At 66.7% G+C, this 57,268-nt stretch carries 52 protein-coding genes (1 of these 52 cut by a window edge); 32 read left to right on the top strand and 20 right to left on the bottom strand.

Annotated features, from left to right (window positions below):
- The 8 genes from ACFTSA_RS15085 to ACFTSA_RS15050 form a co-directional block, all read right to left on the bottom strand.
- On the bottom strand, positions 1-1,288 hold the 5' portion of the coding sequence (locus ACFTSA_RS15085; protein WP_377952291.1) for a right-handed parallel beta-helix repeat-containing protein. The gene continues 53 nt to the left of window position 1, outside the view; only the first 1,288 of its 1,341 coding nucleotides appear in the window; it begins with the start codon at positions 1,286-1,288; its stop codon lies beyond the left edge, outside the window.
- Positions 1,289-1,311: 23 nt separating this feature from the next.
- Positions 1,312-2,892 carry a glycoside hydrolase family 32 protein gene (locus ACFTSA_RS15080; RefSeq protein WP_377952290.1) on the bottom strand — a complete coding sequence of 527 codons (1,581 nt, stop codon included), beginning with the start codon at positions 2,890-2,892 and terminating at the stop codon, positions 1,312-1,314.
- Between the two features lie 39 nt (positions 2,893-2,931).
- On the bottom strand, positions 2,932-3,975 hold the full coding sequence (locus ACFTSA_RS15075) for a LacI family DNA-binding transcriptional regulator (RefSeq protein WP_377952289.1): 1,044 nt from the start codon (positions 3,973-3,975) through the stop codon (positions 2,932-2,934).
- Between the two features lie 70 nt (positions 3,976-4,045).
- The gene (locus ACFTSA_RS15070; RefSeq protein WP_377952288.1) at positions 4,046-4,993 is read right to left on the bottom strand and encodes a carbohydrate ABC transporter permease; all 948 of its coding nucleotides are present in this window, start codon (positions 4,991-4,993) and stop codon (positions 4,046-4,048) included.
- Entirely contained in the window at positions 4,993-5,880 is an 888-nt protein-coding gene (locus ACFTSA_RS15065; RefSeq protein WP_377952287.1) for a carbohydrate ABC transporter permease, read from the bottom strand. Before ACFTSA_RS15065 ends, ACFTSA_RS15070 begins: the two co-directional genes overlap by 1 nt.
- Before the next feature lie 81 nt (positions 5,881-5,961).
- Positions 5,962-7,245 carry an ABC transporter substrate-binding protein gene (locus ACFTSA_RS15060; RefSeq protein ID WP_377952286.1) on the bottom strand — a complete coding sequence of 428 codons (1,284 nt, stop codon included), beginning with the start codon at positions 7,243-7,245 and terminating at the stop codon, positions 5,962-5,964.
- Positions 7,246-7,670: 425 nt separating this feature from the next.
- Entirely contained in the window at positions 7,671-9,725 is a 2,055-nt protein-coding gene (locus ACFTSA_RS15055; RefSeq protein WP_377952285.1) for an ABC transporter ATP-binding protein, read from the bottom strand.
- A complete protein-coding gene (locus ACFTSA_RS15050) occupies positions 9,722-11,470 on the bottom strand; it encodes an ABC transporter ATP-binding protein (RefSeq protein ID WP_377952283.1) in 1,749 nt (582 codons plus the stop codon). Before ACFTSA_RS15050 ends, ACFTSA_RS15055 begins: the two co-directional genes overlap by 4 nt.
- 144 nt (positions 11,471-11,614) lie before the next feature.
- On the opposite strand from ACFTSA_RS15050, the gene ACFTSA_RS15045 reads away from it, so the two are divergent.
- The 14 genes from ACFTSA_RS15045 to ACFTSA_RS14980 all read left to right on the top strand — a co-directional run bounded on the left by ACFTSA_RS15045 (position 11,615) and on the right by ACFTSA_RS14980 (position 26,974).
- Positions 11,615-12,091, top strand: a complete 477-nt coding sequence (locus tag ACFTSA_RS15045) for a hypothetical protein (RefSeq protein WP_377952282.1) — start codon at positions 11,615-11,617, stop codon at positions 12,089-12,091.
- 5 nt (positions 12,092-12,096) lie between these two features.
- Positions 12,097-12,606, top strand: coding sequence for a YbaK/EbsC family protein (locus ACFTSA_RS15040; RefSeq protein ID WP_377952385.1), 510 nt, complete (start codon positions 12,097-12,099; stop codon positions 12,604-12,606).
- Between the two features lie 146 nt (positions 12,607-12,752).
- Positions 12,753-13,595 (top strand): PhzF family phenazine biosynthesis protein, encoded by an 843-nt coding sequence (locus ACFTSA_RS15035; RefSeq protein WP_377952281.1) that lies wholly within the window; start codon positions 12,753-12,755, stop codon positions 13,593-13,595.
- An 80-nt stretch (positions 13,596-13,675) separates the two neighbouring features.
- A complete protein-coding gene (locus tag ACFTSA_RS15030) occupies positions 13,676-14,734 on the top strand; it encodes a GTP-binding protein (RefSeq protein ID WP_377952280.1) in 1,059 nt (352 codons plus the stop codon).
- Between the two features lie 13 nt (positions 14,735-14,747).
- Positions 14,748-14,870 carry a type B 50S ribosomal protein L36 gene (gene ykgO / locus ACFTSA_RS15025; RefSeq protein ID WP_377952279.1) on the top strand — a complete coding sequence of 41 codons (123 nt, stop codon included), beginning with the start codon at positions 14,748-14,750 and terminating at the stop codon, positions 14,868-14,870.
- A gap of 348 nt (positions 14,871-15,218) precedes the next feature.
- Positions 15,219-15,800 (top strand): thymidylate kinase, encoded by a 582-nt coding sequence (locus ACFTSA_RS15020; protein WP_377952278.1) that lies wholly within the window; start codon positions 15,219-15,221, stop codon positions 15,798-15,800.
- 270 nt (positions 15,801-16,070) lie between these two features.
- Complete coding sequence (locus ACFTSA_RS15015; protein WP_377952277.1) at positions 16,071-17,033, top strand: SRPBCC family protein; 963 nt, start codon at positions 16,071-16,073, stop codon at positions 17,031-17,033.
- A gap of 438 nt (positions 17,034-17,471) precedes the next feature.
- Entirely contained in the window at positions 17,472-18,755 is a 1,284-nt protein-coding gene (locus ACFTSA_RS15010) for a glycosyltransferase family protein (RefSeq protein ID WP_377952276.1), read from the top strand.
- Positions 18,742-19,959 (top strand): glycosyltransferase, encoded by a 1,218-nt coding sequence (locus ACFTSA_RS15005; protein WP_377952275.1) that lies wholly within the window; start codon positions 18,742-18,744, stop codon positions 19,957-19,959. The genes ACFTSA_RS15010 and ACFTSA_RS15005 overlap by 14 nt, the downstream gene beginning before the upstream one ends.
- Positions 19,959-21,182: a glycosyltransferase family 4 protein gene (locus ACFTSA_RS15000; RefSeq protein WP_377952274.1), complete on the top strand. Its 1,224-nt coding sequence runs from the start codon at positions 19,959-19,961 to the stop codon at positions 21,180-21,182. Before ACFTSA_RS15005 ends, ACFTSA_RS15000 begins: the two co-directional genes overlap by 1 nt.
- Positions 21,179-23,131 carry an ABC transporter ATP-binding protein gene (locus tag ACFTSA_RS14995; RefSeq protein ID WP_377952273.1) on the top strand — a complete coding sequence of 651 codons (1,953 nt, stop codon included), beginning with the start codon at positions 21,179-21,181 and terminating at the stop codon, positions 23,129-23,131. The genes ACFTSA_RS15000 and ACFTSA_RS14995 overlap by 4 nt, the downstream gene beginning before the upstream one ends.
- Entirely contained in the window at positions 23,128-24,387 is a 1,260-nt protein-coding gene (locus ACFTSA_RS14990) for a phosphotransferase (protein WP_377952272.1), read from the top strand. The genes ACFTSA_RS14995 and ACFTSA_RS14990 overlap by 4 nt, the downstream gene beginning before the upstream one ends.
- Positions 24,384-25,565: a hypothetical protein gene (locus ACFTSA_RS14985; protein WP_377952271.1), complete on the top strand. Its 1,182-nt coding sequence runs from the start codon at positions 24,384-24,386 to the stop codon at positions 25,563-25,565. The genes ACFTSA_RS14990 and ACFTSA_RS14985 overlap by 4 nt, the downstream gene beginning before the upstream one ends.
- On the top strand, positions 25,562-26,974 hold the full coding sequence (locus ACFTSA_RS14980; RefSeq protein ID WP_377952270.1) for a UDP-glucose dehydrogenase family protein: 1,413 nt from the start codon (positions 25,562-25,564) through the stop codon (positions 26,972-26,974). Before ACFTSA_RS14985 ends, ACFTSA_RS14980 begins: the two co-directional genes overlap by 4 nt.
- A gap of 30 nt (positions 26,975-27,004) precedes the next feature.
- Here ACFTSA_RS14980 and ACFTSA_RS14975 read toward each other — a convergent pair whose 3' ends face one another.
- Positions 27,005-27,211: a hypothetical protein gene (locus tag ACFTSA_RS14975; protein WP_377952269.1), complete on the bottom strand. Its 207-nt coding sequence runs from the start codon at positions 27,209-27,211 to the stop codon at positions 27,005-27,007.
- 374 nt (positions 27,212-27,585) lie between these two features.
- Here ACFTSA_RS14975 and ACFTSA_RS14970 point away from each other — a divergent pair, with 374 nt between their 5' ends.
- The 9 genes from ACFTSA_RS14970 (at position 27,586) to bcp (ending at position 36,071) form a co-directional block, all read left to right on the top strand.
- Entirely contained in the window at positions 27,586-27,915 is a 330-nt protein-coding gene (locus ACFTSA_RS14970; protein WP_377952268.1) for an ArsR/SmtB family transcription factor, read from the top strand.
- Complete coding sequence (locus ACFTSA_RS14965; protein ID WP_377952266.1) at positions 27,912-28,325, top strand: SRPBCC domain-containing protein; 414 nt, start codon at positions 27,912-27,914, stop codon at positions 28,323-28,325. The genes ACFTSA_RS14970 and ACFTSA_RS14965 overlap by 4 nt, the downstream gene beginning before the upstream one ends.
- A 233-nt stretch (positions 28,326-28,558) precedes the next feature.
- Positions 28,559-29,359: a hydroxypyruvate isomerase family protein gene (locus ACFTSA_RS14960; RefSeq protein WP_377952264.1), complete on the top strand. Its 801-nt coding sequence runs from the start codon at positions 28,559-28,561 to the stop codon at positions 29,357-29,359.
- A 45-nt stretch (positions 29,360-29,404) separates the two neighbouring features.
- Positions 29,405-30,283: a 2-hydroxy-3-oxopropionate reductase gene (locus tag ACFTSA_RS14955; protein ID WP_377952263.1), complete on the top strand. Its 879-nt coding sequence runs from the start codon at positions 29,405-29,407 to the stop codon at positions 30,281-30,283.
- 132 nt (positions 30,284-30,415) lie between these two features.
- Positions 30,416-32,194 carry a glyoxylate carboligase gene (gene gcl, locus ACFTSA_RS14950; protein ID WP_377952262.1) on the top strand — a complete coding sequence of 593 codons (1,779 nt, stop codon included), beginning with the start codon at positions 30,416-30,418 and terminating at the stop codon, positions 32,192-32,194.
- Between the two features lie 47 nt (positions 32,195-32,241).
- Positions 32,242-33,450 (top strand): glycerate kinase, encoded by a 1,209-nt coding sequence (locus tag ACFTSA_RS14945; RefSeq protein WP_377952261.1) that lies wholly within the window; start codon positions 32,242-32,244, stop codon positions 33,448-33,450.
- Complete coding sequence (allB, locus tag ACFTSA_RS14940) at positions 33,443-34,786, top strand: allantoinase AllB (protein ID WP_377952259.1); 1,344 nt, start codon at positions 33,443-33,445, stop codon at positions 34,784-34,786. The genes ACFTSA_RS14945 and allB overlap by 8 nt, the downstream gene beginning before the upstream one ends.
- A 10-nt stretch (positions 34,787-34,796) precedes the next feature.
- Complete coding sequence (locus tag ACFTSA_RS14935) at positions 34,797-35,507, top strand: winged helix-turn-helix domain-containing protein (protein ID WP_377952258.1); 711 nt, start codon at positions 34,797-34,799, stop codon at positions 35,505-35,507.
- Positions 35,508-35,591: 84 nt separating this feature from the next.
- Positions 35,592-36,071 carry a thioredoxin-dependent thiol peroxidase gene (gene bcp, locus ACFTSA_RS14930; RefSeq protein ID WP_102971521.1) on the top strand — a complete coding sequence of 160 codons (480 nt, stop codon included), beginning with the start codon at positions 35,592-35,594 and terminating at the stop codon, positions 36,069-36,071.
- Between the two features lie 164 nt (positions 36,072-36,235).
- On the opposite strand, the gene purU is transcribed toward bcp, so the two are convergent.
- From purU to glyA, 7 genes are read right to left on the bottom strand one after another with little or no spacing between them, the layout of a single operon-like run.
- Positions 36,236-37,135 (bottom strand): formyltetrahydrofolate deformylase, encoded by a 900-nt coding sequence (gene purU, locus ACFTSA_RS14925; protein ID WP_377952257.1) that lies wholly within the window; start codon positions 37,133-37,135, stop codon positions 36,236-36,238.
- 3 nt (positions 37,136-37,138) lie between these two features.
- Positions 37,139-38,512, bottom strand: a complete 1,374-nt coding sequence (locus ACFTSA_RS14920) for an L-serine ammonia-lyase (RefSeq protein ID WP_377952255.1) — start codon at positions 38,510-38,512, stop codon at positions 37,139-37,141.
- Entirely contained in the window at positions 38,512-39,147 is a 636-nt protein-coding gene (locus tag ACFTSA_RS14915) for a sarcosine oxidase subunit gamma (RefSeq protein ID WP_377952254.1), read from the bottom strand. Before ACFTSA_RS14915 ends, ACFTSA_RS14920 begins: the two co-directional genes overlap by 1 nt.
- Complete coding sequence (locus ACFTSA_RS14910) at positions 39,140-42,082, bottom strand: sarcosine oxidase subunit alpha family protein (protein WP_377952253.1); 2,943 nt, start codon at positions 42,080-42,082, stop codon at positions 39,140-39,142. Before ACFTSA_RS14910 ends, ACFTSA_RS14915 begins: the two co-directional genes overlap by 8 nt.
- Positions 42,079-42,450: a sarcosine oxidase subunit delta gene (locus tag ACFTSA_RS14905; protein WP_377952252.1), complete on the bottom strand. Its 372-nt coding sequence runs from the start codon at positions 42,448-42,450 to the stop codon at positions 42,079-42,081. Before ACFTSA_RS14905 ends, ACFTSA_RS14910 begins: the two co-directional genes overlap by 4 nt.
- 27 nt (positions 42,451-42,477) lie before the next feature.
- Positions 42,478-43,698: a sarcosine oxidase subunit beta family protein gene (locus tag ACFTSA_RS14900; protein WP_377952251.1), complete on the bottom strand. Its 1,221-nt coding sequence runs from the start codon at positions 43,696-43,698 to the stop codon at positions 42,478-42,480.
- Positions 43,695-45,035, bottom strand: a complete 1,341-nt coding sequence (gene glyA, locus ACFTSA_RS14895) for a serine hydroxymethyltransferase (RefSeq protein WP_377952250.1) — start codon at positions 45,033-45,035, stop codon at positions 43,695-43,697. The genes ACFTSA_RS14900 and glyA overlap by 4 nt, the downstream gene beginning before the upstream one ends.
- Before the next feature lie 144 nt (positions 45,036-45,179).
- Between glyA and ACFTSA_RS14890 the strand changes: the two genes are divergently transcribed.
- Positions 45,180-45,851 (top strand): GntR family transcriptional regulator, encoded by a 672-nt coding sequence (locus ACFTSA_RS14890; protein WP_377952249.1) that lies wholly within the window; start codon positions 45,180-45,182, stop codon positions 45,849-45,851.
- 143 nt (positions 45,852-45,994) lie between these two features.
- Complete coding sequence (locus tag ACFTSA_RS14885) at positions 45,995-46,468, top strand: hypothetical protein (RefSeq protein WP_377952248.1); 474 nt, start codon at positions 45,995-45,997, stop codon at positions 46,466-46,468.
- A gap of 12 nt (positions 46,469-46,480) precedes the next feature.
- On the opposite strand, the gene ACFTSA_RS14880 is transcribed toward ACFTSA_RS14885, so the two are convergent.
- Complete coding sequence (locus ACFTSA_RS14880; RefSeq protein ID WP_377952247.1) at positions 46,481-47,770, bottom strand: alkaline phosphatase family protein; 1,290 nt, start codon at positions 47,768-47,770, stop codon at positions 46,481-46,483.
- A 497-nt stretch (positions 47,771-48,267) separates the two neighbouring features.
- On the opposite strand from ACFTSA_RS14880, the gene ACFTSA_RS14875 reads away from it, so the two are divergent.
- Positions 48,268-49,050 (top strand): response regulator transcription factor, encoded by a 783-nt coding sequence (locus ACFTSA_RS14875; protein WP_377952246.1) that lies wholly within the window; start codon positions 48,268-48,270, stop codon positions 49,048-49,050.
- A 108-nt stretch (positions 49,051-49,158) separates the two neighbouring features.
- Here ACFTSA_RS14875 and ACFTSA_RS14870 read toward each other — a convergent pair whose 3' ends face one another.
- Complete coding sequence (locus tag ACFTSA_RS14870) at positions 49,159-49,698, bottom strand: hypothetical protein (protein WP_377952245.1); 540 nt, start codon at positions 49,696-49,698, stop codon at positions 49,159-49,161.
- A 192-nt stretch (positions 49,699-49,890) separates the two neighbouring features.
- Between ACFTSA_RS14870 and ACFTSA_RS14865 the strand changes: the two genes are divergently transcribed.
- On the top strand, positions 49,891-50,907 hold the full coding sequence (locus ACFTSA_RS14865) for an EAL domain-containing protein (RefSeq protein WP_377952244.1): 1,017 nt from the start codon (positions 49,891-49,893) through the stop codon (positions 50,905-50,907).
- Positions 50,908-51,157: 250 nt separating this feature from the next.
- A complete protein-coding gene (locus tag ACFTSA_RS14860) occupies positions 51,158-51,526 on the top strand; it encodes a hypothetical protein (RefSeq protein ID WP_377952243.1) in 369 nt (122 codons plus the stop codon).
- A gap of 139 nt (positions 51,527-51,665) precedes the next feature.
- Here the strand turns inward: ACFTSA_RS14860 and hxlA are convergent, their stop codons facing one another.
- The gene (hxlA, locus tag ACFTSA_RS14855) at positions 51,666-52,289 is read right to left on the bottom strand and encodes a 3-hexulose-6-phosphate synthase (RefSeq protein ID WP_377952242.1); all 624 of its coding nucleotides are present in this window, start codon (positions 52,287-52,289) and stop codon (positions 51,666-51,668) included.
- A 255-nt stretch (positions 52,290-52,544) separates the two neighbouring features.
- Here hxlA and ACFTSA_RS14850 point away from each other — a divergent pair, with 255 nt between their 5' ends.
- The 4 genes from ACFTSA_RS14850 (at position 52,545) to ACFTSA_RS14835 (ending at position 55,744) form a co-directional block, all read left to right on the top strand.
- Positions 52,545-52,691 carry a hypothetical protein gene (locus ACFTSA_RS14850; RefSeq protein WP_175305048.1) on the top strand — a complete coding sequence of 49 codons (147 nt, stop codon included), beginning with the start codon at positions 52,545-52,547 and terminating at the stop codon, positions 52,689-52,691.
- A complete protein-coding gene (locus ACFTSA_RS14845) occupies positions 52,688-53,857 on the top strand; it encodes a N(5)-(carboxyethyl)ornithine synthase (RefSeq protein ID WP_377952241.1) in 1,170 nt (389 codons plus the stop codon). Before ACFTSA_RS14850 ends, ACFTSA_RS14845 begins: the two co-directional genes overlap by 4 nt.
- Before the next feature lie 402 nt (positions 53,858-54,259).
- On the top strand, positions 54,260-54,841 hold the full coding sequence (locus tag ACFTSA_RS14840) for a GNAT family N-acetyltransferase (RefSeq protein ID WP_377952239.1): 582 nt from the start codon (positions 54,260-54,262) through the stop codon (positions 54,839-54,841).
- Positions 54,842-54,928: 87 nt separating this feature from the next.
- Positions 54,929-55,744, top strand: a complete 816-nt coding sequence (locus ACFTSA_RS14835; protein WP_377952237.1) for an IclR family transcriptional regulator — start codon at positions 54,929-54,931, stop codon at positions 55,742-55,744.
- Here ACFTSA_RS14835 and ACFTSA_RS14830 read toward each other — a convergent pair.
- Positions 55,729-56,994: a macrolide family glycosyltransferase gene (locus tag ACFTSA_RS14830; RefSeq protein ID WP_377952235.1), complete on the bottom strand. Its 1,266-nt coding sequence runs from the start codon at positions 56,992-56,994 to the stop codon at positions 55,729-55,731. The two genes, ACFTSA_RS14835 and ACFTSA_RS14830, sit on opposite strands and share 16 nt — an antisense overlap.
- Positions 56,995-57,268 lie beyond the last annotated feature (274 nt).

The raw sequence follows: 57,268 nt of genomic DNA, 5'->3' as shown, positions 1-57,268 counted from the left end.
CAACTTGCGCGTCACTTCCGGAATCAAGGATCGTATTCCGAACTGATTCGGGATCGACCATGACGGCCGTGACGGAGAGGCCGTCCGCAGCGTCGGTCGCCAGCAGGGCGTCCACCTGGGCCGAGAAGCAGGAGTCACTTGACTTGGAGCTAACGTCCATCGCCACCACGTGGTTGTTGGAGACGAAGTTGCCAACCCCCGTCATCAGCCTGATGATGACAGGCGTCGCACCTGCCGGCCGGATGCTCTGTGAGTCGATGACCTCGGAGAAGTGGTTGCTGACGACTGAGTTGTTGCTGCCGCTGACGCAGAGAAGTCCGTTGAGGTCATCCAACCCGTTGTCGACTCCCAGGAACGGCGTCCAGGGCTCGTGGTCACGCAGGAAGTGGTTCGTGGCCACGAGGTTTTCCGAGCTGTTCGCTGCGAGCATCACCATCCCGGGATAGAACGAATGCAAGCGGTTGTTGGTAATGCTTGAACGCGTGACGCCGTTGAGATGGACGCTGCTTGCACCACGGGGGAAGACATTGTTCGCGGTTATCAGGAGCCCGCCGTGGTTCTCGGCGTAGATCGAATGACCTTTGAAGCCTGCCCCGACCAGGTTGTCGGTGATCTTTGATGCCTGCCCCCACCCGCGCAGCTCAATGCAGCTTCCGCATTCGGCGATGAAGTTGTCGTGGATGGAAAGCGCGTCCGCGTTGTAGATGCTCAGTGCATTCTCGAGGTAAACCAACCCCATGCCGGTCACGCGGAATGAATCATTCGCGCTGGCGACATAGATACCGGTCTTGCCGTTGACGTAGGTGTTCTCCGGATGCATCCCCGAGCCATCCGGGGTGAAGTGCAACCCGTCGATGCAGAAGTTGGAGAATTCGACCGAGCTTATCCGCGGGCTGCCGCTTCGCTCAATGTAGAAGGCGGCCCCCTTGGATTCCTCCCCGTCTTCGGTGATGGGAATGTCGACGAGAATGCGGCTCCCTCCGGGCCACAGCTCGTGCAAATCGGGCCATTCGTCTTCGGGAACGTTGAACCGGATGCTCGACGACGTGAATCCATGTCCGGAGCCTTGAATCCTGAGGAAGCTGACGTCGATCACCACCTGCGTACGAAGGTGGTAGTCCCCGGGCGGAATGTAGATCACCGCGCCCGGCTTTCCGCCGTTGTTCGTATCGGTGACGTTCTGCCGTTCCTTGATGTCGGCAATGATGCTGTTGATTACTTCACCGACGTCCTCCGACGGATTGCCGACGGGCCACGTCGTCACGTCGTAGCAGTTGTTGCTTGGCATAGGTTCTTCCCTTTGTGTTGCGGTTAGGAGAGCGTTGAGACCGCGAGCCTCAGTATTGTTGCTGAACCTCCCACAGCCGATAGCGAGTTCTCCGGGCTTTCGGTTTCGGGGAAGATGAGATCAGTCATGACCGTCCGCCCGTCTTGCGCGAAGACCTCCACCGAGCAATGGTCGACGACGATCAGCAGCTTGAGCACGCCGTCCTCAAGGACCAGCGGGGCTGACTCCGTTGATGAAAACTTTTCGTGGAAATGCGTATTTCCCGATTGTCTGCGGTCAAGGATGAGTTGGGCGGTGGCTGTGTTGTAGCCAAGAATCGTGCCTTTGCTCCCGTCACTACTTCCGAAGAGCCGCAACTCAAGACGTTCGGCGCTTCCGGGCAGTAGCTCCGCCTCAATGATTTGGGCGCTGCCGGGTGCCGCGTCGGGCAGCCGGAGGGCTGAGTTTCGCAGCTCAAACGAGTCTGCGCTCCTGTGGTCCTTGGCAGGAGTCAGCTCTTCTCTTGCACAATGACCGGCCAGGACCGGTTGCTGGATCAGACGGGCGGAACCGCCGACTGCTGTGAGGCGCACTTCACGGGCGAGAGTCATCGAGGACCGCCAGGGGGCGGTGGGCAGCTCGTTGGCGTAGTCCCAGTTATTCATCCAGCCGATGATGATTCGCCGGCCATCCGGGGCGTTGCTAAAGGATACGGAAGCGTAGCAGTCCCGTCCCCAGTCCAGCCAGAGGCATTGCTGCAAGGCAGCGGCCATCTCGGGGTCAGGGAGGGAGGACAGTCCCGCCGGCGCCACGACTGTACAGGCGTCCGGGAGGAACCGTTCGCCGTCGAAGTGCCCAATGAAGTATTGACCACCGGAACCTCCTGCCACTGCACCGGGGTTAACGTTCACGATCAGCACCCATTTAATGTTGTCCGGGTCCCCGTCCACCGCCAGGGGAAAGAGATCGGGGCACTCCCACTCGCCGGCGTCGGCATTTGCCGGGCCGAAGTCGCTCAGAAAGTCCCAGGTTTTGAGGTCGTCCGAACGGTAGAAGACCACCTTCTGGTGCTGCGCTTCGACCGCGACCATCACCCAGCAGCCACCGTGCTCCCCCTGATAGCGGAAGACCTTGGGATCACGGAAGTGCGCGGAGTTCCTGGTCAGGACGGGGTTGCCTTCGTATTTCCGCCATGTCATCCCCGCGTCCGTGCTGTAGGCCAGGGACTGGGCCTGCGTGCCACAGTGTTCGGACGAGGCCTTGTAGGCACTGGTGTAAATGGCTACCAGGGCAGGCTCGTCCGCCGTACCGAATCCGGATGTGTTGCTGTGGTCGACAACGACACTCCCTGAGAAGATGTCCTCTGCCTCGTCGCAGGCGATGGCAACATGGTGTTCCGTCCAGTGCAGCAGATCACGGGAGGTTGCGTGGCCCCAGGACATGTTGCCCCAGACGTTGCCGTACGGGTTGTTCTGGAAGAAGAGGTGGTAGAGACCGTCGTAGAAAACCAGGCCGTTGGGGTCGTTCAGCCAGGTATCCCTTGCCGTGAAGTGAATGGCGGGCCGGAACCTGGTGGTTTCGGTCGGGTCTGTTTCCGGTCGTGCGGCATCAAGGCAACTGGACATGTCTGGCGATCCTCTTGGGAAATGGAAGGGTCTGGCTGCCTATTGCGGGGGAGCCGTGATGGAATCGCGGCGCACGAGCGGGCAGCTCAGAATGGTCGGGTGAAGTGCCATGAGGGTAAGGTCGGTTTTCCCCTCGACGGCGTCAATCAGGTGCTCGGTGGCCCAGGCACCCATCTCGTAGTGGGGCAGGGCCACGGTGGTCAGGCCCGGGTAAAGGTTGGCGGCGATCAGTTCCTGGTCATCGAAGCCGACGACTGAAAGGTCACCGGGGATGGTGAGTCCCAACTCAGCGGCGGCGCGGTAGGCTCCCATCGCCATGCGGTCGTTGTAGCAGAACAAGCCGGTGGGCCGGTCCCCGCGTGCCAGGATCCGCCGGGCCGCTTCATAGCCGCCCTGCACCTCGGAGACCTCGGACTCGACAGGTGCGCCGTCGCCGTCGAGCCCTGCTTCAGTCAGCATGGCCCGGAAGGCCTGGAGCCGCTGACGGGTCGCGGGGACATCATCGGTGTTGTTGATGAAGCCCACACGGGTGTGGCCGGCTTCCAGGAGCGCGCCCACGGCAGCGCGGGCGCCACCTTCTTCGTCAGGGATCACGGCTGTGATGTTTCCACCGGTGGCCACCGAATCGACCAGGACGGAGGGCACGCTGCCGAGGTTGGCCGGCAGCTCCACGTCGCGGTGGTACATGGTGGCGTAGAGGATTCCGTCCACCCGGCGTTCCAGGAGGGCCTGGACGTCCGCCTGCCGGGATTCGAGACTGGCAGAGCCGGGGGTGTTGATGATCATGAGGCTGTACCCCCGGGCCTTGGCGGCCTCGTCAGCGCCGAGGATGATCCGGCCGGCGTGGGGCGTGGTGGCGATATCCTCGCTGACCAGACCCAGCATGCCCGTCCTCTGGGTGCGAAGGGCCTGGGCAAGGCGGTTGGGTCCGTAGCCCAGTTGCTCCGCAACAGTCCTGACCTTGTCCCGGGTTTCGGGGCTGATTCGGGCGTAGGAAACCTCGTTCAGGACGTGGGAGACAGTTGTCACCGATACGCCGGCGGCGACGGCCACGTCCTTAATACCGATGTTCTTGTTGCTCATCTGTCTCCCACGTCCTTATGGTTGGTGCTGCCCGGCGTCATCAGTAGGCTACCGAGGAATAGTCGTTGGCCTAGCCCTTGACGGCGCCGAGCGTCATGCCTGCAACGATCTTGCGCTGCAAGAGAAGCGTCAGAAGGATGACCGGGATGGAGTAGACGGCGGCCAGCGCCGTCATGGATCCCCAGTCGAGGCCGAACTGGGTCTGGAAGTTCGCGATCACCACGGGTGTTGTCTGCGAGCGGATCGCTGTCATCAGGAGTGCGAAGAGGAACTCGTTCCAGGAGGCCAGGAAGGCGAAGATCGCGGTAACGGCGATGCCGCCGGAGACCACCGGGATCACCACCCGCCACAGGGCCCCGAGCCTGCTGCACCCATCCACAGTGGCAGCTTCCTCCAGGTCTTTCGGCACCGCTTCGAAGAAGCTGGACATCAGCCAGATCGAGAGCGGCAACGAGATGGTGGTGTGGGCGATGGACAGAGCGATGGGCGTATCTGAAAGACCGACGGCCGCCATCATCGAAGCCAGCGGAATGCCGATCGCAACCGGCGGCACCATGCGGGTAACCAAGGCGCCCATGATGAAGATCCTGCCGCTGAGGGTTTGGTACCGGGTGATGCCGTAGGCCGCCGGTACCGCCAGCACCAGGGAAAGCGCAGTGCTGATGATGGCCGTCTGGACGCTGTTGATGAAGGAAGCCAGTACGCCGTTGCGGCCCAGTGCGTTGGCGTAGTTCTCCAGCGTCCATTCCCGGGGCAGGATGGTCGGCGGTACAGCGATGGTGTCGATGGGGGTTTTGAAGGATGTAAAGAGCAGGTACAGGAAGGGGAACCCGTAGAGCACCATCGCTGCCGCGAGGAGCACCCAGAGCAGGGCCCTGGTACTCCGGCGGCCTGCTTCCAGGCCTTCCCGGTTGACGCCCCGGCGCCGATAGGGTGGCGTGACGGTGGGCGCGGCGGGTTCCGTGGGCACTCCGGCCGGCGTCCCGCCGTCGTACGTTGTTCGTTCAGCGACGCGCATCAGCTGTCCTTTCCTGGCCGCCAGATGGTGGACACGGCGACGAATGCGACGGTGAGCATGGCCAGCAGGTAGAGGGTGCCCATGGCGCTGGCCAGTCCGGGGTCACCAAAGCGGATCATGGTCCGGTAGATCAGCAGGCTCATGGTTTCCGAGGCGGACTGGGGGCCGCCGTTGGTTTGGATGAGGATGGTGTCGAACGCGCGGGCTGCGTCAATTCCGCGGACTACCAGAGCCACAGCGATGACGGGCCGCAGGAGCGGCAGGATGATGCGGAACAGCAGAGCTGGTGCGCGTGCCCCGTCCAGCCGTGCTGCCTCAATGAGGTCGCCGGGAATGTTCTGGAGTCCGGCAAAGAGCACCAGGCACATGAACGAGGTGGTCAGCCAGATGTCCGGGATGGCCACGGAGTAGAGCACGATGCCCGGGTCGGAGAGCCAGCCGATCTGGTTGGGGTTGGCCAGGATGCCGGCCTGGTGCAGGAGGGTTCCGATGAGGCCGAAGTTGTCGATCATCAGGAACTTCCAGAGCAGACCTGCCACGATGGGGGCGATCATCAGCGGGTACATGAACACTGTCCGCCAGATTTGGGAACTGCGCCCGAGGGTGGTGAATAGCAGGGCCATACCCAGCCCCAGGGCGAATTCGAGGGTGACCACCACCAGGGTGTAGGCCAGGGTCCGCCACCCGGCACCGGTGAAGGCCTCGGTGGCGAAGGCCCGGAAGTAGTTGTCCAGGCCCACGAAGTCGCGGGGGCCGCCGGCGATCGGGGAGATTTTGAAGAAGCTGTCCGCTATGAGGCGGAACAGCGGGAAGGCCACGAATACTGCCAGGAACAGCGCCGCTGGTGCCATCAGGAACAATGCGAAGCGGCGATCGGAGATGCGCACGGTTTTCTCTTCCGCTGGTTGGGGCCCGCGACCGGCACCGGACTTGCTGTGCCTCTTCGGCAGATGCCGGCCGCGGGTGTCTTACTTGAGGAGGTCCTCGATCTGCCTCTTGGCGTCGGCGAGGAGTGTGGCGGAGTCACCGCCGGCCACGGCCTTCTGCAGCATCGGGACCAGGACGGTGTCGACGATCTGCTGCCACTTCCCGGTGGCCGGGCGCGTTGCGGTGGCGTTCCCCTTGAGGGTCTCGATCAGCGGCTTGAAGCTCTCGTAGCCTGCCTTGTCCTGGTACTTCTCGAAGGCCGAGATCCGGGAGGCCAGGCCAAGGCTGGATTCGATGCCTTTGTCGTTGTAGTCGTAGGCGCACTTGACGAACTTCTTGGCCGCGTCCGCGTTCTTCGTGGCCTTGGGGACGGTCAGGTACCAGGGTCCGGGAACGGCGCCGACGCCGGCGGATCCGCCGATCATGGGAGCAGCTCCCACCTTGCCCGCCACCGGTGAATCCTTGGGGATCTGCCGGTAGGCGTGGGCCCAGAAGCGGGTCATCGCGGTCTTGCCCTGGTTGAACAGGTTTTGCGCTGCCGCCCAGTCCACCTGCGCGGCGCCGGAGGGAGCGGACTTGGCGAGGCCGACGTAGAAGTCCAGGGCTTCCTTGTGGGCGGCGTTGTCGATGACGACGTTGTTGTTCTGGTCCAGGACCATGGGCGAGCCGGCCTGCAGGACATGGGCCAGCCATTCGGTTTCGACGCCGCCCTTGACGTCCGTGCCGTACATACCGTCCCTGGTGAAGAATTCGGCGATGTCCTGGTACTGCTTCCACGTTGTGGGGGCTGCGAGCTCGTAGCCGTACTTGGCCTTGAAGTCAGCCTTGTTCTTGGCGTCCCCGAAGAGGTCCTTGCGGTAGAGGATGATTTCGGCGTTGGTCCAGGCGGGCATGCCGATGAAGTGCCCGTCCACGTTGGCCTCCTTCACCAGGGCCGGGAAGATGTCCTTTTTGGCTTCGTCCGTGAAGAGCTCGTCGATGGGCTGGACCGCGTCTTTGAAGCTGGGCAGCCAGACGGAATCCAGGGCGGCCACGTCGAAGGAGACGTTGCCGGAGGAGAACTCGCTGGAGAGCCGGTTGAACATGCCGTCGTAAGGCAGCTCGACGAAGTTGGCGCTGACGCCTGTTTCCTTCTTGCACTGTTCGGCGACGCCCGTCAGCTCGGCGTGGCCGCCGGCCTCGACGAGGACGTTGACCGTGCTGGTGCCGGCGCTACCCGACGGCGCGGCCGGGCCCCCAGCGCCGCAGGCGGTTGCTGCCAGAAGCACCGCGGTGGACAGCCCGCCGATGGCGGTGATCCGGGAAATCGTGGTTCGAGAGGACATCGCTGTCGACTCCCTTTCTTTTGAACGGATTCTACGTTGGGGTGGGTCAGTAAACTCAAGTCAGTCGCTGTGAAAAACCGTTTTGCCAAATCGACTTGGCAAAACGTTAGAGCCAAGGATGGAGACGTGTCAAGCATCACTTTTGGGGTTGGGGGTGGCCTTGACGCGGGCGGGCCGCGCGCCATAAACTGGCCGGCGGCAGGACAAATCGTTTTGGCATCGTTGCGAATATTCCCGGACCCGTGCGGCGGCAGAAACCCAGGGATTCGGCGCCGGCGCCAACTGCCACGCATGCAGACAGGAAAGCGCGGTCCCTCTGGTCACCCAGTCAGGAGAACAGGTGAACCCCCTCCGGAAGCCAGCCGCAGGAGTGCGTTTCGGGCGTTCACGGCGTCACAGCTGTCGTTTCCTGCCTCGAGCGGCCGCTAAACCTCCGCCGCAGGAGCCGCGAACTGCGCCTCGTACAGCCGCGCATACGCCCCGCCCGCAGACAGCAAGGACGCGTGAGTCCCCTGCTCCACGATCTGCCCGGCCTCCATCACCAGGATGAGGTCGGCGTCGCGGATCGTGGAGAGGCGGTGAGCGATCACGAAACTCGTCCGGTCCGAACGAAGCGCGCTCATCGCCTTCTGCACCAGCAGCTCCGTCCGGGTGTCAACGGAGGAAGTCGCCTCGTCCAGGATCAGCACCGACGGCCGGGACAGGAACGCCCGCGCAATCGTCAGCAGCTGCTTCTCCCCCGCCGACACGTTGGAGCCCTCGTCCTCGAGGACCGTGTCGTACCCCTCCGGCAGGGCACGCACGAACCGGTCCACATACGTCGCCTGCGCCGCCTCCACAATCTCGGCTTCAGTAGCAGTAGGCCGGCCGTACGCGATGTTGTCCCGGATGGTCCCGCCGAAGAGCCACGTATCCTGCAGCACCATTCCCATCCGCGAGCGCAGCTCGCGCCGGGGAACAGAGGTGACATCCACGCCGTCGAGCGTTATCCGTCCGGCATCCAGCTCATAGAACCGCATCATCAGGTTCACCAGGGTGGTTTTGCCGGCCCCGGTGGGTCCGACAATCGCCACCGTCTGCCCTGGCTCCGCCACGAGGCTCAGAGAAGTAATCAGCGGCTTGTCCGGTGAGTAGGAGAACGAAACGTTCTCGAACACCAGTCGGCCCCGCCCGCCGAAAGCGGCAGCACCGGAAGATTCCGAAGACTGCTCCTCCTCATCCAGCAGCTCGAACACCCGTTCCGCCGACGCCACCCCGGACTGCAGCAGGTTCGCCATCGAGCCCAGCTGCGCCAGCGGCTGCGTGAACTGCCGCGAATACTGGATGAACGCCTGCACGTCACCCAGCTGCATCGCCCCGGACGCCACCTGCAGCCCGCCCACCACGGCGATGCCCACGTACACAAGGTTCCCGATGAACGTCAGCGCCGGCATGATCAGGCCGGAGATGAACTGCGCCCCGAAGCTCGCAGCGAACAGCTCCGCATTCTTCTCGCGGAACCGCTCCTCCACTTCCCGCTGCCGGCCGAACACCTTCACCAGCGCGTGCCCCGTGTACGTCTCCTCGATCTGCCCGTTCAGCTCTCCCGTATGTTTCCATTGCGCCACGAACAGCTTCTGCGAGCGCTTGGCGATCAGCGCCGTCGTCACCAGCGTCAGCGGCACCGTCACCAGGGCGATGACCGCCAGCACTGGTGAGAGCAGGAACATCATCACCAGCACACCCAGCACCGTCAGCAGCGACGTCACCGCCTGGCTGATCGACTGCTGCAGGCTCTGCGAGATGTTGTCCACGTCGTTCGTCACCCGGCTGAGCAGCTCGCCGCGCTGGATCGAGTCGAAGTACCGCAGCGGCAGCCGGTGGATCTTCGCCTCGATCCGCTCCCGCAGCCGGTACACCGTCCGCTGCACCACGCCGTTCAGCACGTACGCCTGGATCCAGCCGAACGCCGACGCCAGCACATACAGCGCCAGCGCCCACAGCAGCACGTTCGCCAGCGCCGCGAAGTCGATCCCCGAGCCCGGCGTCAGCGTCATTGCCCCCAGCATGTCCGCCTGCGCATCCTTTCCCGACGCCCGCAGCCCGGCGATCACCTGCTCCTTGCTCACCCCGGCCGGCAGGTTCTTGGACACCACGCCGGCGAAGATCAGGTTGGTCCCCTCGCCCAGCAGCCGCGGCCCGGTCACCGAAAACGCAACGCTTACAACGGCGAGCGCCAGTACCAGCGCCAGCCACGCCCGCTCGGGGCGCAGCTCCCCCAGCAGCCGCCGGGCCGACGGCCCGAAGTTCATCGCCTTCTCCGCCGGGACACTCATCCCGGCAAACGGTCCGCCGCGCCCCGGGCCGCCCGCCGGCCGCGGAATACGTGCGACGTCGGCCCGCTGGGTTCCGGGGGCCGCGCCGGTTCCGGAGGCGCCAGGTCCGGCGGTTCCAGTTCCGGGGCCCGGCTGGCTTCCGCGGGCACGGCTCGAGGTGCTCATGCCGCCTCCTCGGCCGCCAGCTGCGAGGACACAATCTCGCGGTACGTCTCCGACGTCTCCAGCAGCTCGCCGTGCGTTCCGCGCCCGACGATCCTGCCGCCGTCGAGCACCAGAATCTGATCAGCGTCCACGATGCTGGAGACGCGCTGCGCGATGATCACCAGCGTGGCGCCGGCGGTGTCCCGCCGCAGCGCCTGCCGGAGCCGGGCGTCCGTGGCGGTGTCCAGCGAGGAAAACGAGTCGTCAAAGATGTAAAGCTCCGGCCGCTTCACCAGCGCCCGGGCGATCGCCAGCCGCTGCCGTTGCCCGCCGGACACATTGGTGCCACCCTGCGAGACGGGCGCGTCCAGGCCGCCCTCCATCTCCCGCACGAAATCCGCGGCCTGCGCAGTGGCCAGCGCATGCCAAAGCTCATCCTCGGTGGCGTCCGGCTTGCCGTACAGCAGGTTGCTCCGCACGGTCCCGGAAAACAGGTACGGCCGCTGCGGCACCAGGCCGATGTGGCCCCACAGCAGGTCCGGGTGGAGCTCCCGCACGTCCACGCCGCCCATCCGCACCGACCCGGAGGTGGCGTCGAACAGCCGCGGCATGAGGTTCACCAGCGTGGTTTTCCCCGAGCCCGTGCTGCCGATGACCGCCGTCGTCCGCCCCGCAGGGGCGGTGAAGCTGACGCCGCTCAGGACCGGCCGTTCGGCACCCGGGTAGGCGAATCCGACGTCGCGCATTTCCAGTTCACCGCGGGCGGTGCCGCTGTCAGCGCCGGCGAACACCACCGGGCTCAGCGGCGGCCGCACAGACGACTCCGTCTCCAGCACCTCCCCGATCCGGTCCGCCGAGACGGCCGCGCGCGGAATCATCACCGCCATGAACGTGGCCATCATGACCGACATCAAGATCTGCAGCAGGTAGCTGAGGAACGCCACCAGCGTGCCGACCTGCATGGAGCCGTCCTCGATCCGGAACGACCCGAACCAGATCACCGCCACGCTGGACACGTTCAGCACCAGCATCACCACGGGAAAAGCGAGCGCCATCAGCCGCCCGGCCCGCAGCGCCGTGTCCGTTACGTCCGCATTGGCGCCGGCGAACCGCTCGGTTTCCAGGTCCTCGCGCACGAACGCCCGCACCACCCGGATGCCGGCCAACTGTTCGCGCAGAACCCTGTTAACGGCGTCGATCCGCAGCTGCATCAGGCGGAACAGCGGCACCATCCGGCTCACGATCAGCCCGACGCCGATCAGCAGCGCCGGCACGCTCACGGCGATCAGCCACGACAGCTGCGCATCCTGACGGACCGCCATCACCACGCCGCCGATGCTGAGCATGGGCGCGGCAACCATCAGCGTGGCGGACATCAGCACCAGCTGCTGCACCTGCTGCACGTCGTTCGTGGACCGTGTGATCAGGCTGGCCGGGCCGAACCGGGTGACCTCCTGCTCGGAGAAGCCGCCCACCCGGGTGAAGATCGCCCCGCGCAAGTCCCGCCCCATCCCCATCGCCGCCTTGGCCCCGAAGTACACCGCCGTCACAGCGCAGGCGATCTGCAGCAGGGTGATGAAAAGCATCAGGCTGCCGACGCGCATGATGTACCCGGTGTCGCCTGTGGCCACGCCCAGGTCAATGATGTCCGCGTTCAGCGTGGGGAGGTAGAGGGACGCAATGGACTGCGCCAGCTGAAAAACGACGACGGCGACCAGCAGCCGCCGTTGCGGCTGCAGGTACCGGACAAGAAGCTTCCAAAGCATCCAGATGCATCCTTGCAGCAGGTCCTCGAATTGATGGGAAGGCCAGTGTACGTCCGGCGGCTTGGGACAGCCTGTAGGCTGGGGCCATCGCCGGAAATCCGGAAACACGCAATTGAAAACGCAAATTGAAGAATGGGGACTTCATTGAGCGATCAGCAGCCGGGCTTTGGCGAGCCCGGAAACATCGGCTTAGTAAACGCACCGGCGGCGGTCCGGCTCTCGGCAGCCTGCTGGGTGGCCAGCGCCGTGGTGGCCGGCATGATGCCTGTCATTTTGGAGGTGGCGGGAATCGACTTTGGCCAGTCGATCCCGGACTGGGCCGTGCCCTATCTCGTGGCCTTCGCCGTCCCGCTCACTGCCCTTCAGGTGCTTGCCGCCCAGCATCTGCTGCACGGCGCCCGCTGGGCCCGCATTCTTTTGACCGTTGCCGCGGCCCTGTCGGCGCTCGGCGCACGCGTCGACCTGACTGCCCTGATCCTTGCCGGCCTGCTCCTGACACTGGCCGGCGGCGCGCTGATGTGGCTGCCCGCGTCCAACCGGTTCTTCCTGGTCCGCCGCGTTCCTGCCTATCCGCTGCCGGTGTCCGGTGCGGACACCACCCATAAAGGAGAACTCCTGTGAGTGACATGCTCCTCCTGCCCGCCGTGGCCGAGGCCCTGGCCGCGCACGGCATGGCCCACGAGGTCCTCGAATGTTTGCCCGAACTGGCGGACACCGCCGAGTTCTGCGCCCACTACGGCTTCAGCCTGGAGCAGGCAGCCAACACGATCCTGGTCACGTCCAAGAAGGTGGAGCCGGCCCGCTATGCGGTATGCGTGGTCCTGGGCACCACCCGGCTGGACGTGAACCGTTCCGTGCGGGCCCTGCTCGACGTCAAGCGCGCCTCCTTTGCCGACGCCGAGACCACCACCGCGCTGACCGGCATGCTGGTGGGTGGCGTCACCGTGCCCGGCATCTCCGCACTGCCCGTGTACGTGGACCGCGCCGTGATGGACGTGCCCCAAGTAGTCATGGGCGGCGGCAACAGGTCCAGCAAGATCGTCCTCAGCCCCGCCGAGCTCCTGAAACTGCCTGGGGTCGAGGTGGTGGACGGACTCGCCACGCCCCGAGAGCCGGCTGAGGTGCCGGGCGACTGAGGCTGTAACCGAAGGCGGGCCACTTTCCCGGATTGGCTCTGGTGTGCGGCCCGCGCTGCTGCCTACCGTGAATCGTGGGCTCGCCGGAGCCCGCAGCACCCCCGAGCCCGCAGTCCCCAGAGATTGAAGTCCAGAGGAAGAGCATCATGGCCGTCACCGAATATCCCTTCTCGCAGGTCGACGTTTTCGCCCCCGGGCCAAAACCCGGCAACCCGGTCGCCGTCGTCCATAACGCCGACGGCCTGACCGCGGAGCAGATGCAAAGCTTCGCCAACTGGACCAACCTCTCCGAGACCACCTTCCTGCTGAAGCCCAGGCAGTCTGAGGCTGACTACCGACTGCGGATCTTCACGCCGGCCTCCGAGCTTCCCTTCGCGGGCCATCCCACCCTCGGCTCCGCGCACGCGTGGCTGGAGAACGGCGGACAGCCGCGGCGCTCCGGCGAACTCGTACAGGAGTGCGAGGTGGGGCTCGTCAAAATTAGCCAGACCACGGACGAACAGTTTTTCGAAGCCCCGCCGCTGCGCCGTTCCGGTCCCGTGGAGCCCGAAGTGCTGGAGCAGGCCATCGCCAGCCTGGGCATTCCGGCCGGGCAGGTGCTGGATAGCAACTGGGTGGACAACGGCCCGGGCTGGCTCGGCATCCGACTGGCCTCGGCCAGGCAGGTGCTCGACCTGGCGCCCGACTTCGTGGCCATGGGGAAGTTGAACGTAGGTGTCATTGGCGCCTACGGAGACGGCGGCCCGGCGGACTTCGAGGTCCGCGGCTTTGTTCCGGGCCTGGACATCCCCGAGGACCCGGTCACCGGCAGCCTGAACGCAGGCCTCGCACAATGGCTGATCGGTTCCGGCGTGGCCGAGGGCAACTACACCGTCAGCCAGGGCACAGTCCTGGGCCGCGGCGGCCGGCTGACCATCACCACCGAGGGCGACAGTATCTGGGTGGGAGGCACAAGCCGCACCGTCATCCGCGGCAGCGTCTTCCTGTAATTCCCTCCGGGGGCACGCCAGCACAAAGGGGCCAGGATAAGGCGCTTGTAAATGAGAACGATTCTCATTATGCTGGATCCATGATCCTGACCGTCCTCAGCTCCCTTGACGCCCTCTGCCGCCAGCAGGCATGCGAGGCGCTGGCCGCGGCACACCCCTCGGCCGTTATTGTCGTCCACGACCTCCTGGAAAACGGCACCGTTATCTGCCGGACCTTCCGCCATGACAGTCCGGGGCAGCGGCAGGAAACTGTGCTGGAGCACGGCTGCCTCAGCTGCACGGTGCGCCTCGGCGTCGTGCCCGCCGTCAGGCAACTGATGGCGGCCGGCGAAGAACACGTCATTGCGGGGCTGCCGTCAGGCGTGCCGGCGGCAATCGCAATCGCCGCCCTCAGGCAGGAATTCGGTGGGGATGGCATGGTCGCCTCTGCCGTGCACGCCTGCGCACCGGATTGCGTGGAGGACCACATCTGGGACCACCACACCCTGTTCGAATCGGGCTTCACACCCGTCGCCGACGACGAGCGGACCTCCGGCGAGTTCATCATCGGAGAGCTTTCGTTCTGCGACACCGTTCTCGCTGCCGAACCCGACGTGCTCCCGCTGGATCCCGAGGGCCGGGCCCGGGGCCTGGAACTGCTCCGCGAACTGGCACCTCACGCCGACCTCGCCGAAGACGCAACCCGCATTCAGCAAGGCCGCCATGACTACGCCGCAGCCATTGGCAGAACCATTCCGGGAACCGTCCGGACCGCCCGCAGTTCCGGCGGACCGTTCACCACCATCACCCATCGGGTCCGGCGACCGCTCCATCCGGAAAGGTTCCGCCACGCCCTGGCCAGCCTTGCAGCCGGGTGCTGCTGGCTGCGCGGCCGCCTCTGGATAGCAACCGCACCCGATTGCCGGATCGCCATCCACGGCATCGGCCCGCGCATATGGCTGGAGAACACCGGGCCGTGGCTGCCTGAACTGCGACCGGGCCCGGGAGATCGCGGGACAGAACTCGCCGCCACCGGGGAGGACCTGGACGCAGACGAAATCGCCCAGCTGCTGGCGTCCTGCGAGCTTACCGACGCCGAAATGGCTGCCGGGCTGGAACTCCTGGATGATCCGTTCGGACTCACCCCAACCACCACATGAAGGAGCAAAGCAAATGAAGGTACGAAACTCGCTGCGTGCACTGAAGAAGATGCCCGGAGCCCAGGTGGTCCGCCGCCGAGGAAGGACGTTTGTCATCAACAAGAAGAATCCGAGGATGAAGGGCCGCCAGGGCTGAGCCTGCCGCTCGCTTCGACGAACCTGCCGGGGACGGGCCGGTGCTCCATTGCGCCCGCCCGTCCCAGTCCGTGGTCATTCCGGGTGACCTGGATGAAGACTGTGCCGTCAACTAGGTGCCGAGTCTCGTGCGGGGCCGCGGCGCTTCTGCACGGCCCCTGCGGACTACTGTCCCCCACCACGCTCAAGAATGGCGCAACATTCCGGAAGGATCGCTGCAAGATCCGGCGGGCCCCGCCGTCGTACGTTTGGGATGCACCACCGGGAAACAGTGCGAACGTGAGGTGCGCCTCAAAGCCGCAACGTTGCCCGGTGCCAGGCCGTTGGACAGGGGCACGGAAGGCGGCCAATGATCATTGTTCTGACAGGAATCGACGGTTCGGGAAAGACGACGGCGGCCCGTTCCCTTGTGGCGGCCGCCCGGGCAGAGGGCAGGAACGCACTTTTACTGAGCAACTATGCCGGCCGGCGGCGGATGTCGCTGCTCGGTGCCCGCTTCGGCATGCGCCTGCCCGACCGCCTGGCCGACGCGGCGGAAACCACCATGCGCGTATTCAACGTCCTGGTGTCACACGCCCGGGCATCGCGCTTCGAGGGGCTCGTGGTGATGGACCGGCACCTTCACTGCCAGTTGGCGCTGCGCGAGGTGAAGGACCTGCCCCGGGGACGGATTCTCCCCTGGCTGCTCCGGACCCTGCCGGCCCCGGACCTGATACTCCACCTGGACGTGGGCCCCGAAGCCGCGCACCGGCGGATCGTTGCGCGCGGCACGGACGAGGAATCGGTGGCCGAGCTGACAGCCCTGCGGGCCGCCTACCGGGCATTGCCCGAGTACGCGGACATGGTGGTGATCGACGCCGGCGGACGCCCGGCCGAGGTGCTCGCCAGGGTGGTCGGCGCCGTCGATTCGCAGCGGCTACTCAAGGTTTAGTCAAGAATTTCCGAAATGGCCGAATTTGGCTTCCCGGAAGTCGCGCCGGCTGTACATTTGTGCCAGCTCTCCTCTTTCCCCCCAAAAATGGAGTGCTGGAAGCCTCCGCGCTTGAGTCCTTTGATTCGCGCGGAGGCTTCACGTTTCCGCGCGAACACCACGGTTCCGGGCTGGCGGTCTGGCCACGCTCCGCCGTCGAAGATATAGTAAGCATGCTGATGACTTCGGACTACCGGACCGTCATCTGTTCACTTCGACGAAGGAGACACTATGAGCACGAGGGTTGAGAAGCGCATTCTGGTGAACGTGCCGGTCAGCACGGCATACAACCAGTGGACCCAGTTCGAGGACTTTCCGCACTTCATGGGCGGCGTCAAGAAAGTGACCCAGCTCAGCGATGACCGGCTCGAATGGGTGGCCGAGATCGCGGGCGTGAAGCGCAAGTGGGAGGCCCGGATCCTCGAGCAGAAGCCGGACCGGAAGGTCGCGTGGGCAGCCACGGAGGGTGCCACCAACGCCGGCTCCGTGGAGTTTGAAGACGTCGGCGGCGGCCAGACTTCCATCAAGCTGTTCATCGACTACGAACCCGAAGGGGTCGTGGAAAAGATCGGCGACAAGCTGCACGTCGTGGAGCGCCAGGCCGAGGCCGACCTCAAGAAGTTCAAGGAATTCATCGAGGATGAAGGCTACGCCAGCGGCGCCTGGCGGGGCTCGGTCAACGAAGGCGGCTCGGTGGGCACCCCGGGCGTCGAGCACGCGGCCGGGTCGCTCGGTGACAGCGGCAAGGCAGGCGTCTCCGGCAAGGTTGCGGCGGCCGCGGGCGTTGCTGCCGCGGCAGGCGCGGCTGCGGCCGTTGCTGCCGGCAGCAAGGACAAGGACGCCGACACCGTATTCGTCGTGGACGAAGCCGCTGTCGTGGATGAAGCCGTTGTCCCGGTGGAGCCGGCGTACACCGAAACGACCGTTGTCACCGACACGACCGACACCCCGGGCTTCTCCGGCGGGACCGCGGCGGGGACCGTTGCCGGCGGGACCGCGGCGGGCGCCGGTTCGGCACTGACGGACGAGAACATCGCCCATCCGTTCGACCAGACCAACGGACTGATCGACGACGAGGGCGACTCGGACGAGACGGCGGCAAGCGATACGCGAAGCGCCGCGGACCGGGCCGAGCGGGAAGACGGCGGGGCCGGCACCGTGCCGCCGCTGGGCGGCACCAGCGGCCAGCACTAACGCCGACTGCACCAACGCCGGCAGCACTATCGCCGGCCATCGCTGGGGACGCACGTGCCGCCGTCGGGCAGTTATTTCGACGGCGGCACACCGGCAAAAACCCAACAAACGACGGCGGGGCAACCCGCCGTCGTTCTTGTCCATTTGGTGCCGAAAATGCCGCTGATTTTTCGGTTAATTTGAGGATTGACCTGTACGGCACGCGGTGGCAACGTGGGATGCATCTTCCTTCCCCCAGCGCCGGGGGAACACGCACAAGCGTCCCTCGCCCAGCGCCTGCCGGGCCACCACAAGTTAATTTCGCAGCAGTCGCGGCAGCAATGCTGCGCGCCCGGAGATAATGAGAATTCCTTAATACTCTCTCCTTCCCAAATAAGTCTTCATTGAGGCTTGCCGAAACACATTCTCCACGAGAACCGGCAGGTTATGGGGGCCCACATGGACCACTTGAGAATTGTTCTTTATTCACACGACTCGCTGGGTCTCGGTCACGTGCGTCGCAATCTCGCGCTGGCCCATGCCCTGGCCAACCAGCTTCCCTACCTGACCGGCCGCGCCGTAACCGGCATCCTCATTTCCGGCACCGCCCTGGCCCCGGGGTTCAATGTGCCGGCCGGCTGGGACTGGGTCATCCTGCCAGGGGTGGAAAAGAGCCCTGCCGGCTACCAGCCCCGCAGCCTTACCGTGCCCATGCAGGACCTGGTGTCGCTCCGGGCCGGCCTGCTCGAATCTGTGCTGGGCGGCTTCCTCCCCGACCTGGTGGTGGTGGACCGGCACGCCACCGGGATCCATCACGAACTCGAGGCCGCACTGCGCCGGGTCCGCGCCGCAGGGCCCGTCCGCACCGTTCTGGGACTGCGCGAAATCCTGGATGCGCCGGAGGCGGCCATCGCCGAATGGGAGAGGGCGGGCGGCGCTCCCCTTGTGAACGACCTGTTTGACGCCATCTGGGTCTACGGTGACCCCGCTGTGCATGATCCCCTGGCCGCGGGGGAAATACCGCTGTCCGTCGGAAAACTTGTCCGCTACACCGGTTACCTCGCGGCCGGCAGGCCGGCGGAACCGGGACACATCACCATGACCGTGCCCTACTTCCTGACGACGGTGGGCGGCGGGGCTGACGGGTACGCACTGGCAGCCGTGGCAGCGGCGGCGGACCTGCCGCCGGGCGTGGAACACCTGGTCGTCGCCGGACCCCAGATGCCGGCAGACCAGCTCGCGGACCTGCGGCGGCGGGCAGTCCCGGGGGTCCGGATTGTCGGGCGGCTCGATGACATGGTGCCCCACCTGGCCGGGGCCCAGGCCATTGTGTCCATGGGTGGCTACAACACCGTCTGCGAAATCATGAGCACCAGCGTTCCTGCCCTGATCGTGCCACGCACCCGGGCGCGGTCCGAGCAGAGGATCAGGGCCGCCTCCCTGGCCTCCGCGGGATACCTGGATTATCACGAGATCGGCACGCTCACCCCTGGGATCCTCTCGAGCTGGCTGGCCGGCCGACTGGGCACGCGGGTGGACCGGAGGAAGGCGCGGCTCGACGGCCTGGTCCGCGTGCCGCAGCTGGCGGCCGAACTGCTGCAGCCTTTGCTTCAGGCCGCCGCATCCATTGCGGCCGGCGCACAGGCCGCGGGCGAACAGGCCGCGGGTGAACAGGCCGCGGGTGAACAGGCCGCCGCACATGACAGCAGCGAACGGGAAGGTGCCGCCCATGCCGCAGTCTGAACCGGCCACCGCGTACATCCTCAAGATGTATCCGCGGTTTTCCGAGACGTTCATCGTGTCGGAGATCCTGGCCCGCGAGGCCGCCGGGGACAGGATCGAAATCTTCTCCCTGCGCCCATGCAACGACCAGCGGTTCCATCCCGAACTGGCACGCGTCAAGGCGCCCGTGACCCTTATTGGCCGGCCCAAAAGCGCCGAGCGCGTCTGGGAGACCTTCCGCGCCGCGGAAGCAGCCGGGCTCGCCCCGGCGGTGTCCCGGGTTTTCGCGGAACTGGCCACGACGGACCCAAACGATGCGCTTCAGGCCATCAACCTCGCCGTCACCCTGCAGAAGCGCAACATCCGGCATCTGCACGTCCACTTCGCGTCCACGCCCACCAGCGTGGCGAGGCTGGCCTCCGCCATCACCGGCATCCCCTATTCCTTCACAGCGCACGCCGTGGATATTTTCGTTGAGACGGTCGCCGACGACCTCCGGACCAAGTTCGCCCAGGCCCACCACGCCGTGACCATCAGCGAGTACAACCTGCACTTTCTGCAGCGCCGCTTCCCGGACGTCACCTCCCGCCTCCACCTGGTGCGGAACGGCCTGGAACTGGAGCGCTTCCCGTACCGGGACCCCGGTCCCATCGGCTCCACAGTGCGGGTGGCCGCGGTGGGGCGCCTCGTGGAAAAGAAGGGGTTCCAGCACCTGCTGCCTGCCGCCGCGGAGCTGGTGGCGCAGGGCTTCCCGCTGGACCTGAGGATCGCCGGCACGGGCGTTTTGGCCGAGCAGCTGGAGCGCACCATCGAACAGCTCGGGCTGGACCGGCACGTGCGGCTGCTCGGTCCACAGACGCAGGACCAGGTCCACGAGCTGCTGGATTCGGCCGACGCCTTCATCGCACCCTGCGTCGTGGGTTCGGACGGCAACGCCGACGGCATGCCCACGGTCCTGCTGGAGGCCATGGCCACCGGCGTTCCCTGCATCTCCACCTCCGTCACCGGCATACCGGAGGCGGTACGCAACGGGCACACCGGAATCCTGACCCGGCCCGGCCAGCCCCATCTGCTGGCGCAGGCGATCCGCCGCCTCAGCTCTCCTGCAACCGACCGCGTGGCACTGGCGCGCAACGCCCGCGCCCTGATCGAGAAGGACTACGACGTGCGGCGGCAGGCCGAGGCGCTCCGGGCCCTGTCGCTGGATGAAAGGAAGGTTGCCTGATGCGCGTCGCCTACGTCTGCGCCGACCCCGGTGTTCCCGTCTTCGGCACCAAGGGTTCCTCGGTCCATGTGCAGGAGATCGTGCGGGCCTGGCGCCGGGCCGGGGCCGACGTCACGGTCTACTGCACCCGCGCCGGCACTGACCGGCCGGCAGACCTGGCGGATCTCGCCGTCGTCGAACTCCGGCCCCGCCGCGTGGACGGGGAGAAGCCAGATTCCGGAGAGGAGCGGGAGCGCGCCATCGGGGAGGCGGCAGCGGCGCTGGCCGAGTCGGTGGTCCGCGACGGCTGCGACGTGGTCTACGAACGCTACTCACTGTTCAGCCCGGCCCTCGCTGTGGCCGTTGAAAGCCTCCGGGTCCCGGCCGCACTGGAAGTAAATGCGCCGCTGATTGAGGAGCAGCAGCGGTACCGGCAGCTGTTTGACGTCCGGCTGGCCGAGACCGTGCTGCGTCGCAACGCCTTGGCCGCGGACACCGTGGCTTCTGTCTCGGAGCCCGTGGTGCGGTGGGTGGAGCGCCGGGTGCCGGGCGCCAAAACGCTGCTGGCACCGAACGGTGTAAACACGGAGCGGATCGGTCCCCGGCCGGGCGGCCGCCGACACCCGCACCGGTTCACCGTGGGATTCGTCGGCACGCTGAAACCCTGGCACGGCGTCCCCGCCCTGCTCACGGCGGTGGCGCTGGCCAACTCTGACGCTGTACCCGTCCATGCGGCCGGCGCCGGACTTTGGCGGCGCGCCGACGGACGCTGGACTGTGAAGATTATTGGCGACGGCCCCGGCAGGAAGGACCTCGAACGGGCGGCAGCCGGGCTGGGCGTGGAAGCCGAGTTCACCGGCTCCGTGCCCCCGGACGCCGTGCCCGGACTGCTGCACGGATGCGACGCTGCCGCTGCGCCGTACCCGCAACCTGTGCCCGGCCGGGACGACTACTTTTCCCCGCTGAAGGTCTACGAATACCTGGCCGCCGGCATGCCGATCGTGGCCACGGCGGTGGGCCAGATACCGTCCATCGTGGAGGACGGACGCACCGGACTGCTCGTCCCGCCGGGTGACGTGACCGCTTTCGCCGCCGCCCTTCGGCGCCTCGGTGCGGACACGGCGCTGCGTGAGCGCCTGGGCACCCAGGCGAGGGCAGCCGCCGTCGGGCTCTACAGCTGGGACGGCGTGCTGTCCCGCATCACGGCAGCCTTGCCGCTCCGCCAGGAGGTGGCATTGCCATGACCGCACACACCCACCGGGCGCGGCCCTCACGGCAGCAGGCCGCCGCCACGAAGGCCGCCGCCACGAAGGCCGCCGCCACTAAGAAGCAGGGGCGGCCCTCCCGGCGCCGGCGGGATCCCGTCCGGCCGACGGAGCCGGAATCGGGGCTGCGACGCACGCTGCGCTGCGTGCGTCCGCACCTGCGGGGCCATCGCCTCCTCATGGTGGGCGGATTCGTCGGGCTGGCGTTCGACGTGATTTTCCGATTGGTGGAACCGTGGCCCCTCAAGCTGGTGGTCGACGCCGTGTCCCGCGCCCTCGGCGCCACACTGCACAAGCCCGGCCCCACCTTGGACGCCAGCGTGCAGACACTCATCCTGTGCGGGGCGGCGGTGGTGGCCATCAGCATCGGGCGCGCCGTCTCCAACTACTGGTCCGCCGTCTGCTTCGCCCTCATCGGTTCGAGGGTGGCCGCAGACCTGAGGGCACGGGCCTTCCGCCATGTGCAGAGCCTCTCCATGCGCCACCACACCCGCGCCTCCACCGGCGACACGGTGCAGCGGCTGGTGGGCGACGTCTCCCGTCTGCAGGACGTGGCCATCACCGCCGGGCTGCCGCTCATGGGCAACATGGCCACCCTGGTGGCGATGATCGGCATCCTGCTCTGGCTGGATCCTCTGCTGTCGTTGGTGGTGGTTCTTGCCGGCGGTGCCTTCGTCCTCCTGTCCCGGGCCAGCTCAGGTCAGATCACCGCGGCGGCCGGCAACTCCCGCAAGGGGGAGGGGTATCTGGCCACGACGGCGGCGCAGACTTTGGGTGCCATCCGCGAGGTCCAGGCCTACGGCCTGGAGGACACGATCAGCTCCGGCTTCCGCAGCAGCAACCAGGCAACCCTGGGAACGGGCGTTGCGGCGCTGCGGCTGGCTGCCGGGCTGGAGCGGCGCACCGACGTGCTGATCGGCGTCGCGACGGCAGTGGTTCTGGCCGGCGGCGGCTGGCGCGTCATGCAGCACGTGATCACCCCCGGCGACCTGGTGATATTCCTGATGTACCTCAAGACGGGCATGAAGCCCCTGAAAGACGTGGCGAAACAGATTGGCCGGATCGCCCGGGCCACTGCCTCCGGAGAGCGGGTGGCGGACCTGCTCGAAGCCCAGACCGACCTGCCCGAAGCGCCCCATGCCCGGCCCCTCCGTTCCGCCGCCCCGGATATCGTCCTGGACAATGTCTCCGCCGGCCACGGCGAAGGGACTGTGCTGCACGGCATCAGCCTCAGCATCCCGGCCGGCGAACATCTCGCCATCCTGGGCCCCTCCGGCGCCGGCAAGTCCACCCTCGCCTCCCTGATCCTGCGCATGATCGACCCCAGCACCGGAACCGTCCGCGTCGGCGGCGAAGACCTCCGCGACCTCACCATCGCCTCCGTCCGCTCGCACGTCTCCATCCTGCTCCAGGACTCGGTGCTCTTCGGTTCCTCCGTGCGGGACAACATCCGCTTCGGCCGGCTGGACGCCACCGACCGGGACATTGAACACGCCGCCGCCCTGGCCCAGGCCGACGACTTCATCCGTGACCTCCCGGACGGCTACGACACCGTCCTCGGCGAAGCCGCCAAAGACCTCTCCGGCGGCCAGCGGCAGCGGATCGCGATTGCCCGGGCCATCCTCCGGCAGGCACCGATCGTCATCCTGGACGAAGCCACCGCCGGACTGGACCCCGTCTCCCGGAACTCCGTCCTGCAGGCCCTCGCCGCCCTGACCCGTGAACGCACCTCCATCACCATCACCCACGACGCCCACTCCGCCCGCTCGTGCGACCGCATCGTCTGGCTCGAGCACGGCCGCATCATCGAAACAGGCCGCCCCGAAGACCTGCTCCGGGACCCAGGCTCACGGTTCGCCGAATGGATGAAGGACCCGGATCCAGGGGTGGATGACGCCCGTGGTGGCGTTAGGCAGGTGGTGCCGTGAACGCCTCACCCTCCGGGTTCAGCAATCCGGACCGTTCGCTGGCCAGCCGCGACGCCGCGCTGCCCGGCCTGCCCTGGCTGCTGGACAACACACGGCTCTCCGAACTTCTCGGCGAGACGGTCCGCGTCACCCGCGTCCGCTACAAACCGGGTACCTCGCTCCTCGTTGCCTACCGTCGCCTCCGCAACGGAAGCTTTGATTACGGCTGGGCCTATACCCTGGCAACCCCTTCCGCCAAACTGCTCCGGCGCGAAAGCACCTCACGGTCACGCGGCGGGAACATGCGCGTGCTCCGGCCGGACCCCGCACATCCGGACACGCTGGTGGGCGTAGGCGGAGTGGAGGACGACTGGGCCCTGCACAAAAACCTCGTGTGGCTGCGCGAACACGGTGCCGAACGGCTGGGACTTCACCCCAGAGCGGCCGCCGGCCTGCTCGGGGGCGGCAGCGTGCTGCGCTACAAACCCGAGCGCCGCCTGGTCCTCTTCGCGCATCAGGCGAGCACCGCCGTCGTGATCAAAACCGCTGCCAGGCCCGCCGGCACCGGACAGCAACCCCCCTTCCTGAACCGGCTGGAGCGCCACGGGGTGCAGCTCCTCCCGCAACTGGGGGACGCGGAGTGCCTGGAGCATGGCATCAGCGCCTGCGTCGCCTGGGGCGGCGGTGACCTTGCAGCGCTCGACGACGATTCCGCCGCCTTCGCTGCCGGCGAGGCTTTGGCCCGGCTGCACTGCGTCCCGGTCGACGGCTCGGCGGCGAAACCCAGCGCTAACGCAGCGGCGCAGCTCATGGCCACCCGCAATATGGTCTCCGTCCTGCTGCCCGCCTTGGAGGAGCCTGCCCGGCGCATCGAGGCCGAACTGGGCCGGCTCCTGCTGGATGGTGCAGGGTCCGGCCAGGTGCTGGTGCACGGCGACTTCTCGCCCGACCAGGTGCTCGTGGGACGCTCCGAAGTGCGGCTGATTGACTTCGACCGGGCACACGCCGGAACGGCCGAGGCTGACCTGGGATCATTCGCCGCGGCGGAGGAGGCGATGCTGCGGGCTTCCGCCGGTTCACCTGCCGGCGGCCCCAAAACGGCACGGCTCACCGAAGGCTACCGCCGGGCGGGCGGACGGTTCACGCGGTCCGGGCTGGATGTCTGGGCGGCCTTCCGGCTCTTCAACAGCAGCGTTGACCCCTTCCGCGACCGCTCGCCGGACTGGGCCGAGGAGATGTCCTGGCATCTGGACCGGGCAACGGAGCTGATCCCATGACCTGGCATCCGCCTGTCCCCCGCCGTGTGACCGACCCCCAAGGATCCGTCTGGTCCGTCCAACGGGCCTGGCCCGGCGTCTCGGCAGGCCGGTACGTGCTGGAGGTGCAGGCACCCGGCTATCCCGGGGTGCTGGGAGGGTTCTTCCGCGAAGGCCGGTTTGTCCCGGTAGGCCCGGACGACTCCAAGCTGCCCGCACTCGCCCTCGAGTCACCCAAGGGCGAAACAGTGGTCCACCGCGCCCACAAGCGGGCAGTACTCCGTGCCGGAGACACCTACATCAAGGTGTTCCGGCCCGAACAGGCGCCGGCCGCGGCCACCAACCACGTGTTGGCCACCGCGCCCCTGGCCGGCGGGCGCTTCAGGACACCGGCAATGAGCGCAGCCAGGCCGGATGTCCTGGTCTTCAGCCTGGTGGCTGGCCGCTCGTACTATGACCTCGGCCGGGACCAGACCACCGTCCCGGACGACGTCTTTGCCGTCATGTGGGCCGACTGGTCGCAGGCCTGGACGGAGACTGTTGTCCGCGCCGGCGGATCCGCTTTCCGCGCTGGCCTGGAGCGGCTTCCGCTGCATGATGCCGAGGAGGAACTGGTCAAAGTACGGCGGTGGATCGATCACTGGCTGCTGCACAGCGAGGGGATCCCCGAGGCGGAGCAGGGACGCGCTGCGCTCCTGGCACAGGCCGACGCCGTCACCTCCAATCTACTGGCCGGTCCCTTCGATTCCCTCGGATGGGCGCACGGAGACCTGCACGACAAGCAAATACTGGGCACCGACTTAGCGGTCACCGGAATACTGGGCACCGGCGGCGGAGCGCCGGGGCTGCTGGATTTCGATGAGGCCTGCAGGGCCGAGGCCGCCCTGGACCTCGCCAATCTTGACGTGCACCTGGAACTGCGCCGGCGGCAGAACCTCCTTAGCGGGCAGCGGTTTGCAATCGCCCACGCGAGCATCGTGTCCGCGGCCTGCCGCCTGCACGTCAGCCCGGAACGGTTCAAGGCCTATGCCGCCTCCGCCCGGCTGCGGCTCGCCTGCATGTACTCGTTCCGGCCGCCGTGGGGGTCCTGGGCGGTGAGGTACCTGTCGTCAATGGACCTGGCCTCGCCCGGGCTGCGACGCTCACACGAAGCCCGCGCGTCCGCCACGCTCTTGAGCAAAGAACCGAGCCTGACATGAGCAAGTCCCCAACAGATGCCGCTGGCCTTGCGCTGTCCGTCATCGGGACCGGTTACCTGGGCGCCACGCACGCTGTGTGCATGGCGCTGCTGGGCCACCGCGTGGTGGGGATCGACGTCGACGGCGACAAGATCAGTTCGCTGGCCAGCGGGCAGCCGCCGTTCTACGAGCCCCGGCTGAAAAAACAGCTCCGCCGGATGCTGGAAAGCGGCAGGCTGAGCTTCACCACCGACTTCTCCGCCGCCCGCGGCGCCGACATCCACTTTCTCTGCGTGGGTACCCCGCAGGAAGCCGACTCACCCGCCGCCGACCTCCGCTTCGTGAACGAAGCCCTAGCGCGGCTGGTGCCGTATCTGGACGGGCACTGCCTCGTCGCCGGGAAGTCCACCGTTCCGATCGGCACTGCGGAGGCCCTGACGGCGTTCATCCAGTCGGCCTCGCCCGCGGGCAGGCTCGCGGAGCTGGCGTGGAACCCGGAGTTCCTGCGTGAAGGGCATGCGGTGGAGGACACCCTGCACCCGGACCGGCTGGTGTTCGGTGTTGCGTCCGAGTGGGCCCGGGACCGGCTTGCGGACTGCTACGCGCCGCTCATTCTCCAGGGCACCCCGGTGGTGGTCACGGACCTCGCCACCGCCGAACTCGTCAAGGCCGCGGCGAACTCGTTCCTGGCCACCAAAATCTCCTACATCAACGCGATGGCCGAAGTCTGCGAAGCCACCGGCGCCGACGTCAACCAGCTCGCCACGGCCCTCTCCTACGACAACCGGATCGGCGGCCGCTTCCTCAAACCCGGCCTCGGCTTCGGCGGCGGCTGCCTACCCAAAGACATCCGCGCCTTCACCCACCGCGCCAAAGAACTCGGCGTCGGGCAGGCCGTCGGCTTCCTCCAGGAAGTTGACGCCATCAACCAGCGCCGCCGCCAGCGCACCGTGGACCTCATCACCGAAATGGCCTGCGGAGACCTCACCGGCGTGCACGTCACCGTCCTCGGCGCAGCCTTCAAACCCGACTCCGACGACATCCGCGACGCCCCCGCCCTCGACGTCGCCCGCATGCTCCACCAGGCCGGCGCCAACGTCACCGTCTACGACCCCAAAGCCATGGACAACGCCAAGCGAAGCTACCCCGACCTCTCCTACGCGGAAAGCCTCGAAGCCGCCGTGACCGGAGCCGAGATCGTGGCCCTCCTCACCGAATGGGACATCTTCCGCCACGCAGACCCCGCCAAGCTTGGCTCCCTGGTGCAGCTGCGGAACATCGTGGACGGCCGGCACGCCCTGGACGCCGACGCCTACCGCGCCGCCGGCTGGGACTACCGCGCCCTCGGCGCCCCCAGCCGGCTCCCGGCCCGGGTTGCACAGGGGCAGGGTTTACCTGCGCAAAAGACGCAGGTTCCGCAACGCGTGTAGCGGGCGGACAGTGTTCATTGTTCGGTCGAGTCAGAGTGCCGGGTCCGCTGCGCCTGCTGACTTCTTGCGGGTTTCCTGAAGGTGCAGCTGCAGTTTCGCTTCTGCTTCCCGGCGCCGTCTGGCCTGCTCGCGCATCTGCCGTGTCGCCTGGGAGCCTTCGGAATGAATCAGTCCGGCTGGTCGATTTCGGGGCGCGCCACCGCCGGAGGGTGCCGCCGCCGTAAGTTCCTCGCTCATGCCCAATGGTCACATGGGCGTGATCTTGCGGGAAGAGCCGTTGCCGGAGCGTGACCGGATCGGAACCTGGGGCACTGACTGGCGGCATTTATAAGGGCCGGCGGCGGTTGGGAAGGCGCCCCGGGCTCGTAAGGATCGCTCTCCGGGGCTCTTGCCGTCGGCCCCACCTTTATTTTACGAGCCCTGGGCCCACGCAGACAGGGGTATACCCCGGCAAATCTCACCGCTTCGACCCGCCGTTGCACCGGCCGGGGCGTGACTGGCGCGGGCGCGGGACCAGCGACGCCGGGATGGTGGTGCAGATGTGCGAGGGTTCAGTGGCCGGTCACTACAGCCGGCTTTCATTTCGGAAATTTCCGACATATTCTTCAGGTGTGCCCCCCGACATCTTCGGCGCCTTAGCCAACCCGGCACGGCGCACCATCCTCGACGAACTCCGCAATGGACCGCGCACGGCGGGTGATCTTACGGGCCTGCTCAGGCAGAGCCGGTCCGCGGCGTCGGAACACCTTGCCGTGCTGCGCGAGGCGGGGCTCGTCCGGGAAGAACGGCAGGGGCGGCACCGCGTGTACCACCTGCAGGCCGCCGCCCTGGCCGAGGTGGGCGGCTGGCTAAGGCATTACGAGCACTACTGGAACCGGCGCCTCGACGCGCTGGGCAACCTGCTGGACGGCAATCCACCGAACGAGGAGAAACCAACATGACCGACAACACGATCCGCCTCACGCGGCATTTCCCGCACCCGCCCGCGGCCGTCTGGAAGGCACTCACCACGCCGGACCTGCTCGCACGCTGGTGGGCGCCGGGCGACATCGCCCCCACCGTCGGGCACCGCTTCACGCTGGACATGGGCGCGTGGGGCCAGCAGCAGTGCGAAGTCCTGAGCGTCGATCCCGGCACGTCCATCAGCTTCCTCTTCGCCGAAGGTGCCCTGGACACCACCGTCACGTGGACGCTTGAAACCGTGGAAGACGGAACAGTCCTGCATCTCGAGCACACCGGCTTCAGGCTGGACACCCCGATGGGCCAGCAGGCATTCGACGGCATGGGCAGCGGCTGGCCGGGCGTGCTGTCCCGGATCGACGAGGTTCTCGTGGACGCAGCGCGGGCCTAGGCCCGCAACCAAAAACTACAGACCGCAATATCGGAAGGGCCGGCACCCCGCGTGCCGGTCCTTCCGTGTTTCCACCTCCGAGTACTGACCCGCACAACGCTCCCCTTGACTACCCCGCCACCCCTTCCCTACACTTTTCATAAAGCAGAATCTAAATTCCACAAAGCGGAAACGGCGGGAACAGCCGAGAAGCGGGGAAGATAGATCAAAGCCCCTCCCCGGAAGGACCTACGATGACGTACACAGTGAACTGCTCCATCCTCCTGACGGAGCTGCCCCTGCTCGAGCGCCCGGCAGCCGCGAAGGCGGCCGGTTTTGACGCCGTCGAGTTCTGGTGGCCCTTTGAGAACTCAGTCCCTTCTGACGCGGAGACCACGGCTTTCGAGCGCGCTATCACCAACGCCGGCGTCCAGCTCTCCGGCCTGAACTTCAATGCCGGCAACATGCCCGGCGGCGACCGCGGACTGGTCTCCTGGGTGGGCCGTGAGGGCGAATTCAAGGACAACATCGACGTCGTCGCCGGCATCGGTGAGCGCCTCGGCTGCAAGGCCTTCAACGCCCTCTACGGCAACCGCCAGGAGGAATTCAGCCCGGAGGAGCAGGACGAACTGGCTGCCAAGAACCTGGCCGCCGCTGCAGAAGGCGTGGCCCGGATCGGCGGCACCGTCCTCCTCGAACCCGTCAGCGGAGCCCCGCGCTACCCGCTCCTCAAGGCTCAGGACGCGCTCGACGTGATCGCCCGGGTCAAGGCGGAATCCGGCGCACAGAACATCAAGCTGCTGGCGGACTTCTACCACCTGGCCGTCAACGGGGACGACGTCGCCGCGGTCATCGAAAACCACGCCAAGGACTTCGGCCACATCCAGATTGCCGACAACCCCGGCCGGGGGGCTCCCGGAACCGGCGAGCTTCCCCTCGGCGAGTGGATCGCCCGCAGCCGCGAACTCGGCTACAGCGGCTGCATCGGCCTCGAGTACAAGGAACCGCAGGAAACCGCCTTCAGCTGGGCGATCCGCGAACACGCCGCCAACTAGTCCCCGCTCCCGCGCAAAGCTACAGACTTCAGAAAGAGAACCAACATGAGCAACGTTGCAGTCATCGGACTCGGAATCATGGGCCTGCCCATGGCCATCAACCTCGTCAAGGCCGGCCACACGGTGACCGGCTTCAACCGCAGCCAGGACAAGATCGACAAGCTCGTCTCCGAAGGCGGCAAGGGCGCGTCCAGCATCGCCGACGCCGTCAAGGACGCCGACGTCGTCATCACCATGGTGCCGGACTCCCCCGACGTCGAGGGTGTGGTCAGCGGCCCCGACGGTGTCTTCGCCAACGCCAAGCAGGGCACCCTCTGGATCGACGCGTCCAGCATCCGCCCCGACGTCGCCAAGCGCCTTTCGGAAGAAGCCACCGCAGCCGGCATCCGCCCCCTCGACGCCCCGGTTTCCGGCGGCGAACAGGGCGCCATCGACGCCGTCCTCTCCATCATGGTCGGCGGCGAGAAGGAAGACTTCGAGGCAGCCCAGGACGTCCTGAACGCCGTCGGCAAGACCATCGTCCACGTCGGCCCCTCCGGCTCCGGCCAGACCGTCAAGGCTTCAAACCAGCTGATCGTCGCCGTCAATATCGAGGTCCTCGGCGAGGCCATCGCCTTCCTCGAGGCCTACGGCGTGGACACCCACGCCGCCCTGAAGGTCCTCGGCGGCGGCCTGGCCGGCTCCAAGGTCCTCGACCAGAAGGGCCAGAAGATGCTCGACCGCAACTTCGACCCCGGCTTCCGCCTCGCCCTGCACCATAAGGACCTGGGCATTGTCACCTCCGCCGCCCGCGAAGCCAACGTCTCCATCCCGCTCGGCGCCGTCGTCGCCCAGCTCGTCGCCGCCACCGTCAACCAGGGCGACGGCGGCCTGGACCACTCGGGACTCTTCAAGCAGGTCCTGCAGCTCTCCGGTCGAAAATAAACGGGCCGGGAGTATCAGCCCGAACTTCCAGCCAGCCGCCGGGAGGAACGACGGCGGCACCCCCTTCATTGCCCGGCGACAGTCGCGGGGCCACTTCAGCACACCCAAAAACAGACTTTTTAGGAGCACACCATGACCAAGATGCGCACCGTAGACGCTGCCATCGCCATCCTGGAAAAGGAGGGCGCCACCGAGGCGTTCGGCCTGCCGGGTGCGGCGATCAACCCGTTCTACTCCGCCATGCGGGCCCACGGCGGCATCCGCCACACCCTGGCCCGCCACGTTGAAGGCGCCAGCCACATGGCCGACGGCTTCTCCCGCGCTGCGGACGGCAACATCGGCATCTGCATCGGCACCTCCGGCCCCGCCGGCACCGACATGATCACCGGCCTGTACGCCGCGTGGGCCGACTCGATCCCCATGCTCTGCATCACCGGCCAGGCCCCCGTTGCCAAACTGCACAAGGAAGACTTCCAGGCCGTGGACATCGAGTCCATCGCCAAGCCCGTCACCAAGATGGCCATGACCATCCTGGAGCCCGGCCAGGTTCCCGGCGCCTTCCAGAAGGCCTTCCAGCTGATGCGCTCCGGCCGCCCCGGCCCGGTCCTGCTGGACCTGCCGATCGACGTGCAGATGGCCGAGATCGAATTTGACATCGACACCTACGAGCCGCTGCCCGTCGAAAAGCCCAAGGCCTCCCGCAAGCAGCTGGAGAAGGCCCTGGACATGCTGGCGGCAGGCGAGCGCCCGCTGATCGTGGCCGGCGGCGGCATCATCAACGCCGGCGCCTCCGCGCAGCTGGTGGAGCTGGCCGAGCTGCTGAACGTTCCGGTGATCCCCACGCTGATGGGCTGGGGCGCCATTCCAGACGACCACGAGCTGATGGCCGGCATGGTGGGCCTGCAGACCAGCCACCGCTACGGCAACGAGTCCTTCCTCCGCAGCGACTTCGTCATCGGCATCGGCAACCGCTGGGCCAACCGCCACACCGGCGGCCTGGACACCTACACCGCCGGCCGCAAGTTCGTGCACATCGACATCGAGCCCACCCAGATCGGCCGCGTGTTCTCCCCCGACTTCGGCATTGCCTCCGACGCCGGCGCCGCCCTGGACGGCCTGCTGGAGATCGCCCGCGAGCGGCAGGCCGCCGGAACCCTGCCGGACTACAAGGGCTGGGTTGCCGAGTGCGCCGAGCGCAAGGCCACCCTGCACCGCAAGACCCACTTCGACAACGTGCCCATGAAGCCGCAGCGCGTGTACGAGGAGATGAACAAGGCCTTCGGCAAGGACACCACCTACGTGTCCACCATCGGCCTGTCCCAGATCGCCGGCGCCCAGATGCTGCACGTGTTCGGGGCCCGCAAGTGGATCAACGCCGGCCAGGCAGGCCCGCTGGGCTGGACCGCCCCGGCCGCCCTCGGCGTCGTCCGCGGCAAGCCGGGTGAGAACGTGGTGGCGCTGTCCGGCGACTACGACTTCCAGTTCATGATCGAAGAACTGGCCGTGGGCGCGCAGTTCAACCTGCCGTACATCCACGTGGTGGTGAACAACTCCTACCTGGGCCTGATCCGCCAGTCCCAGCGCGGGTTCAACATGGACTACCACGTGTCCCTGGGCTTCGACAACATCAACTCCCCGGAAACTGAGGGCTACGGCGTTGACCACATCAAGGTGGTTGAGGGTCTGGGATGCAAGGCCATCCGCGTGACCAGCCCCGAGGACATGCCGGCCGCGTTCGACAAGGCCAAGGCACTGATGGGCGAGTTCCAGGTTCCCGTGGTGGTTGAAGTGATCCTGGAAAAGGTCACCAACATCTCCATGGGCCTGGAGATCAACGCCGTGAACGAGTTCGAGGAACTGGCCGCAACCGCCGCCGACGCCCCCACCGCCATCCTGGCCCTACAGGACTAATACAGTCCAAATCCAGCCGCACCAAAAGTACCGAAGATAGGCTAGCAATGCGCATCGTGATCGCGCCGGACAAGTTCAAGGGCTCACTCTCCGCCCCGGACGTCGCCCGGCACCTTGAAGAAGGGCTCCGGAAGGGCTCCGCCACAGCGGGCCGCCCCGAAACCCTTGAGGTACTGCGGATTCCCGTGGCCGACGGCGGCGAGGGCACCCTCGACGCCGCCGTCGGCTCCGGTTTCACCCGCCGCCGCGCCGTGGTCAGCGGCCCCACCGGACAGCCGCTGACGGCGGAGTTCGCGGTCCGCGGCCGGGAAGCCGTGATCGAAATGGCGGCGGCATCCGGCCTCGCCGTCCTGCCGGCCACCGCTCTTTCCAAGCACGACGGCGGGCGGCCGGGTTCCGCTTCCGCCCGGACTGCCAGCAGCCTGGGCACCGGTGAACTGATCCGCGCGGCGCTCGACGCAGGCTGCCGGCAGATCATCCTGGGCGTCGGCGGCAGCGCCAACACCGACGGCGGCGCAGGCGTCCTGCAGGGACTCGGCGCCCGGCTGTTCGACGCCGCCGGCAACGAACTGCCCCCCGGCGGCGCCGCCCTCGCGGACCTCGCATCCATCGACTTCTCCGGTTTCGACACCCGGCTGGAGGAATCCCGCTTCGTCCTCGCGAGCGACGTGGACAACCCGCTGCTCGGACCGGAAGGCGCGGCGGCCATCTTTGGACCTCAGAAGGGCGCCACCCCCGCCGACGTCGCCGAACTGGACGCCGCCCTCGCCAACTTCGTCCAGGTCCTTGCCGCGGAGATCGGCCCCCGGGCCGTCAAGGCCGCCAACGCACCGGGTGCCGGAGCGGCCGGCGGCGTTGGCTACGCCGCCATCGCGGCGCTGGCGGCATCACGCCGCCCGGGCATCGACGTCGTACTCGAGTTCACCCGGCTGGCAGAACGGCTGGAGGGCGCGGACCTGGTCATCACCGGCGAAGGCAGCCTCGACGAACAGAGCCTGCTCGGGAAGACGCCCATGGGCGTTGCCCGGGCGGCAGCCGGTGCCGGACTTCCGGTGCTCGCCGTCTGCGGCCGCACCACGCTTTCGGCGGAACAGCAGCAGGGGTCAGGTTTCCGGCAGGTCTACCCTCTGACGGCGCTGGAAAGCAGAGTAGAGATATGTATGGCTGAAGCAGGCCGACTGCTTGAAGAATTGGGTCAGCACATCGGCGTGCACCTGACCGACAGTGTTAATACGAAGGAGCCCCTGAATGTCTGAAGAACGCTTTGACCTGGTCATCCGGGGCCGGCGCATCCTCACCACCGCCGGGATCGCCGCCCGTGAAGTGGGGGTCCGCGGCGGCAAGATCGTCGCCCTCGAACCGCTCGGCAACGGCCTCGCCGGCGCCGAGGTCGTCGAACTGGCCGACGACGAAACCCTGATCCCCGGCCTCGTGGACACCCACGTCCACGTCAACGAGCCCGGCCGCACCGAGTGGGAAGGCTTCGCGTCCGCCACCCGCGCCGCGGCCGCCGGCGGCGTCACCACCATCATCGACATGCCGCTGAACTCCATCCCGCCCACCACCAACGTGGACGGACTCAAGCTCAAGCGCGAGGTGGCCGAGGACCAGGCGTTCGTGGACGTCGGGTTCTGGGGCGGCGCCATCCCCGGCAACAAGGCCGACCTGCGCCCGCTGCACGACGAGGGCGTCTTCGGCTTCAAGTGCTTCCTGCTGCACTCCGGCGTGGACGAGTTCCCGCACCTGGAGGCGGACGAGATGGAGGAGGACATGCGTGAGCTGAAGTCCTTCGACTCGCTCATGATCGTCCATGCCGAGGACTCGCACGCCATCGACCACGCTCCCCACCCCGGCGGCGCCCACTACTCCACCTTCCTGGCCTCCCGCCCCCGCGGCGCCGAGAACAAGGCTATCGCCGAGGTGATCGAGCGCGCCCGCTGGACCGGCGCCCGCGCCCACATCCTGCATTTGTCCTCCTCGGACGCGCTGCCCATGATCGCGTCGGCAAAGCGCGACGGCGTGCACCTCACCGTGGAGACCTGCCCGCACTACCTCACCCTCATGGCGGAGGAAATCCCCGACGGAGCCACCGCGTACAAGTGCTGCCCGCCCATCCGCGAGGCCTCCAACCGCGAACTCCTTTGGCAGGGCCTGCAGGACGGCACCATCGACTGCATCGTCTCCGACCACTCGCCGTCCACCCTGGACCTGAAGGACCTGGAAAACGGCGACTTCGCTGTGGCCTGGGGCGGCGTCTCCTCGCTGCAGCTGGGCCTGTCCCTGATCTGGACCGAGGCCCGGCACCGCGGCATCCCGCTGGAGCAGGTGGTGTCGTGGATGGCCGAGAAGCCTGCCGCCCTGGCCCGCCTCTCCAACAAGGGCCAGCTTGCCCTCGGCTACGACGCCGACTTCTCCGTCTTCGCCCAGGACGAGGCCTTCGTGGTGGACGTGTCCAAGCTGAAGCACAAGAACCCCATCACCCCGTACGACGGCAAGGCACTTTCCGGCGTGGTCCGCCGCACGTACCTGCGCGGCAACGTGGTGGACGGCCAGACCCCCAGCGGCAAGCTGATCCGCCGCGGCGGCATCTGAGGGCCGCGCGGTGGCTGTGCACGCCCATTCACCGCGCGGCACGTCGGTCCGTAGTTTCGCCAAGGCCCACGGCCTGGCCGTCTGGGTAGCCCCGCCCGAAGGCCAGGACATCGCTCCCGACGTCCTGGCCCGGGCCGCCGAGCTGGTGCTGGCGCGGGCCCTTCAATTTGCTCCGGAGGCGGAAGTCCACTGGCCCGCCGCCGGAGCTGCTACTTCCGCCGCCGGGACCCACCCGGGCACGCCCCCAGGGGAGGGGGAAGCCATTGGTGCGCCCGACGGCGGAACTCCCGTGCCGCCGTCGTCCTCCCGGGAGGACTCCCAACCGGACTCCTCGGAAGGCGAGTCCCCGGAAACGGACGACGGCGGCGCCACCCACCTCCCGCCGTCGGCCGGGCACGTCAGCCGCGTGGCCGTGGACCTGGCCCAGTCCGAAGTGCTGCTGGACGGCGAGCCGGTGCCGCTGACCGGCGTCGAATTCAAACTGCTGCGCTACCTCGTGGAGCACTGCTCACGGACCGTTGACCGGGAGGAACTGCGGCTGTTCCTGGAGGCGTTCGACAGTCCCGGCGCCGCGACCCGTTCCATCGACGTCTACGTGGGGCGGGTGCGGCGGAAGCTGCGCGGCGGCCGGCACGCGATCGCCACGGTCCGCGGCGGCGGCTACCGCTTCATCTGCGGACCCGCGGCCACCGTGCGCGGCCCGGCGGAATACAGTATCTAGGGCTGCTGTTATCCATATCAGTCCGATCAGTCATTGCGTTTGACCAGATTTTTCGCTTGACCCAGATCCATCAGAAGGAATGCCATGAGCCCCAAACTGACCACCAAGCTCCAGCCCGGAACCCAGGCGCCGGACTTCACCCTGCAGGACGCAGAAGGCAAGCAGACCGCGCTGGCCGACTACCGCGGCAAGAACGTCATCGTCTACTTCTACCCCGAGGCCGCCACCCCCGGCTGCACCACCGAGGCCTGCGACTTCCGCGACAATCTGGCCTCCTTCCAGGGCTCCGGCTACGCGGTGCTGGGCATCTCCCCCGACGCGCCGGAGAAGCTGGCCAACTTCACGGGCGACTTCGGGCTGACCTTCCCGCTGCTGGCTGACGAGGATCACGCCGTGGCGCTGGCCTACGGTGCCTGGGGCGAGAAGCTCATCGACGGCGAGGTCCACGAGGGCATCGTCCGCTCCACCGTGGTCCTGGACCCCGAGGGCAAGGTCACGCTGGCCCAATACCAGGTCAAGGCGCAGGGCCACGTCCAGGCGCTCCGCGAACAGCTCGGCGTCTAACGCACAACCCTCTCTCACTTGCTGCAGCAAATCCACCGACGCTCTCTCAGTTCCGCAGCCTAGTACGAAACCCTCCTGCAATGGACTGCAGGAGGGTTTCGGTTTAAGCGGCAGGAGCTGAGAGAGCGTCCTTCAATAAGCGGCAGGTGCTGAGAGACGGTCCCCTACTTCAGGACCACAGTGCGGTTGCCGTTGAGGATGATGCGGCCTTCGCAGTGCCAGCGGACGGCGTTGCTGAGCGCTTTGCACTCGGTGTCGCGTCCGGCGGCGACGAGGTCCTCGGGGCCGAACGTGTGGTCCACCTCCACCACCTGCTGGGCGATGATGGGTCCCTCGTCGAGTTCCGCGTTCACGTAGTGCGCGGTGGCGCCCACCGTCTTCACGCCGCGGGCGTAGGCCTGGTGGTACGGCTTTGCGCCCTTGAACGACGGCAGGAACGAGTGGTGAATGTTGATCGCCTTGCCGTCCAGCTTCCGCGCGAGGTCGTCGCTGAGGACTTGCATGTAGCGGGCCAGCACCACCAGCTCAACGTCGAGCTCGTCCACGATTTCCAGCAGCCGCGCCTCGGCCTGCGGCTTGGTGGCCGCGGTGACCGGGATGTGGAAGAACGGGATGCCGTGCCAGTCCACGAGGGCCTGGTGGTCCGTGTGGTTGGACACCACGCCCACAACCTCAATGGGCAGTTCGCCTACACGGGCCCGGAAGAGCAGGTCGTTGAGGCAGTGGCCGAACTTGGAGACCATGATCAGCACCTTGCGGCGGGATCCGTTCCGTTCCAGCCGCCACTTCATGTTGTACTTCTCCGCCACCGGGGCGAACCCGGCGCGCAACTGCTCCAGCGTGGACTCGTTGCCGTCGGACGCGAAGTGCACACGCATGAAGAAGTGGCCCTCGGACCGGTCGCCGAACTGCTTGTTGTCGATGATGTCGCAGCCGTATTCCAGCAGGAAGCCGGAAACGGCGTGCACAATGCCCGGGCCTTCGGGGCAGTCCAGGGTCAGGACGTGCTCGACGCCGCTGTTTGCCTGCCCGGAGGCGCGGTTCTCAGTCTGAATAGCAGTCATTGTTCAGCACTCAATTACATTCACAGCGAGGCCTCCTCGAGAGGTTTCCTTGTACTTGGTTTTCATGTCGGCGCCGGTCTCGCGCATGGTCTTGATGGCCTTGTCCAGCGACACCTTGTGGCTGCCGTCCCCGTGCAGGGCCAGCCGCGCAGCGTTGATGGCCTTGACGCTGGCGATCGCGTTCCGCTCGATGCACGGGATCTGCACCAGGCCGCCTACGGGGTCGCAGGTCAGGCCCAGGTTGTGTTCGATCCCCACCTCGGCGGCGTTCTCCACCTGTTCGGGCGTGCCGCCCAGCACCTCGCAGAGCCCGGCCGCGGCCATGGAGCAGGCGGAACCCACCTCACCCTGGCAGCCCACCTCCGCACCGGAGATGGAGGCGTTGATCTTGAACAGAATCCCGACGGCGGCCGCCGCCAGGAGGAAGCGCACCACACCGTCGTCGTCCGCTCCCGGAACAAACTTCACGTAGTAATGCAGGACAGCCGGGACGATGCCGGCCGCCCCGTTGGTGGGGGCGGTGACGATGCGGCCGCCGGCCGCGTTCTCCTCGTTCACGGCCAGCGCGAAGAGGTTCACCCATTCCATCGCCCTGAGCGGATCGGTGACGCCGGTGTCCGCGGTCAGGGTCCGGAAGAGCTGCGGCGCGCGCCGCTTCACGTTCAGCCCGCCGGGGAGGATGCCTTCCGCGGCGCAGCCGTTGTCCACGCATTCGCGCATCACGGCCCACAGCTTCAGCAGTTCCTCGCGGAGCTCCGCCTCGCTGCGCCACGCCAGCTCGTTGGCGAGCATGACGTCGGAGATCGACATGTTTTCGCGCTTGCAGATCCCCAGCAGCTCGTTGGCCGTGGTGAAGGGGTACGGCAGCGGGGTCTCGTCCGCCACCACCTTCGCGCCGGCATCGGCATCGCCGTCGACGACGAAGCCGCCGCCAATGGAGTAGAAGCTCCGTTCGCTCAGCACCGTGCCGGCGTGGTCCAGGGCGCGGAAAGTCATGCCGTTGGGGTGGGCCGGCAGCGACTTCCGCCGGTGCAGCACCACGTCCTCGTCCCAGTTGAAGTCCACCCGGTGGTCCCCGCCGATCCGGAGCTCGGCGTCCAGGGCGGCGGCTGCCACCTGGTCGTCGGCGGTAGAGGTGTCAACGGTCTCCGGGTCCAGGCCCTGCAGGCCCAGCACCACGGCCTTGTCGGAGCCGTGGCCCCGGCCGGTGGCGCCGAGGGACCCGAAAAGCTCCGCCTGGACCCGGGTGGTGGCGCTCAGCAGCCCGCCGCCCTTGAGTCCGTCGGCGAACTGCTTTGCCGCCCGCATCGGGCCGACCGTGTGTGAGGACGACGGCCCGATGCCAACGGAAAACAGATCCAGGGCGCTAAGCGCCATCAGGGCACCTCGGGGGAAGCGAACTCCCTCATGGCGTCCAGCAGCCAGCGGCCCAGGTAGTCGGCGAACGAGGCGCGGGGAAACAGCCGGAAGCTTTCCTCCCCGGTCTTGAACAGGACCACCGGGATATTGCCCACTTCGGTGTTCAGGGCGGTGCCGGCCTTGAGGGTGCGGGGGTGCAGGTCCAGGGCGCAGCCCTTTTCCAGAACTGCACGGGCCCGCGGGCCGGACAGCTCGAACGTGGTGCGGTTGGCGGACAGGTCCACCACCTGGCCGGGGGCGTCGCCCAGGGCGGACTTGAGGGAGCCGATCAGGTCCCCGCCGAGGGAGTCGTGGGCGTCCTCCGGGGCCACGATGAGGAACTCCTGCGGGCCGAGCCACAGGACGCTGACGCGTTCTGTGCCGCGGACCTCGCCGCAGCGCCCCGGCAGGCCGCCGGTGACGGAGGCGATCCGGGCGCCGGCCTCGGAGCTGGCGTCCACGCGGACGCCGGCCATGGTCTGGAACGGGCCCTCTTTGAGGGTGACTGTTCCCTGCACGGACCCGGCGTCGAATGCTTCGGCCAGGTGTGAGGCTGGGCTGCGGCGGATTTCCCGGAGTCCATTGATGCCGGTGAAGGCTGCGGTGTTAGCCATCTTTGCGGGTCCCTTCGGGGTCAAACAGTACGGTTTCTGCCACGACTACGTCGACGAGCTGGTTGCCGGCGGCGGCCACCAGGGTCTCGCCGATCCGGTTGCGGCCGTTCTTGATCAGGGCCAGGCCGAACGAACGGCCCAGGGCGGCGCTGTGGTAGCTGGAGGTCACGAAGCCCTGCATCGGGACCGGGCCGTAGGCGGGATTCGCCGGGATGCCCTTCTCCACCAGCTGGGTTCCTTCCGGAAGCCTCAGCGAGCCGTCCACCGGCAGGACGCTGACCAGGTGCTTGCGGTCATCGCGCTGCTGGTCCGCCCGGGAGTAGGAGCGCTTGCCGATGAAGTCCTTGGCCTTGGAGACGATCCACTCCATGCCGGCATCCTGCGGGGTAACGGTGCCGTCGGTGTCCTGCCCGACGATCGGGTAGCCCTTCTCGGCGCGCAGCACGTGCATGGTTTCGGTGCCGTAGGGGGTGATGTTGAACTCGGCACCGGCCGCGGCCACGGATTCCCAGGTGTTCAGGCCGTACCAGGACGGCACGTTGATTTCGTAGGCCAGTTCACCGGAGAACGAGATCCGGCAGATGCGGGCCTGCACGCCGGACGCGAGGGTGGTTTCACGGAAGGTCATGAACGGGAACGCCTCGGCGGACAGACCGTCGTTGGCGGCCAGTTCCGGGGCGACCTTGGCGATGACGTCGCGGGACTTGGGTCCGACGACGGCGATCGTGCTCCACTGTTCGGTCACGGAGGTGCAGTGCACATCGAGTTCCGGCCACTCGGTCTGCAGCCATTCCTCCAGCCAGTCCAGCACCTTGGCGGCGCCGCCGGTGGTGGTGGTCATGAAGTAGGTCTCTTCGTCCAGGCGCAGGGTCACGCCGTCGTCGAAGATCATGCCGTCCGGGAGGCACATGACGCCGTAGCGGGCGGACCCCGGGGCGAGCTTCTTGAACGCGTTGGTGTAGATGCGGTTCAGGAACTCGCCGGCGTCCTTGCCGCGGATTTCGATCTTGCCGAGGGTGGTGGCGTCCATGAAGCCCACCGAGTCGCGGACGGCGGCGCATTCGCGGAGCACGGCTTCGTCCATGTCCTCGCCGTTCTGCGGGTAGTACCACGGCCGCTTCCACTGTCCGACGTCCTCGAACAGCGCACCCTGGGCGACGTGCCACGGGTGGATCGAGGTGACGCGGGCGGGGTCGAACAGCTCGCCGCGCTGGCGTCCGGCCAGTGCCGCGAAGGCCACGGGCGTGAACGGCGCACGGTATGTGGTGGTGCCGATGTCGCCGATGCCCCGGGACGCCTCGCCGGCCTGGCGGAGTGCCGCGGCGATGACGCCGATGGCGTTCACGCCGGAGGTCTTCCCTTGGTCGTTGGCGGTGCTGATGGAGGTGTAGCGCTTGATGTGCTCCACGGACCGCATGCCCGCGCCGGTGGAGCGCAGGACGTCGGCCACGGACTGGTCGCGCTGGAAGTCGACGAAGTGGTCGTGCCAGTCGTCCGGGGTTCCGGTCTGGCCGGGGACCAGCCACAGCTGCCGGGTCGGGGCGGACGCCTTCGGCTCCGCCAGGGCGGAGGGCTCGACGGCGGATTCGAAGCCCGCGGCGATCGCGGCCGACGCTCCGGCCGAGATGCCCTCGGCCAGGCAGTCCGCGAGGTCGAAGCTGCCGCGGCCGGAACCGATGGTCTGCTGGTTCGGAACCACGGTGACCGGCACGAAAGCCGCGAGGTCCTCGTCCCAGCGCAGCTTGCCCTGGCGCTGCGAGTGCAGGTGCACCAGCGGGCTCCAGCCGCCGGACACTGCCAGCAAATCGGCGGCGATCTCCTCGACGCCCGAGGTGAGTTCGCCGTCGTCGTTAATGCTGCGGACGGTGACGCTGTTGAGCCGGCCGTCCGAGTCGGCGGCGGTGTTGGCCACGGCGCTGCCGATGAGCACCCGGGTGCCGGCCTCGGCGGCGGCGGCAGCCACCGGCGTGAGGCTGGAGCGGGCGTCGACGACGGCCGCGAGCTTGATGCCCGCGGCGCGCAGGTCCGCGGCCAGGGCGTAGGCGCTGTCGTTGGTGGTGCTGATGACCACGCGGGACCCGGCGGCCACGGCGTAGCGGTTCAGGTAGCTGCGGACGGCCGAGGCGAGCATGATGCCCGGGCGGTCGTTGTTCTCGAACACCAGCGGACGCTCGTGGGCGCCGGGGGCCAGCACAACCTGGTTGGCACGGATGTGCCAAATACGCTGGCGGGAGACGCCGGCGGCGGCCGGGCTTGAGAGGTGGTCGGTGCGGTTCTGGACCGCGATGACGTAGTTGGCGTCGTAGGCACCGAACGCGGTGGTGCGGTTCAGCACGGTGCTTTCGGCACCGGAGACCAGCTCGGCCTCGACGTCGGCAACCCATTCCAGGGCGGGCTTGCCCTCGATGGTTTCGGCCAGGTCGGGGGCGGTGGATCCGGCGAGCAGCGCGCCGCCGAGTTCGGGCTGGTCGTCCATCAGGATGACGCGGGCGCCGCTGCGGACCGCTTCGCGGGCCGCGGCCAGGCCGGCGGGGCCGCCGCCGATGACGAGGATGTCGGTGTGGACGTACTTCTTGTCGTACTCGGCGCGGTCATCGGCCGGGTCCAGCTTGCCGAGGCCGTTCAGGAAGCCGGCCTTGAGGCCGTCCACCAGGGAAACGGTGGTGGCGGGGAGCATGGACTCGGCGACGTCGCCGGGGAACCGGGCTTCGATCCGGACCAGGGCGTTGGGCTCTTCGACGCCGGCGGCCAGGATACCGCGGGGGCGGTCCTCGTACAGCGAGTTGCCGGCGGCGATGCGACCGTTGGCCAGCAGCGCGGAGGCCAGGGTGTCACCCGGGTGTCCGGTGAATTCCTCGCCGTCCACGGTGAAGCGCCAGGAGATGCTGCGGTCGATGCGGCCGCCGGTGCTGAGGCGCGTGTTCTGGGAGGTCACTTGGTCGCTCCTTCCGGGGCGGTGCTGGGGCTGAGGGGGGTGGTGCTGGCGGCGCCGGTGCTTGCGGTGCCGGTGTCAGCTGCGGGCGGGACGGGCGCGGCGGGCCGCGGCACCCCCATCGGGTAGACGGCCTGGATGTCATACGTGACCGTGTCGCGGAGCATGTTGAACCACTGCCGGCAGCCGGTGCTGTGCACCCAGCGTTCGGCGAAGGTGCCCTTGGTGTTCTCGCGGTAGAACAGGTACTCGGCCCATTCCCGGTCCGTGAGGTCGTTGGGGTTCTCGGGGTAGGGCACGTGGGCCTGGCCGCCGTAGTGGAAGTCGGTTTCGTCCCGCGGGCCGCAGTTGGGGCAGGAGATAAGCAGCATGTGCGTCTTCTTTCTGGTGGACCGTGGCTAGTGGGCGACGGCGGCAGCGCCGTGTTCGTCGATCAGGGCACCGGTTTCGAAGCGTTCCAGGGCGAACGGCTTGTTCAGCTTGTGCGGTTCGCCGGTGGCGATGGTGTGCGCGAAGGTCAGGCCGGCAGCCGGCGTGCCCTTGAAGCCGCCGGTGCCCCAGCCGCAGTTGACGAACATGTTGTCCACCGGGGTGGTGCCCACGATCGGCGAGGCGTCCAGCGTGGTGTCCACGATGCCGCCCCAGGTCCGGAGCACGTGTGCGCGGGCGAAGATCGGGAAGAGTTCGACGGCGGCCGCCATCTGGTGCTCGATCACGTGGAAGGAGCCGCGCTGGCCGTAGCCGTTGTAGGAGTCGACGCCGGCGCCCATGACCAGTTCGCCCTTGTGCGCCTGGGAGACGTACACGTGGACGTGGTTGGACATGACGACTGTCGGGTGGACCGGCTCGTGGAGCTCGGAGACCAGCGCCTGCAGCGGGTGGGACTGGATGGGGAGCCGGAAGCCGGCCATTTCCGCCAGGACCGAGCTGTGGCCGGCGGCGGCCAGGCCCACCTTTTCAGTGTTGATAGTGCCGCGGTTGGTCTTGACGCCCACCACGCGGTTGCCGTCCTTGATGAAGCCGGTGACTTCGCAGTTCTGGATGATGTCCACGCCCATCTCGTCGCACTTGCGGGCGAAGGCCCAGGCGACGTGGTCGTGCTTGGCGATGCCGGCGCGCGGCTGGTAGGTGGCGCCCATGACCGGGTAGCGGATGTTGTCGCTGATGTTCAGGATGGGGCAGAGTTCCTTGACCTGCTGCGGGTCCAGCCATTCGGCGTCCACGCCGTTGAGCTTGTTGGCGCCCACGCGGCGGATGCTTTCGCGCACGTCGCCCAGGGTGTGGGCCAGGTTCATCACGCCGCGCTGGCTGAAGAGGAAGTCGTACTCCAGCTCCTCGGGCAGGATTTCCCACAGCTTCAGGGCGTGCTCGTAGATGGCAGCGCTCTCGTCCCAGAGGTAGTTGGAACGGATGATGGTGGTGTTTCGGGCCATGTTTCCGCCGGCCAGCCAGCCCTTCTCCAGGACGGCGATGTTGGTCATGCCGTGGTTCTTGGCCAGGTAGTACGCGGTGGCCAGGCCGTGGCCGCCGCCGCCGACGATCACGGCGTCATAGGAGGACTTGGGCTCCGGGTTGTGCCACAGGAACTCCGGGTGTTCCGGAAGGTGGTGCGTGCTCACTGGGCTGCTCCAATCATGTCGTTTTCAAAGGCGGCAATCTCGGTGGCGCCACTGAGCTGGGGGTACAGGGGGAACTGCTCGGCGAGCGCGGTGACGCGGGCGCGGAGTTCGACGGCGGTGCCGTCGTCGAGCGTTCCGGTGCCTGCAGCGCTGGTGAGGGCCTTGGCGATGATGTCTGCAACCTCGGTGAATTCCGCGGCGCCGAAGCCGCGCGTGGCCAGGGCGGGGGTGCCGATCCGGAGGCCGGAGGAGACCATCGGCGGGCGGGGGTCGAATGGAACGGCGTTGCGGTTGACGGTGATGCCGATCCGGTGCAGCGTGTCCTCGGCCTGCTGGCCGTCCAGCTCAGAGTTGCGCAGGTCAACGAGGACCAGGTGGACGTCAGTGCCGCCGTTGACCACCGTGATGCCGGCGGCTTCAACGTCGGGCTGCAGGAAGCGCTCGGCCAGCAGCTTGGCGCCTTCCAGGACGCGCTTCTGGCGTTCCTTGAAGCCTTCGGTTGCGGCAAGCTTGAAGGCTACGGCCTTGGCGGCGATGACGTGCTCCAGCGGGCCGCCCTGCTGGCCGGGGAAGACCGCGCTGTTGATCTTCTTGGCGTACTGCTCCTTGGCGAGGATGACACCGCCGCGGGGGCCGCCCAGGGTCTTGTGCGTGGTGGTGGTGACGACGTCGGCGTACGGCACCGGGTTGGGATGAAGGCCGGCGGCGACGAGACCGGCGAAGTGGGCCATGTCCACCATCAGGTAGGCACCGACGAGGTCGGCGATCCGGCGGAACTCGGCGAAGTCGAGCTGGCGGGAGTAGGCGGACCAGCCGGCCACGATCAGCTTGGGCTTGTGCTCCAGGGCCAGGGCCTCGACCTCGGCCATGTCCACGCGGAAGTCGGATTCGCGGACGTGGTACGGGACCACGTTATAGAGCTTGCCGGAGAAGTTGATGCGCATGCCGTGGGTGAGGTGGCCGCCGTGGGCCAGGTCCAGGCCGAGGATCGTGTCGCCCGGGTTCAGCAGGGCGAACATGGCGGCGGCGTTGGCCTGCGCGCCGGAGTGCGGCTGGACGTTGGCGAACTCGGCGCCGAACAGGGCCTTCACGCGGTCGATGGCCAGCTGCTCGACGACGTCGACGTGCTCGCAGCCGCCGTAGTAGCGCTTGCCCGGGTAGCCCTCGGCGTACTTGTTGGTGAGGACCGAACCCTGCGCCTCCATGACGGCCGCAGGAGCGAAGTTCTCCGAGGCGATCATTTCCAGCGTGGACTGCTGGCGGTCCAGCTCGCGTGCGAGTGCCTGCTGGATCTCGGGATCGACTGCGGAAAGTCGGTCGTTCAACTGCTCAACCACGAATGCTCCTTATGAAATACCACTTAGCTTAGGACTGATATATCAGTGTGAGGTCAATGGTATGATTGAGCTCACAACAGAGTCAAGAGCAGGAAGCAAAGTGGAACTTCGCTTCCGCTTAGAGCCCATGAACGGAGTCCCGCTGTGAATGCCCTTCCCGCCATGCCGCCCGCCGAGGACGAAACACTGTCCCAGGCCGAGGCCGCGTACCGGCAGCTCCGCGACAAGCTGATCATGCTGGACATCCGCCCTGGCGATCCCATCAATGACGGCCAGCTGGCGGCGGAACTCGGCTTCGGGCGCACGCCCGTGCGTGAAGCCATCAAGCGCCTGGAGGTGGACCACCTGGTGGTGTCCTACCCGCGCCGGGGAACATTCGCCACCACCGTGGACTTCACCGAACTGGCCGACGTCTCGGAAATCCGGGAGCTGCTCGAACCGCTCGCGGCGCGCCGGGCCGCCAAGCGGGCCAACGCCGCCATGCGGGAGGAACTGCTGGACGTCGCCAAGGCCATCTCGGAACTGGCGCCCACCCCCGCCCAGTCGCGGGAGCTCATGCGCTACGACCTCACGGTGCACCGGCTGATCTACCGTGCCGCGGCCAACCCGCACCTCGAGGACACCCTGATCCGCTACGACAACCTCGCCACCCGCATCTGGTGCCTGGTCCTGGACAAGGTCCCATCCGTGAGCGGGCACATCGGCGAGCACGTGGACCTGCTCAAGGCCGTGGCCGAGGGCGACGCGGACAAGGCGGGCGAGCTCGCGCTGCACCACGTCACGAGCTTCGAGGAGACCATCCGCAAGGTGCTGTAGGACTTTCACGCGGCGCCCCATGCCCTTGTTGGCGGCCACCCGGGCGGCTATTCTGCCAGAAACGTCCGCCGCCAATGAGGGTGACAGCAGGGCCAGGTACCTGCCACTTCCAGGCCTGACCAGCGTTTCGAAAGAGGCACGCCGTGTCCGTTGCACCCACCCCTCAAGGCGCGTCCCGGCGTCGTCTGCTTTTCATCCTCCTTGCCGCCGTGGTGGTGGTTCTGGCGGGTGTGGCCATTGCCGTTTCTGCGCAGGCACCCCGGACGGATCAGCAGGCAGCGACCACTTCGCCGTCATCTGCGGCCGCCACTGCCCCCGCTGACGCACCGAGCCCCGCGTCCCCGGCTTCCGCTTCCCCCGCTCAGGAGGCTGCGAAACCGGCGGCCGCGGAGCTCCTGGACGAAGCCAACACCGTGTGCGAGATGCGTGTGACCGAGAAGTACCCCACCGCTGAGGTCCAGCCCGGCACCAAGTCCACCGCCAAGGCGAAGAGCGGCAACTTCCAAACCACCGGCTCCTACACCGACCCGACGGCCGGCAAGCCCGCGGCCACGGAATTCCAGTGCTCCTCGGTCAATGCCGGCGGCACCTGGACCGTGAACCTGGACCGTGGCTAGGCCTGTAACGGGCTAGAGATTCAGCGGCTGCCGAAGGCTCGGAGCCGTCCTGGCGTTCAGCAGGAGGTTGGTGATGCCAAGCATTTCCTCTGTGGCCCGCAGCAGCGAGTAGTGGCTGTAGGCACCCGTCACCACAGTCCCCGGAACGACGGACGGGGCCACCACGAAGTTGGGGATGGGCGTGTCCTCGTCATACAGAACCACGACGGCAGTGCGTCCCGCCTGGTAACTTTGGCTCGCCAGGATCACCGGCAGCCACCTCGAAAGCCACGTGTCGCCGGTGGTGATGCTGCAGTCGTGCGTGTCATTGCAGACGTTCGGGGTGATCAGCGAGAAGCCGGGCAGCGTGTTGTTCGTCAGGTCGTTGAACAGGTTCCCGGACGTCGTGGTCCCGAGCGGGACGTTGTTGGTGGCGCATGCGGCCCTGTCCCCCGTCCCCTGGTAGTAGGCCTCCGGGTTGTGCCTCACCGCGTAAAGGCCGGAATCGGTCAGCCTGCAGTTCGCCGGCATGTCCTCCTGGTAGCTCTTCTGGGTCAGTCCACGTGCCCGGACCTGGCGGAAGAGATTGTCCGCGGTAATGGCGGGAAGACTGCCCGGGCTGCTGTCCGACGTCACACCCTGGTTGCTCCCAGAAGTCAGGGCGATGTAGTTCGGCAGTGAGGGGAACGCGGACCCGGCGTCGCTCCAGTTGGTCATGCTGGCGCACTTTTGGGCAGTCTGCGTCATGTACGGTGCGCTGGGGCTGCCGATGACCTGGGAGTACCTCTTATTCTCGAAGATGATCCAGATGACGTGGTCGTAGGTCGCCGGCGGGGCGGCGGCTGTTCCACAGGGTGAGCCCGGCGGCGGGGGCGGCGGCGGCGGAGGCGTGGAGCCGGTGGTGAGCACCAGCTGCGGCCGGCGGGTGGCGTCGCTGAATTCCTTCGAGTTGTAGATAACGCCATCGGAGTTCGTACTGCTGATGCGCAGGGAGTACGTTCCGTCGCCCTTGACCAGGCTGAAGACATCCACTTCCACCCAGGTGCCAGTGCTGACAGCTCCCAGTGAGGCGATGTTGGTGCTGCTTGCGGCAGGCGCGTTCGACCAGGTCACGGAACCCTCAGCCCAGCTGTTGTCCGGCACATGCCGGAACTGTCCGCCGGACGGCGAGGGATCTGCCACGAAGAGCCGCAGCTTCGCAGCTGTGACCGTCCCTCCGGTTCCGGTGACAACGAATTTCAGGAACGACATCTCCACGGGGCTGTTATCGGCCTTCAGGCCGGTGGCCGTGCCGTAATTGGTGCCCGGCGTCGCACTTTTCACGACCGCGTCCGCCGATGGGCCCAGGGTAATTGTGGCAGCCCGGGCAGGCACAGCGGTTAAAGAGAAGGTAGCCGTAAGCAACAATGCTGCAGCCACAGAAAATGGACGAAGACGCGCATTCTTCGACGACGAATTGCTACCCTGCAGATTACCGCGTGGAGCTGCAGGGCTTAATTGGAGCTTCATGAGAAAATTCCCATCTTGCTGAGTGCATGAAATAGTGTCTCGATGTCGCCCGGGCCTTGCCCGGGAACCGCGGCGGACGAAGGCTTCCACGCCCCTGACTGACTGAACGGAGCGGCGCCCTTTTGCCGGTGGGCTCATTATAGGAAGCACCATAAATGCGGGGCTGTACGCACTTTTGCGTATGGCTTTTAGGGATATGCCGCTTACGGACAATTAGTCAGCAAGTTTTGCAAAGCAATTATCAGTTATTGTCATTGGATCATCGAATTTCGAAACTGCAAAGCTATGTATTTGATTGCTAGAATGCTCGGATGACGCGGAACGAAGCGTTATACCGGGAGTGGCTGGAATTTGTCGGGGAATTCCTGCAGCATCCATTTGCGGCCCACCCCCGCGCGGAGGAGGCGATCTCCAAGCGGCTCACGGCTTCGTTCAACGCCGCATGCTGCAGCCGCAGCAGTGTTGGCCCGGACTGGGTTGACAACATGGAGGGCTGCTGGCCCGGCGATTATCTTCCCAAGCTGCCACCAGGCCCGCGCGTTCCCGATGCCACCTGGCAGCCGCTCCTGCGCTGGTACGCAGTGTCCGGGCTTTCCGGTCCCCAGTCTCTTGCCCGGGTTCCCGGGCAGGTGGCTGACTGGCGCATGCAGGCCGAATGGCAAGACCTGGCCAGGCCGCTGGGAATCGGCTTCCAGCTGGCCATTCCCCTGCTCCTGGATGGTCCGGTTCATCGCGCCTACCTGCTGGCGAGGCCCGACCGGGAGTTCGACGACGATGAGCTTACCCTGGCCATTGCCCTTCAACCGATTCTGACGGGCCTGTACCGGCAGCTCGCCTGGGCCTCGGAGGACACGTCAACAGACGGGCCCGGGCTGACCCGGCGGGAACTCGCCATCCTGGGGCTGCTCGGCCAGGGGCTGACCGCCACGTCCCTGGGCCACCACTTCAACATCTCCCCGCGGACAGCGCAAAAGCACCTCGAACACATCTACCGCAAGCTTGACGTGGGCGACCGGCTGATGGCGGTGCAAAAAGCCGCCCGGTTGGGGCTGCTGGACCAGACGTTGGCGGTGGCGACAAACGGCAGAGTTTGAGGAGAAACAGGGAGTCCCCCGGGACCTTCCCGGGGGATTCCTCTATTCATGGGTGAATGCCGTTCATGGGTGAACTCTGTTCATGGGGCAAAAGGAGTTCATGGGTTGCTAGTGGCCGCCACCTCCGATCACGCCTTTCTCGACGGCCTTCGTGACGGCGTCGGCTTCGGTCTGGGTCAGGGTGCCGTCCTTGACGGCGGTGTCCAGCTTGGTCTTCAGCGCGGCAGCGCGTTCCGCCTGTTCAGCCGTGCGGATTTCAGTCAGGGCCGCGGCGACCTTGGCTTCGTCCACACCGAGTGCCGTCGCCAGGGACTTGGCCATCGCCGCATCCTGGGCGGTGCGGTCAGGCCTGGTGCCCTCGGTCGGCGCCGCCGTCGGCTTGTTGGCCTCGCGGAACGCCTGGATTGCGTCGCTCACTTTCGTTTGGGCGACACCCAGCTTGGTGGCAAGGTCTGCCGCGATCTGGCCGCGGTCGCCCTTGTGGCCACGGAAGCCGTCAGTCGGGGCGCTGCTGTCCGTCGAAGTACTTGACGTTGCGCTGGGGCTCGGGGTGGTGGCGGCTGAGGCCATTCCGGTAGCCCCCAGGCCGGCGCCCAGCGCCAGGGCGCCGGCGGTGATGCCAAGGGTGATTCTCTTGGTTCGTGACATGTTGTCTCCTTGATCGGCCGTGTGCGGCTTTGAACGGAAGGGCATCTGTCCTAGCCCCTTCCTCAAAGATCCAGCCACAGGTTAGGGCACCGCTGTTCGGAAACTGTCAGGAGGCTGTGAACCCTGCCCGGGGCCACAGCCCCGGCGTTTCCCCAATCGCGGCGGCAACTACCGAGGAGTAGTGTGAAGGCCATGGATGAGTCGCCTCCGGACGGTGAACAAGCACCCGAACTGTTCCGCAACGTGGACGGAGAAACTCTCCGGCGCCAGGTGCTGGAGATCATCAGCGACGTGCTGGCGGACTCCGATCCGCAGAAAGCATGGGCCAGGGAGCAGCTGCTCGACTTGCTGGCAACCCACATGGACGACCCCGAACAGGCCCTCCTCCATCATCTGATCAGCACCCGGAACGTCCCCAAGTCCTCACCGCAGAATCCAGCGGAGGATTCTTCGCGCAACGAGGCCGCCGCGGGGAAGAGGATGCTGCTGACGGCCTTCCAGCCCATCAGGCAACTGCCCGGCGGAGAAGTAATCGGGGTTGAGGCGCTGGCACGGTTCGTCAGCCATGAGGGGACCAGCGCAGACGTCTGGTTCCGCGGAGCCGCCGCGATGGGACTGGGGCCGGACCTGGAGATCGCGGCCCTGCACCTCGCCCTTTCCGCGGCAGGAGAAATTCCGCCCCACTTTTTTGCGTCGTTCAACCTCAGCCCCACGGCATGCGCCGACCCCCGTGTTCAGGCTCTGATGCTGGGCGGCACGGTCGACCCGGAGCGGATGGTCATCGAGATCATGGGCGACCTTGCGGACCGGGAACTGGCGGGCCTTGCTGCTGTTCTGAGCCCCCTGCGCCAGCACGGCGTGCGCCTTGCCGTGGACGGCTCCGGTCCGGCCGCCACCTCGGCGAAGCAGATCCTGCACCTGCTCCCCGACATCATCAAAGTCGACCGCGACTTCCTCGCCGGCGCCGTTTCGCCAGGCAACGGGCCGGGTACGGCCCCCTTCATTTTTGCACTGGCCGAGCAGACAGGCGCGACACTGTCCGCGGAAGGAATCGAGAGCCGCGAGGAACTCGCCGCCGTCGTGAAACTGGGAATCACCAGAGGCCAGGGCTATCTGCTGGGCAGACCCTCGGTGGACCCTCGCGACTGGGCAGCCTGGACCGGCGACGCTGACCCTTTGGGAGAGCGCCGCCTGGATTTCCCCCGCTGAGACGGGCTCCGGGGACGCGCGCAACAGGCCCGCCTACGGCCTCCGAGGCTCCTTTGCCTGGACGCTTGAGCACGGCCAGTTCACGCTCGAACCCGCACCACTTTGCTGCCTGGAGCCAAACTGTGAGTTCGCTCTTAATCTGACGCGCGGGCTTTGTGTCCCGGCCAAGCGGGCGTACCTTTCGAGAAAGGGCCTCTTCTCCAGGCGTCCGCGCCGGAGATGCAGGCCACCCGGTCCGGAAGAGGCCAAAATGAAAACACGTACGCGTAATGCCACCGTTGTGGCGGGCATAGCCGTCCTCCTGGGGACGGCCGGCGGAGGAATGCTCACCGCGCCGGGGCAGGTGAAGCAACAAATCTCCAATGACGCCGTGATCCGGGTGTCCGCTACGTCCCCTGACCACCACTCCCGCGGAGAACACAGAACCACCCACCACACCAGGAACCGGTCCGCGCAGGAAACGACCGCGCAGAACCGGACTGCCGTAGCCGGAGTGGAGGCGGCGGCTGATGTAGAGGCACGTGGCCAGGCAGCCGGCCAGTCACCGAACGGTGCCAACACCGAGGTAGTTCTCAGATCCCTGCCCGGCCTCGATGCAGACGGGGATTCGTGCTCGTAGCCGCGCCCTGTTTCCGGAACTCCGTTATAGACCGGAATAACAGTTAAAGACCGATGGCGGCCCCACCATCCGGTGAGGACCGCCCCGGCGGCGGTGCCGCCGTCGGCCTATGAAGCCTCGGTTTTGATCCAGGCAGGACCTAGACGATGGCTGCGCGGAGTTCCTTCGCGGCCAGTGCGGGGTCTGCTGCACCGTAGATGGCGCCGCCGGCCACGGCGACATCGGCGCCGGCCTTCTGGACGTCACCGATGGTGGCGAGCTTCACGCCGCCGGCCACGGAGAACGGAACGCGGGCTTCGGCGCCGGCGCGGAGCAGACCGTTCAGGTCAAAACCGGGCTTGGCCTGCTCGTCCAGGCCGGCGTGCATCTCCACGAACTTCGCACCCAGGGCACGGACTTCCTTGGCACGGGTGACCTTGTCAGCGATGCCGATGAGGTCAACCACGACGCCCTTGTTGTGGGCCTGGGCTGCCTTGACGGCACCGGCGATGGTGGAGTCGTCAGCGGCACCGAGCACGGTGACCAGGTCGGCGCCGGCCTTGAACGCGATGTCGGCTTCGAGCTCGCCGGCGTCCATGGTCTTCAGGTCAGCGAAGACGACCTTGTCCGGGTGGGCTTCCTTGACCGCGGTGATGACGGACAGGCCTTCGGCCTTGATCAGCGGGGTGCCCAGTTCGATGATGTCAACGTGCTCGGCAACCTTGCCGGCCAGCTCGAGGGCAGCTTCGGTGGTCAGGAGGTCGATGGCAACTTGGAGCTTCATGTGTTTTTCCTTACTTGGATTTGGTTTTAGGTGGTTCTTCCGCAGCGGCGTCCTCATCCCGGAGGCTCTGGAACGCCGCTTCCCTTCCATCTTCGAACGCCAAGCCTGTGGGCACCACAGCATGATCGGGCAGTCTTTCCCACCCAAAGGGGTAGGCGGCACCTGGGCTCGAGATCCTCCTTTCGGCGCTGCGCGCCCCTCCCCGGGTGTAGGGTCAGGAGTCAGGAACCTCTTCGGTTCCGCTACAGGAGCGATATGGCTGACAAGTCCCCCCGTCAAGCAGCATCCAAGAAATCCACCAAATCCATCAAGGAAAAGCGTGCCGACAAACGGGCCGCCGCGGCACCCGCCAGCTCACTTGACAAGACCAGCGCCAAGCCCGTGCCGGCAAAGAAAAAGTGACAGTTTCGCCGCACTACCTCACCCTTGGGGTCCTGTCCTCACCACGCAAGCCTGATGAACGCCGCGTCCCACTTCACCCGCTCCATCTTGAACGCATCCAGCCGGAGCTGCGCCAGCACATGATCTTTGAACGCGGCTACGGGGAACGTTTCGGCTTTTCCGACGCCCAGCTGGCGCAGTTGGGCGGGCGGCTGGGCAACCGTCAAGAGATTGTGGCGCAGGCGGACGTTGTTCTGTTGCCCAAACCCCAGCCGCAGGACCTTGGCGAACTTCGGGACGAACAGGTTCTCTGGGGCTGGCCGCACTGCGTCCAGGACACTGCCGTTACGCAGTTGGCCATCGATAAGAAGCTGACGCTGATCGCCTTCGAGGCCATGAACCACTGGGCATCTGACGGCGGCTTCGGCCTACATGTCTTTCACAAGAACAACGAGCTTGCCGGCTACTGCTCGGTCATACACGCATTGGCGCTGACTGGGTCCACCGGGGACTACGGCCGACGCCTCCGCGCCGTCGTCATCGGTTTCGGTGCCACCGCCCGCGGTGCTGTCACGGCATTGAACGCACACGGTGTCCATGACGTGCAGGTGCTGACGAACAGGGGCGTTGCTGCGGTAGGCGCCCCAATCCACTCAGTACGGATCACCCAGTTTGATCATGACGACAAGGCGCCGTTCCTTAGCCAGGTCATCACCGAACGCGGCCGGGTTCCCCTGGCTCCCTTTCTGGCCGAGAGTGACATCGTAGTCAACTGCACCCTTCAGGACCCGAACAATCCCCTGACCTACCTCCGGACCGAGGATTTGGCCGCATTCCAGCCGGGAAGCCTGATCGTGGATGTGTCCTGCGATGAAGGCATGGGATTCAGCTGGGCCAAGACCACAACCTTCGCAGAGCCGATGTTCACCGTGGGTGAGCACATCAACTATTACGCGGTGGATCACAGCCCGTCCTACTTGTGGAACTCCTCCAGCTGGGAAATCAGCGAGGCCCTCCTGCCTTTCCTCGAGCCGGTCATGTCAGGACCTGCGGCCTGGGATAACAGCGAGACCATCAGCAGGGCAATCGAGATCCGCGAGGGAGTCGTCCGCAACCCGGCAGTGCTGGAATTCCAGGGACGCGAGCCGGGCTACCCCCACGCCGTGCCCGAAATGGTGGTCAGCTGACTGACCACCATTTCCGGCGCAGGGCCGGCTCAGCTGACGCTTCTTCGTTGCGCTCGGCATTAGGATCTTCAGTCCGGTCAAGAACCTCCCACACGACCATCGCGAGTGTGGCGGCGGCGGCCACGGCCCCGGCGACGACCCAGGCTACCCGGGCGCCCTTACCCGGTTGGTGCCCGCGACGAACACTAACGGGTCCGATGCCAGCAGACCGCCGGTCCGGCTTCCGGCCCCTGATGCGTCCCTGTGCGCGTCCAAACATCTCCGTTCCCAACTTTCTCTAACTCCCAACTTCTCCAACGCTGTTTCGTCCCGAGCAGGACTTGCAAAACGTATCGAGCACGTTAGCAGGATTCAGCCGAAGAGCGCCTTGCCACCACCCGAGGCCGGTGGCAGGGTGGCGGCATGGAGATCGAGGTTCGGCCGGCGGTGCAGTTTGAGGACGTGAAAGCGGTGGTGGGGCCCAAGCGGCCGGACGCGACGGTGTGCTGGTGCCTGAGCTACCGCATCCCCTCCAAACAGAACCTGGAGTTGCGCGGCACAGCCCGCGGGGAGCTGGTCCAGGAACTGTTAAGCGAGGATCCACCGCCCGGGGTTCTGGCGTACGACGGCGGGGAGGCAGTTGGGTGGGCCGGGGTCCATCCGCGCGCCGATACCAGCTTTGCCCGGAACCGCCGCATCCCCCACGTGGACGATCTGGACGTGTGGTCGGTGTGGTGCATCCGGGTCCGGCCGGGGTACCGCGGCAAGGGAATCTCCCACCGGCTGCTGCAGGGCGCCGTCGACTTTGCCCGCTCCTACGGCGCGCCAGCCGTCGAGGGTTATCCGGTGGATAACCAGGGCCGGAAGGTAGACCTCACCATGGCCTACGTGGGCACCCGCAAGCTCTTCGAGGCGGCAGGCTTCGCCAAAGCCGCGGACACCGACTCCGTCCTCAACGGATTCCCGCGCGTGCTGATGCGCCTTGACCTGCGCCGATTGAACTGATCTGTGCCAGTCTCGCTGACGCCCGGCGGCGTTACCCGGCTTGACGCGATGTCAGCTCCGTCACACTTCCCGGCATAGGATCGGGACATGGCTTCGAACAATGACCTGGAACCCGACGCCGACGCCGAGGTCGAGGGCGGCCAGCAGGGCGGCGTACAATCCGTCGACCGGGCGCTTGCTGTCCTGGAGATCCTGGCCCGCGACGGCCATGCAGGCGTGAGCGAAATCGCCGAGGAAATGGGCATCCATAAGTCCACGGTGTCCAGGCTGCTTGGTTCCCTTGTTGGCAGGGAGATGGTCCACCAGAACAGCGAACGGGGCAAGTATCAGCTGGGATTTGGCATCCTTCGTCTGGCAAGTTCCATCCCTGGCCGGCTGAGCCTGGTCCGCGAGGCACGCCCGGTGCTCGAGAACCTGGCCGAGGCATTTAAGGAAACCGTCAACCTCGCCGTTCTTCGCTCCAACTATGCCGTCAACGTGGACCAGGCCATGGGGCCCTCAACCCTGGCCACCTACGACTGGGTGGGAAGCCTTACGCCCCTGCATGCGACGTCGAGCGGGAAGGTCCTGCTGGCGGCGCTGGACGCGGATGAACGTGAGCGCATCCTGAAGGAGACAGGGCTGCCGGCCCGGACACCGCGGACCATCACCAAGCGCGACAAACTCGAAAAGCAACTGATCGACGCCGCCCACGACGGCTACGCGGTGACCCTCGAAGAGTTCGAAATAGGGTTGAACTCCATGGCGGTGCCGGTCTACAACCACCTGGGAACGGTGATCGGCGCGGTCAGCATCTCCGGCCCGGCCTTCCGCTTCGACCCGGAGAAAGTACCGGGCCTCGTTGAGGGCCTTGGCCAGGCCGGCCTGCGGATCAGCGCCAACATGGGCTACACCCGGCGCTGATCCAGCCGGCTCACGTACTTCTCCATGGCGTCGACGGCCGCCGTTGCCCCGCCGGAGCTGCGGACGCGCTGGCTCATCGCCGCAATCTTGCGCCGGATCTCCTGGTCCTGGCCGACTTCCGTCACGACGTCGTGGATCATCCCCGGCGTAAGGCCCTCGGCGGGAAGGCGGCGTCCCAGTCCCAGCTCCTCGACGCGGCGGGCGTTGGCTTCCTGCTCCGGTTGCAGCGGAAACGCCACGAGGGGAACGCCCAGATACAGCGCCTCCATGGTCGAGTTCATCCCCGTGTGGGAGAGGAACACACGGGCATGCCGCAGGACCTCCAGCTGCGGAAAGAAAGGCCGGACCTCTGCATTCGGCGGGACCTCCCCCAGTTCGGCCACCTCCATCCGGTCGCCGACGGCCATGGCCACCTGCCATTCTGTGCCCGCAAACGCGTCCAGGCACATGCGAAAGAAGTCCGGCCGGTCGTTCAACGGCGTGGTCCCGAGCGAGATGAACAGCAGAGGCGCGTCCTTGATGCGCGGCTGCCATTCCTCCTCGCCGCCCCTCCGGCCAAGGCTGGGTCCCACGAAGTGGAAACGGCCATCGAAGGTGTCAGCTGCGGGCTGGAATTCCCTCGGGATGAAGCAGATGTTCAGGGAAGCCGGGGGTCCCTCCATGAAATTGAACCCGGCGAGGCCCTGCTCCCTCGCGAAATCCTCGATGAGCTGGCGGGCCTGCTTCCACGCCGCGAGCATTTCTGCTGGCGGACGGGCGGGCATCAGCTCACGCATCGAAAAATGCTCGTTGGTGGCATAGGTAGGAAGCAGCGCGACGTCCGGCAAATCTAGTTTCAGGGCGGCCATCTTCCCGGCGAGGGTCATGGCGTCATAGCAGACCGCATCCGGCTGATCCGCGGCCAGCCGGGACAACAGGGCGGGAAATTCTTCCCGGGCCCTTTCCAGCAGCCGCTCCAGCAGTCCCGACATCATGCCGGACCCAAGCCCCGCCAGCATGCCCGCCCGGGGCGGCCGCCCGGCGTCGTCCTGTGCGGGACTGCCGGGAGCAGAAGCGCCGAACCGGGGAAACTGCGACGACAGGTCCTCGCCGTTCTCGAAAAAGATGGCCCCGGCAGATTCGACGGCGGCCGCGTACTTGGCCGAGGTGGCATACGTGACCCGGTGGCCTCTCCGGACCAGCTCTGCGACCACCGGCAGCGTCGGGTTCACGTGGCCCGTGGCTGGAAGGCAAACAAAGGCAAAATGCATGACAGACACTCCTCCGCCCGGGCAGCGACAGGATCATCGTACGCGCTTAAAAACTGACTGAGCCTGCCGAAAGCTTGGTTTCGGCAGGCTCAGTCAGCGGATTAGAACTTTATGGGGCCGGGGTGGTGGTTTCTTTGCGTTGCAGTGTTTCGGCGCGTTCTTCCAGGGGCGGGGTGTCTGCGGTGAGGCCGAGCAGGGCTTCGCCGGTGAGCGGGACGTCGCCGACTTTTTCGTTGACCCAGTCGTGGAAGGCACCAATGTGGTGCTCGGACGG

It is taken from the genome of Arthrobacter sp. NPDC057013, from assembly GCF_042674585.1.
GTDB lineage: Bacteria > Actinomycetota > Actinomycetes > Actinomycetales > Micrococcaceae > Arthrobacter.
Note: the sequence above shows the minus strand (reverse complement) of the source record. Positions and strands in the feature narration are given on the sequence as shown.

Coding starts and splice junctions, on each gene's coding strand:
- ACFTSA_RS15080 (WP_377952290.1), bottom strand. CDS start 2,892: ATGTCCAGTTGCCTTGATGCCGCACGACCGGAAACAGACCCGACCGAA.
- ACFTSA_RS15075 (WP_377952289.1), bottom strand. CDS start 3,975: ATGAGCAACAAGAACATCGGTATTAAGGACGTGGCCGTCGCCGCCGGC.
- ACFTSA_RS15070 (WP_377952288.1), bottom strand. CDS start 4,993: ATGCGCGTCGCTGAACGAACAACGTACGACGGCGGGACGCCGGCCGGA.
- ACFTSA_RS15060 (WP_377952286.1), bottom strand. CDS start 7,245: ATGTCCTCTCGAACCACGATTTCCCGGATCACCGCCATCGGCGGGCTG.
- ACFTSA_RS15055 (WP_377952285.1), bottom strand. CDS start 9,725: ATGAGCACCTCGAGCCGTGCCCGCGGAAGCCAGCCGGGCCCCGGAACT.
- ACFTSA_RS15050 (WP_377952283.1), bottom strand. CDS start 11,470: ATGCTTTGGAAGCTTCTTGTCCGGTACCTGCAGCCGCAACGGCGGCTG.
- ACFTSA_RS15040 (WP_377952385.1), top strand. CDS start 12,097: ATGCTCCTCCTGCCCGCCGTGGCCGAGGCCCTGGCCGCGCACGGCATG.
- ACFTSA_RS15035 (WP_377952281.1), top strand. CDS start 12,753: ATGGCCGTCACCGAATATCCCTTCTCGCAGGTCGACGTTTTCGCCCCC.
- ACFTSA_RS15030 (WP_377952280.1), top strand. CDS start 13,676: ATGATCCTGACCGTCCTCAGCTCCCTTGACGCCCTCTGCCGCCAGCAG.
- ykgO (WP_377952279.1), top strand. CDS start 14,748: ATGAAGGTACGAAACTCGCTGCGTGCACTGAAGAAGATGCCCGGAGCC.
- ACFTSA_RS15020 (WP_377952278.1), top strand. CDS start 15,219: ATGATCATTGTTCTGACAGGAATCGACGGTTCGGGAAAGACGACGGCG.
- ACFTSA_RS15015 (WP_377952277.1), top strand. CDS start 16,071: ATGAGCACGAGGGTTGAGAAGCGCATTCTGGTGAACGTGCCGGTCAGC.
- ACFTSA_RS15010 (WP_377952276.1), top strand. CDS start 17,472: ATGGACCACTTGAGAATTGTTCTTTATTCACACGACTCGCTGGGTCTC.
- ACFTSA_RS15005 (WP_377952275.1), top strand. CDS start 18,742: ATGCCGCAGTCTGAACCGGCCACCGCGTACATCCTCAAGATGTATCCG.
- ACFTSA_RS15000 (WP_377952274.1), top strand. CDS start 19,959: ATGCGCGTCGCCTACGTCTGCGCCGACCCCGGTGTTCCCGTCTTCGGC.
- ACFTSA_RS14995 (WP_377952273.1), top strand. CDS start 21,179: ATGACCGCACACACCCACCGGGCGCGGCCCTCACGGCAGCAGGCCGCC.
- ACFTSA_RS14985 (WP_377952271.1), top strand. CDS start 24,384: ATGACCTGGCATCCGCCTGTCCCCCGCCGTGTGACCGACCCCCAAGGA.
- ACFTSA_RS14980 (WP_377952270.1), top strand. CDS start 25,562: ATGAGCAAGTCCCCAACAGATGCCGCTGGCCTTGCGCTGTCCGTCATC.
- ACFTSA_RS14975 (WP_377952269.1), bottom strand. CDS start 27,211: ATGAGCGAGGAACTTACGGCGGCGGCACCCTCCGGCGGTGGCGCGCCC.
- ACFTSA_RS14965 (WP_377952266.1), top strand. CDS start 27,912: ATGACCGACAACACGATCCGCCTCACGCGGCATTTCCCGCACCCGCCC.
- ACFTSA_RS14960 (WP_377952264.1), top strand. CDS start 28,559: ATGACGTACACAGTGAACTGCTCCATCCTCCTGACGGAGCTGCCCCTG.
- ACFTSA_RS14955 (WP_377952263.1), top strand. CDS start 29,405: ATGAGCAACGTTGCAGTCATCGGACTCGGAATCATGGGCCTGCCCATG.
- gcl (WP_377952262.1), top strand. CDS start 30,416: ATGACCAAGATGCGCACCGTAGACGCTGCCATCGCCATCCTGGAAAAG.
- ACFTSA_RS14945 (WP_377952261.1), top strand. CDS start 32,242: ATGCGCATCGTGATCGCGCCGGACAAGTTCAAGGGCTCACTCTCCGCC.
- allB (WP_377952259.1), top strand. CDS start 33,443: ATGTCTGAAGAACGCTTTGACCTGGTCATCCGGGGCCGGCGCATCCTC.
- bcp (WP_102971521.1), top strand. CDS start 35,592: ATGAGCCCCAAACTGACCACCAAGCTCCAGCCCGGAACCCAGGCGCCG.
- purU (WP_377952257.1), bottom strand. CDS start 37,135: ATGACTGCTATTCAGACTGAGAACCGCGCCTCCGGGCAGGCAAACAGC.
- ACFTSA_RS14920 (WP_377952255.1), bottom strand. CDS start 38,512: ATGGCGCTTAGCGCCCTGGATCTGTTTTCCGTTGGCATCGGGCCGTCG.
- ACFTSA_RS14915 (WP_377952254.1), bottom strand. CDS start 39,147: ATGGCTAACACCGCAGCCTTCACCGGCATCAATGGACTCCGGGAAATC.
- ACFTSA_RS14905 (WP_377952252.1), bottom strand. CDS start 42,450: ATGCTGCTTATCTCCTGCCCCAACTGCGGCCCGCGGGACGAAACCGAC.
- ACFTSA_RS14875 (WP_377952246.1), top strand. CDS start 48,268: ATGACGCGGAACGAAGCGTTATACCGGGAGTGGCTGGAATTTGTCGGG.
- ACFTSA_RS14870 (WP_377952245.1), bottom strand. CDS start 49,698: ATGTCACGAACCAAGAGAATCACCCTTGGCATCACCGCCGGCGCCCTG.
- ACFTSA_RS14865 (WP_377952244.1), top strand. CDS start 49,891: ATGGATGAGTCGCCTCCGGACGGTGAACAAGCACCCGAACTGTTCCGC.
- ACFTSA_RS14860 (WP_377952243.1), top strand. CDS start 51,158: ATGAAAACACGTACGCGTAATGCCACCGTTGTGGCGGGCATAGCCGTC.
- hxlA (WP_377952242.1), bottom strand. CDS start 52,289: ATGAAGCTCCAAGTTGCCATCGACCTCCTGACCACCGAAGCTGCCCTC.
- ACFTSA_RS14850 (WP_175305048.1), top strand. CDS start 52,545: ATGGCTGACAAGTCCCCCCGTCAAGCAGCATCCAAGAAATCCACCAAA.
- ACFTSA_RS14840 (WP_377952239.1), top strand. CDS start 54,260: ATGGAGATCGAGGTTCGGCCGGCGGTGCAGTTTGAGGACGTGAAAGCG.
- ACFTSA_RS14835 (WP_377952237.1), top strand. CDS start 54,929: ATGGCTTCGAACAATGACCTGGAACCCGACGCCGACGCCGAGGTCGAG.
- ACFTSA_RS14830 (WP_377952235.1), bottom strand. CDS start 56,994: ATGCATTTTGCCTTTGTTTGCCTTCCAGCCACGGGCCACGTGAACCCG.